We start from the raw sequence: 57,671 nt of genomic DNA, 5'->3' as shown, positions 1-57,671 counted from the left end.
ATCGCTACATAGCTGACCGCGGTGAGCAGGGTCAGCATGCCGGTGATGGGATTGGTCACCAGCGTGAGGTAGATGGATCCTCCGAAGACGAGGAGGAAGCCGAGGATGAGGCCGTGGGCGAGACCGATGCGGTGCTGCGCCATGGGACGATCCGCGGTGCGAGGCATGCGGCGATCGGTGGTGCGCTCGAGAGCCTGGTTGAGGACGCTGGAGCCGGCTGTGACGAGACTGATCCCGAACAGGGCTTTGACGAGTCCGAGGTGGAAGGGCGAGATGCCCGAGGCGAGCGAGCCTAGGTAGAAGCTTGCCGCGGCATAGATGATGACCATCAGTGAGACGCGCGGTTTGACGAGCACAGCGTAGTCGCTGAGCAGCGAGTGGCTGCGGGTGCGCAAGGTCTCTACGGTAGATGTGGCTGTGATGGACACGTCGAACTTAAAGGATATCGCGATTGGGCAGGCTATGCAGGGCATTGATCCTTCGGGACGTAATGGGTTTCTGGTAGGCGCAGCATCCTGATTGGTTCGCCGGCATTCATTGCACTGAAACGGAGGCAACGTTATACTGCGGTTATTGGCAGAGCTGGTGTTTTTCTTGCTGTGCCGCGAGTGAGGTTCGTCTTCAGCCCAAGCGTGAGGGATGTCCAGCTCGGGAATGGTGGGCCGCCTGGTAGGTATGCCGGCGAGTCCGGATGGCGCGCGGTGACACGCGTGCTTCGAAGTTGCAGCACGGCGATGAAGTGGACGGTCGCTGATTTCACCAACATTTTGATGCCTTCCGATTGCCGGGTATGCGGGGCCGCTATGGCTGCGCTGGCGCCGGTGAGGGTTTGTGAGGCTTGCGTTGCGCGGGTGGGAACGCAGGCTGCGACAGAACAGGATGTGTTGTGCACGCGCTGCGGCGACGCCTTGGGGATGGAGTCGGCACGCTTTGCGGCGGCGATGGGCGTGGGCGAGTGCACGATGTGCCGGCTGGCTCCCCCGCAGTTCGATCGGGCTGTGGCCCATGCAAATTACGAAGACGAGATGCGCAGGATGCTGCACCTGCTGAAGTTTGAGGGCATGCGCGGCGTTGCGGAATACGTGCTCGGCGACGCTATGGCTGCTGCGGCGCAGAAGCTGCGGGGCGATGCGGCCGATGAGTTGGTGGTGGTTCCGGTTCCTTTGTTTGCCGCTCGGGAGAAGGCGCGCGGGTTCAACCAGGCGAAGGTGCTGGCTGAGGTGATGATCAAGCGGCTACGTAAGCTCGATCCGCGGTGGACGTTGTCTCTGCAGGGACAAGCGCTGAGCCGGGTGAAGGACACGCGGGCGCTGTATTCGCTCAATCCCACGCAGCGGCGAGCAAGTTTAAAGGGCGCGTTTCGCGTGGCCGATGCGGAGGCTGTGCGCGGGCGCGAGGTGTTGCTGATCGACGACATTATGACTACCGGAGCTACCGCGCGGGAGTGTGCTCGCGTGTTGAAGCGCGCAGGCGCGGCGAAGGTCTGGGTGGTGACGGCGGCGCGGGCGCAGCCGGAGAGCGTTCTCAGTACGGCTCAGCATGACGATGAGAGCTTTGCGATTTGGGATGCAGTTCCGGCTCGGGTGATTGAGCCGGAGGTTGGAAGACGGGTTAGTTTTTAGCAGCGGAATTTCGAAGGACCAATAGAACCGGAGGGCAGGGATGCAGGCTGGCAAATCTAGTGGGGCGAGAAACAAGCGGTCGGGCAATCGACACCATACGACGCATCCTGTGGCGGGGACGGCGCGGGCTGAGGCGATTGACATACGCATGGGTGTGTTTCGGCAGCCGGCCATGCAGACGCCGGTGCTTGTGCTGAATGCGAGCTATGAGCCGATCAATATCTGCGGGGCGCGGCGGGCGCTGGTGCTGGTGCTGAAGGGCGTGGCGCGAACTGAGGAGGAGCAGGGTGCCGTGTTGCATTCCCATCGGATGAACCTGCAGATGCCTAGCGTGATTCGGCTGCTGGAGTATCGGCGGATTCCGCACCAGACGCGGGCGCTGAGCCGGAAAAATATTTTGCTGCGCGACCGGAACACTTGCCAGTATTGCCAGAAGGTTTTGATTGCTTCCGAGCTGACGTTGGATCATGTGGTGCCGCGTTGCCGCGGCGGTTTGTCGACGTGGGAGAATCTGGTGGCTTGCTGCCGGGATTGCAATCGGCGCAAAGGGAGCCTGATGCTGCATGAGCTGACGGAGATGAAGCTGCTGCGCGAGCCGCGGCCGTTTTCGCTGCATACTTCGCGACATATTATGCGGATGATTGGCAGCGCGGATGCGAATTGGCGGAAGTATCTTTACTTTGAGTCGGAGCCGGCGGCGTAGGTCCGGTACGGACGGCGGGAGGCTTAGCGTGGCTGCTATTCAGGGCGTCGGCATGGGGGGTACCCCCCTCCCCCCCTTTGGGTATGACTTGGGCTGTAAAGTAGTCCATTCAGGCGGGTTAGACGGCAAAGTATCCCCCCTCTGGATATGACTTTGGCTGTAAAGTGGTTCAATCAGATGGGTTAGGTGGCAAGGTACCCCTTGCGCGGCTTGTTGGGTGGGAACGCATGACCCGCCAGGTATATGTCGGACCGTTGGCCCTGTTTGATTTGTAGGCTTTTGGGTTGCGATGGGATTGAGGCGTGGGAAGGGTCTAGTTAAATTGTAGCGGGTTGGTGGGGGTGATTATGCCAGGTTTTGGAAATATATATCGCCAGTGTTTATAGGGGGTTTGGCGATTTTTGGGCGGTCTGGGGGCTTGACAGGTTTGGGAGGGCTCGGGGCTAAAGCCCGCTTCCGGTCTGGGGGATTCAGGGGGCTGAAGCCCCCTGCTAATCCGCCAGAACGGGCGCTTGCTCTGCAAGCGAGAAGCAGGTTCCTCGCTGCGCTCGGAATGACAGACAGAAAGGCAAGAGCAACAGCCACGACAACGGCAACAACCAATGCGGGGGTCCTTCGGCTGCGCCTCAGGATGACGGCGAAAAACGAGCAACCGCAAGACTAGAAACAGATCCTCCACCTTTGGCGAAGGATGACAAATCCGGGTGGGTAGCAGGATGACAAACGTGCTGATGGGTTCGGGGGTTATGGCTGGGGTGGGTTGGGGGTGGTGGGGACTTCGGTGCCATAGTGGAGGGTGACGGTGGCGTGGAAGCGCTTGTAGTCGGTGTAGCGGACCGTGGTGCGGACATGGACGGTTTGGGAGAGGGCGTCGGCGTGGGCTGGGAAGTGGAGGGTGCCGTCGGCGCGGGTGTAGATGGGGAACCAGTACTTGCCGTCGATCTGCTGGTAGTACGTGGTGAAGGGCGGGGAGAGGTTTTCGTGGCCGGGGCGCGTGTCTTGCGGGACGGCCTGGCCGTGGATTAGGACGATCTGGTGGTCCTGCTGTGAGAGCCAGATGCGGCCTTGGAAGTAACGGTGATCTTCTACTTGCAAGGATCGGTGATCTTTTAATATCTCGCGGGGGGTGCAGTCGAAGACGTAGGTGTCGAGCTGGTCGACACGTTGGCGGCCGAGGTAGGTGAGGGTATAGTCGGGTAGCTCGGGGGTGGTGAGGATGAAGGGTAGGCGGTGGGCTACGTCGTCGAGGTCGGCTTCGGTGAGGGTGACGCGCTGGAGGGTGTTGGCGGGGGCGAAGACGACGTGCTCCTGGCGGCGGCCGGCGTCGTCGAAGGAGATGTCGGTGAGCTGGTGGTAGGCGCCGTCGGGTTGGTTGGTGTCGGGGGCGAGGGTTTCGAAGGTGACGTCCTGGCGGAAGGTGTAGTGGTCGCGCGCGTTCGCGAAGGCGGATTCTTGCTGGGCCATGTGGGTGAGGATTTGTGGGATGGGGGCGGCGGGGGGCGTGGGGTCGAGAGGGCCGAAGCCTTGTTGGGCTTGGGTGGAGGTGAGAATCGTGGCGAAGAGGAGGAGGGTTCGGGTCATGATGGTGCTTGCTACAGGATAGACGGGTCCTGCGTGGGGGCGGGGGTTAGGGCTTTGGGTGAGAAAGGGTTGAGGGTATGGGTGAGGGTGAGTTCTTCGGGGTCCTTCGGCTTCGGGCTGCGCCCTTCGCTCAGGATGACAGATTTTAGGGAGGGTGGAGAGGGGCGGGGGCGGTCGCGCGTGGCGCGCGATGCCCACATCTCAGAATCGAGATATGGGGCAGTCCTGCGCGGACGGCGAGGGGCTTCGCGTGGTCGGTTCATGTCTGCGGTCACTGGTAGGAATTAGGTCTGGGCGTAAACTGGCGCGATGAAGATCCGGACGATTTGTGCTGCGAGTTTATTGGTGGGGATGGTTTGTGCTGCGGGTGGGCAGGTGGGTTCGGCGAAGAGGCCGATGACGTTTGCGGATTTGATGGCGATGAAGCGGGTTAGCGATCCGCAGGTTTCGGTGAGTGGGAAGTGGGTGCTGTTTTCGGTTACGGATGTTTCGCTGGAGAAGAATACGAAGACGAATCATCTTTGGGTGGTGCCGGTTGATGGCGCTGCGAAAGAGCGGCAGGTGACTACGGGCAGTGGGGAGAGTGGGGGACGGCTTTCGCGGGATGGGAAGGCTGTGATGTATGCGGCGGATGGGCAGTTGGTGGTGGCGGCTTGGGATGATGCGGCTGGGACGATCGGGACGGGGCGGGCGGTGACGTCGTTGGAGACGGGGGCCGATGGTGGAGTTTGGGCTCCGGACTCGAAACATTTTTTATTTGTGTCGGATGTGTATCCGGGGTGCGAGGCGGCTGTGGGGGCGGGGAGGGCTGACGCTGAGGCGAAGTGTAATGCGGAGAAGGATGCGGCGGCGGCTAAGAGTCCGGTGAAGGCGATGATTTTTACGGACTTGCTGTATCGGCATTGGGATCATTATTTGGGGGAGAAGCGGTCGCATATTTTTTGGGGGAGCGTAGAGGGTGGGGCGCCTGAGGATGTCACGCCGGCTAGTGTGGTGGGGGATCATGAGGCGCCTACGTTTTCGTTGAGTGCGCCGGTGGGGTATGCGATTTCTCCGGATGGGAAGGAGATTGCGTATGTCGTGAATTTGGATAAGGTGCCGGCGGAGTCGACCAACAACGATATTTTTGTGTTGCAGGTGGGGGCGGTGCCTTCGTCGGCGAAGAAGGTGTCGACGAGCGCGGGGAGTGATGATGGGCCGGCGTATTCGCCGGATGGGAAGTGGCTGGCTTGGCGGTCGCAGAAGAGGAATGGGTTTGAGAGCGACAAGTTTGATTTAGTGGTGATGGATCGGGGGACAGGGGCGATTCGGGATTTGACTGGGACGCTTGAAAATTGGGTGGATGAGTTTGCTTGGACACCCGAGTCAGAGGGCCTCTTTTACACGACGCCGTTAGCCGGGAACGAGAATATTGATTTCGTCGGCATAGCTGGTAACAAACTAGGGTTTTTAGAGGGGGAGGGTGAGTTTAGCGATATCCTCGTTCTGCCACGCGCAGGGAGCAGCAGCGGTGGGAGCGTCCTGATTGCTGTACGTGTGTCGGTCGAACATCCAGCGGAGATTGTTCGTTTGCCGAAGGAGCACGCGAGAGGTGCGTCGGAGTGGGGTGGTGAAGTCGCGATCACGCACTTGAATGATGTGCTGGTATCGAAGCTTGATCTTCCGAAGATGGAGTCGTATTGGTTTGCTGGTGCGAATGGGACGAAGGTGGAGGGGTTTGTGGTGCGGCCGCCTCATTTTGATGCGGGGAAGAAGTATCCGGTGAAGTTTTTGATTCATGGGGGGCCGCAGGGGAGTTGGGGAGATGCGTGGTCGTATCGGTGGAATCCGGAGCTGTTTGCGGCTAGTGGGTATGTGGTGGTGATGGTGAATCCGCGGGGGTCGACGGGGTATGGGCAGCAGTTTGTGGATGAGGTGTCGGGGGATTGGGGTGGGCGGCCGTATGTGGATTTGATGAAGGGGCTGGATGCGGCGGAGGCTAAGTTTTCGTTCATCGACAAGACGCGGGAGTGTGCGCTGGGGGCTAGCTATGGCGGGTTCATGGCGAATTGGGTGCTCACGCATACAGATCGGTTCAAGTGCATCGTGACGCATGATGGGATGTATGACCCGGTGAGTGCGTTTGGTGCGACTGAGGAGTTGTGGTTTAACGAGTGGGAGTTTCGGCCGTTGGCGGCGGGGGTAGAGAAGCAGATTCCCGGAGGGAATGACAGGAAGAAAAGTAACGGCAACGACGATGTTGTAGAGCAGGGGAAGGCGGCGCGGCCTTGGGATTTTTATGGGAAGCCGGCGGGGGAGGATCCGTTTCGGAAGTGGTCTCCGATGATGTTTATTAAGGATGCGCGGACGCCTACGCTGGTGGTGCATTCGCAGAGGGATTATCGGCTGGATGTTAGCCAGGGGTTGCAGTTGTTTACGGCGCTGCAGTTGCTGGGTGTGCCGTCGAAGATGCTTTATTTTTTCGGATGAGGGGCACTGGGTGTTGAAGCCGCAGAACGCGCAGTTGTGGTGGGAGACTGTCGATGACTGGTGCGATCGGTGGACGGGGATGGGTAAGTATGCGGCGGTGGGGCCGGAGAAGAATCCGTTAGAGGCGCGAGAGAAGTAGTGGCTGGAAGCTGCGAATGGGAGTGCAATGGTAGGCAGGGCTGCAGGTCTCTCCGCTACGCATCACGACAAGAGCGTGATGGTTCGGTCGAGATGACAGAGTTGTGCAGTTAGAGGAGCAACAATGAGTTTTGGGAAGGCAAAGAGTTATGGGGCGGGGGGCTTCAAAGTGAAGAAGCCGAAGCCTCCGCTGGATGTGGCGGGGTTGCTGGAGTTTGCGGTGCGCTCGTTGAGCTCGCAGATGAAGAGTGTGCGCGATCTGCGGCGGAAGATGAGTACGCGTGCGGAGCCTGGCGAGGAGGGTGAAGCAGCGATGGACGCGGTGATTTTGAAGTTGAAGGAGCTGGGGTATCTGAGCGATGAGCGGTTTGCGGCGGACTACACGCGGCTGCGTAAGGAGAATGAGAAATACGGCAAGCGGAGAGTGCAGCAGGGGTTGATGCAGAAGGGGATTGCGCAGGAGCTGACGCAGTCTACGCTGGCTACTGCGTATGACGAGGTGGATGAGGTGGCGCTGGCGAAGGAGTATGTCGCGCGCAAGCGGATGAAGAAGCCGGAGGGAGATAAAGAGATCGCGCGCGCGATGCGGCGGCTGATGGGGGCGGGGTTTTCTACTAAGACGATTTGGAAGGTGCTGAGGAGTTGGGGTGCGGAGGTGGAAGAGGTGGATGTCGAGGACAGTGAGTAGGGGATAGAGGATAGAGTGTAGGGAAAAACGTATGGTGCAGCGGGTGGTGGGGATTGATTGGTCGGGGAGGGTGGATGCGGCCGGGCAGCGGCGGCATATCTGGGCGGGAGTTTGGACGGAGGATCCGCGAGGAAAAGTGAGCGTGCGGTTGGAGGCGGGGAGGACGCGCGCGGAGATTGCGGAGTGGCTGATCGAGATGGCGAAGGAGACGCCGCGGATGGTGGTAGGGTTTGATTTTTGCTTTAGCTTTCCGGCGTGGTTTGTCAGGGATGAGCATGGAGTCGGGAGTGCGCCGGAGTTTTGGAGGCGCGTTGTTGACGAAGGACATGCGGAGAGGTGGTTGATGCGGGGGGCAGAGGATCGGCGGTTTTGGGGGAAGCCGGGTGTGGGTCATCGGGGCGAGCGGCCGGCGGAGTTTTCTGGGGAGCATCTGCATCGGATGTTGCGGGCTACCGATATTGATTGCAAGATTGTGGCGGAGATTCCTGAGGCCGAACGGCAGGCTCGGGTGAAGGGGATTACGCCGAAGAGTGTGTTTCAGATTGGCGGGTCGGGAAGCGTGGGTACGGCGTCGCTGCGCGGGTTTGCGGTGTTGCTGAGGCTGAGGGAGGCGGGGTTTCGGGTGTGGCCGTTTGATGCGCCGTCGCTGGTTGGGCGGGATGCTCGTCCGTTGGTGGTGGAGATGTATACGCGGTTGAATACGGGGGCGGTGAAGAAGTCGAATGCGGCTGCGCGGGCGGCTTATTTGTTGAAGAAGCGGCGGGAGGATGCGGGGTATGCGGCGTTGTCTCGTGGGGTGATGCAGAAGGCGCGCGGTGGGGAGGATGCGTTTGATGCGCTGGTTAGCACGATGGTGATGGCGGAACGGAGGGAGACGTTTGCGCGGCTGCCGATGCCGCGGGATCCGCTGTGTGGGATTGAGGGATGGACTTGGGCGCCGGAGGTTTGAGGGTATTGTGGGAGCTCATGCCCCAGGGGCTAAAGCCCCGCTGTTCGTAATGCATGAGACCCAAGGCTGAAGCCTTGGGGTACGTAGAAGCGAGAACAGAAGAAGCAGATTCCCAGAGGGAATGACAGAAAGAAAGGCAAGGGCAAGAACGGGAGACAGCAGGTTCACTCGCTACGCTCGGAATGACAATTTCTTTCAGAAATTGTCGAAGAAAGGCAAACGCAAACGCAAACGCAAAGGCAAAGGCAAAGGCAGGGGCGGCTAGGGGGTTAGGAGGTTTAGGGTGGGTAGGGGTGGTAGGGCGTTGATCTGAGTGGCCAGGGTGCGGAAGAGTTCTATGGCGCGGAGGCAGTCGGGGTCTAGCGTGTAGTGGATGTTGTGGCGGAGGTAGGTGCGGATGGTGTTGGGGGAGAGGGCTAGTTTCGGTGTCCACTCGTCGACGATCTGCTCGGTGTGGGCTAGGCCGGCGTCGCGGCTGGCGGTAAGGTCGGCGATGAGTTGTTGGGGGGAGAGGCCTGCGGGGGCCAGGGATTCGGGGCGGAGGGCCCAGACGGCGGCTACCCAGGGGAGGCCGGTGAGCTCGCGCCAGAGGTGGGCGAGGTCGAGCCAGAGGAGAGGGGTTTTGGTGGCGTTGTCGATGGCGGTGCGCTGCTCCCGGGCGAGGAGTGCAGGGTCGCCGATGAGGAGCGCGGCGTCGGAGCCGGGGAGCATGGTGGCGAGGTCGGCAGGGAAGTCGACGAAGGTTGGGTAGGTGTGGTGGAAGTGCTCGAAGAGGATGCGGGTGTAGGTGACGGAGCTGCGGCTGGCGGTGTCGGTGGCGACGGTGCGGACTTGTTTGAGGGCTTCGGCGGGAGAGAGCCAGTCGGGATTTTTGACGAGTAGAAGGATGCTGCGGACTTCGTCGCGGCTGGCGATGGCGCAGCCGGGGACGATAGCGAGATCTGGCGTGAGAGAAGCAATGGGGATGAGGCCGAGGTCGGCGGTACCGGCGTTGAGTTCCTCGGCGCAGATGGCGGGCGAGGTGTAGTGGACGTCGTAGTGCTCGCGGAGGGTTGTGGCGGTGGGTTCGTGCTCGAAGTTGTAGAGCAGTGGAGCTGGGTTCAGGAAAGCGATGGTGGAGACGCGTAGAGGCACAGTTTGATTTTAGAAGAAGCGTGCGACACAGCGGTTGGCGCGCGGTTGATGTAGGATGCGAGCACGACGCAGCTGAGAGGTACGCGTGATGATGGATGGGATTGAGGAACGGGCGGGCGCGGCAGTTTCTCCAGAGACGCTGTCGAGTGAGGTTCAAGAAGCGAGGCTGGCGTGGCTGGCGTTGACTTTGACGCCCGGAATGGGGCCGACTCGATGTGGGCGTGCGGTGCGTCGGCTGGGAGCTGCGGGGCGTTTGTTTCATGCGAGCCTGACTGAGCTGGAAGGTGTAGGGATGCCGGCGGAGTCAGCGCAGTTCTGTTTCGATGGACGAGCGCGGGCTGCGGCGGTTGAAGAAGCGGCGCGTGTCCAGGAGCAGCAGGCGAGCTTTCTGACGCCTGAGGATGCGGCGTATCCGGATAGGCTGTTGGAGATATATGATCCGCCGTCGGTGCTTTGGGTGCGGGGTAACGCAGCGCTGCTGAGTCGTGCGGGGATTGCGGTGGTGGGGACCCGACAGCCGACGCCGTATGGATCGGGCATGGCGGAGATGTTGAGTCGCGATTTGGCGCGGCGCGGGATGGTGATCATGAGCGGCATGGCGCGGGGTGTGGACTCGTGTGCGCACAAGGGCGCGCTGGAGGCTGGAGGTGCGACGGTTGCGGTTTGGGGGACGGGGATCGACGTGATTTATCCCAAGGAGAACAAGCGGCTGGCAGAGCAGATTGTCGCACAGGGTGGAGCGATTGTGAGTGAGTTTCCGCTGGGGACGTTTCCGGCGCCGCAGAATTTTCCTATACGGAATCGGACGCTGAGCGGGATGAGTGTCGGCGTGCTGGTGGTGGAGGGTGGGGAATATTCGGGCACGAGGATTACGGCGCGATGTGCGCTGGATCAGGGGCGCGATGTGTATGCGGTGCCGGGTAATGCGACCAATAAGAATGCGTGGGGTCCGAATACATTGATCAAGCAGGGCGCGAAGTTGACGGCGACCTGGGAGGATGTGTGGGAGGATCTGCCGTCGCAGGTGCGAATGGAGTTGGAGGCGGCAGCGGAGGCGCAGGCGGGGAGGAATGAATCTTCTGTGGAGGGAAGTGCATCTTTATTTAACGACCACCAGACGAGCCCTCCCATGAGCGAGCATGAGCGCCTGGTGATGCAGGAGTTGCGGCAGGATGAGACGCTGCAACTTGATGAGTTGATTGAGCGGCTGGAGCTCAAGATGGTCTCGGGTGAAATCTTTACCGCGTTGTTTGAATTGGAACTTAGCGGTAGAGTGAAGCAGATGCCAGGCAAACAATATGTACGGTGCTTCTAAAAAGTTCCTCCGCTAGATTGAGCGAGAGGTGGCGCTGATTCGAAAGTTTTTGCGTCCAACAGGACAAGCAAGTTAGCTCGCAGGCCGATGGATATCGGGGTGCGGTTTGACTTCGACTTGGCTAAACGTGATAGGTTGCAAGGGAATTGGAAACATAGACGCGGCTTTTGCCGTACGTCTATGAATGGGTGTGCGGTATGGCAAAGAATCTGGTGATCGTTGAGTCGCCGGCGAAGGCGAAGACGATCGGGAAGTATCTCGGCAGCGACTACGTGGTGGAGGCCTCGATTGGGCACATCATGGACCTGCCCAAGAACGATATTGGCGTGGAGCTGAAGCATCGGACGTTTGAGCCGACGCTGATCGTGTCTCCAGGCAAAGAGAAGGTGGTGGACCGTCTGAAGAAGCTGGCGGCGAAGAGTGACTTTGTGTTTCTGGCGGCCGATCCTGATCGCGAGGGCGAGGCAATTGCTGCGCACTTGAAGTTCCAGCTGCTGCCGGCTATTCGAAATAAGAGCAACATGCGGCGGGTGACGTTCAACGAGATTACGAAGAAGGCGGTTACGGCTGCGTTTGGGCATACGCGGGATGTGGACGAGAATTTGGTGGATGCGCAGCAGACGCGGCGGGTGCTAGATCGGTTGGTGGGTTATCAGATCTCTCCGCTGCTCTGGGACAAGGTGAAACGCGGGCTGAGCGCAGGGCGTGTGCAGACTGTGGCGCTGCGGCTGATCGTGGAGCGCGAGCGGGAGATTAATGCGTTCCAGGCGGTGGAGTACTGGAATATAGATGCGGTGCTTTCTCCGTCGAAGGGCGGCCAGGAGTTTACAGCGCGCATGGTGGGCGTGCAGGGGTTGCCGATTCGCGTGTCGAATGGCACGGATGCGGATGGGAAAGAGGTTTTCCTGTCGAATGCGCTGCCGGATAAGGGCGCTGTCGATGAGGTGATGGAGCAGCTGGAGCGCGCGACGTGGCGGGTGAAGTCGATTGAGAAGAAGGAGCGGCGGCAGAACCCGCGTGCTCCTTTTACGACTAGCCAGTTGCAGCAGCAGGCGGCGGGGCGGCTGGGCTTCAATGTGCGGCGCACGATGGGCGTGGCGCAACGGCTGTATGAGGGCATCGAGCTGGGAAGTGAAGGCACGGTTGGACTTATTACCTACATGCGAACCGACTCTACCAACATGAGCGCGGATGCAGTGAAGGAGATTCGCGAGTGGGTGAATAAGAAGTTTGGCGGGAAATATTTACCCGAAAAAGCGAATATTTATAAGAGCAAGAAGGATGCGCAGGAGGCCCACGAGGCCATTCGTCCGACGAACGTTAGCTTCGTTCCGGATGAGGTGCGGAAGTATCTTTCGGATGAACAATATCGGCTGTATAAGCTGATCTGGGAGCGCGCGGTCACGAGCCAGATGACGGCTGCGGTGTTCGACCAGACGACCGTGGAGATTGAGGCTAAGGCCGAGGCGACGTATGACTTCCGGACGACGGGCAGCATTCTGAAGTTCGATGGCTGGCTGCGGTTTGAGGAAGAGACGAAGAAGGCGAAGGCCTTGCGAGCGGCTGCAGAGGCGAAGGCGGAGGCTGCGGAGAAGAAGCAGATCTCGCAGAGCGCGGATGCGGAGGATGCCGAGGGGGCGAAGGATTCGACGTCGGAGGAGAGCTCGGCGGATCGGCGGCTGCCGGAGTTAAAGGATGGGCAGGGTTTGGAGCGGGTGCGGCTGGATCCGCAGCAGAAGTTTACGCAGCCTCCGCCGCGGTTCAATGAGGCGAGTTTGGTGAAGACGCTGGAGGAGAAGGGGATTGGGCGGCCGTCGACGTATGCGTCCATTATCAATACTATCCAGGAGCGCGATTATGTGAAGAAGCTCGCGCAGAAGCTGGTTCCGACCGAGATTGGGATGGTCGTAACGGAGCTGCTGGTGAAGAACTTTCCGTACATCTTTGAGACCGGCTATACGGCTCAGCTGGAGAGCGAGCTGGATGCAGTGGAAGAGGGGACGGAGAAGTGGACGGACCTGCTGAATGGGTTCTATACGCACTTTGAGAAGGAGCTGAAGGTCGCCGAGACGGGGATGGAAGACATCAAGGCGATGGAGCAGGCTACCGATGAGATATGCGAGAAGTGCGGAGCTCCGTTGATTTTGAAGTGGGGCAAGTTTGGGAGCTTCTATTCGTGCTCGAACTTTACCAAGGTGAAGCCCATTACCGTGGCGCAGGGGCCGCTGAAGAAGGACCCCAAGGCGGCGGTGAAGAAGGTGCTGGATACATTCGAGTTCCCGATGTATGTGAAGGCAATGAATGAGGATACGACTGAGTCGAGCACCAAGGTTGGGGACAAGGCGGAGCTGATTGCGGCGCTGCAGGCGGCTGCTGGGCAGGGGAATAAGCTGGTCGTGGAGCCGGAGAGCTGCGACTTTACCAAGGAGAATTTTGCGGCTAAGCCGGATTTGAACTCGCCTGAGGCTCAGGATGCGGAGCAGGAAGAGGAGTTTTGCGATAACTGCGGACGGACGATGGTGCTGCGGAATGGGCCGTGGGGGCCGTTTATGGCTTGCCCCGGGTATAACGAGGATCCGCCGTGCAAGACGATTCGGAAGCTGACGCAGAAGGTGCAGTCGAAGCCGCCGGTAGTCTTGGAAGAGCCTTGCCCCAAATGCGGAAAGCCATTGCTCCAACGCGATGGGCAGTATGGGGAGTTCATTGCTTGCTCGGGGTATCCGAAGTGCAAGTATGTGAAACAAGAGCTGTTAGAGGTGCCTTGTCCGAAGTGCGGCGGCGAGGTTGCGGTGCGCAAGAACAAGCGTGGCGACACGTTCTATGGGTGCACGCGGTATCCGAAGTGCGACTTTACCAGCAATCAGAAGCTGGTGAATGAGACTTGCCCGAAGTGCGATTCGGCTTATTTGGTGGAGTATGCGAATGCTGAGGGGACGTTCCTGATTTGCCCGAATAATCGTGAGGCGTTGCCGAAGCGGCGGCCGCGTAAGGGGGCGAAGGAAGAGGATGTTGCGACTGCTCCTAACTGCGGCTATGAGAAGAAGATAGGACCTCCAAAGGTGAAGGAGGAGGCGCCGGAACGGCATCGTCCGGATCCGGAGAAGACGCGTGCGGTGGTGGAGGCGGTAGCGTAGAACTCTAGTTTGCACGAAAGGATATGGGGTTCTGGAGGAATCGCGCAGAGGACTTCCCGTTTCCAGTAGGTTTATGGTATAAAGGTAGAGGCACGCGGCTCCAACTGCGACTTGGACGCTTTCTACTGCTTCGCATGTGCGAGGACGTCTGGTCGCTGCAACTGACTGAAACTATTGGAAGGGCGTATATGGCAAAGGCGATTTGGAACGGACAGACGATTGCTGAAAGCGACAAGGTAGAGACCGTTGAAGGGAACATTTATTTCCCGGAAGAGACTGTAAACAGGGCATTTCTGCGTCCCAGTTCGACTAGTTCGAACTGCCCATGGAAGGGTATGGCACGGTATTACACGGTGCTTGTGGATGGACAGGAAAACCCGGATGCGGCATGGTATTACCCGAATCCAAAATCTGCGGCGAAGACCGTCAAGCATCATGTGGCGTTCTGGCGCGGAGTTGAGATTATCCCCAGTTAGTTGCGGGCCGGTAGCGAAAGTTATTCTGGACTGGCAGTACAAAGATCGCCCCGCTGGGGCGATCTTTTTTGCGCGGCTTAGGTGGGTTTCGGGTTACGCAGCGGCTGCTTTAGCCTGGTTTCGGATAGCGGATTTCGATGGTTTTGGAGACTGGCAGTCAAGTTTCCTTTACGTGGGTCATTTGGCGCAGTTGCGCGCCCATTTCGGGACAGATGGAGCGAGTGCGGGCTGGTTTGCTGCGTGCTAGTCTGAGGGTGCGCTAAGGGCGCATCCGGTCCGCGGGAAGGACAGAAGTCCACCTGGTTGTTTTGCAGCGCGTCGACGACGAACTCACTTTCTGCCCATCGTAAGCGGACCCGGGCGAGCGAAAGGAAGTTCGTTATGCCGGTACGCGTTCTCCCTCCGAAGCCAAACCTCGAACATTTGAAACATCAAGCTAAAGATCTGCTGAAGCAGCGTGCGGCGCGTCTGCCGGAAGCTGCGCATAGGATTCGCGAGTTTCATCCGCGGTTCGAACCTTGTGGGGATGCGGAGATTTTTAATGCTAGCTTCCGCCTGAGCGATGCACAGCTTACGGTTGCGCGTTCGCATGGGTTCGCGACTTGGGCACGGCTGAAGCGGCATGTGGAGAGGCCGACCCTGGCTGATCGGCTCGACTTGCCGCATCACGAGCGTATTGAGGATCCGACGTTTCGTCGGGCGGTGGATCTGCTGGATGCTGGCGATGCGGTCGGTTTGAGAAGACTGTTGCAAGCTCATCCGAAGCTGGTGAAACAACATGTGCTGTTTGAAGGGAAGAATTATTTCCGGTCGCCTACGCTGCTTGAGTTTGTCGCGGAGAATCCCGTGCGGCATGGCAAGCTGCCGCCGAACATTGTCGAGGTGACTCGGGTGCTATTGGAGGTGGGAGCAGACAAGGCGGCGCGCGATGAGACGCTGATGCTGGTGGCTACGGGTAGCGTTGCGCGGGAGTGCAAGATGACGCGCGAGTTGATTGCGTTGCTCTGTGAGTATGGAGCGGATCCGGACGAGGCGATTCGGCCGGCTGCGATTCTCGACGAACATGATGCGGTGCTGGCGTTGATGGACCAAGGGGCGAAGGTGGACGCGGTGGTCGCGGCTGCGCTTGGGCGTGCGGATGAGTTTGGTCGAAAACTTAAAACAGCGACCGCGGACGATCGTTGGCTGGCGCTTGCGGTGGCTGCTCAGTTTGGTCACACCGAGATCGTGCGCGCGCTGCTAGAGGCGGGGGAAGATCCGAATCGCTACAATCCGTCGGGCGGACATGTTCATGCGACGCCTCTGCACCAGGCGGCGCTGGCGGGGCATGAGGAGGTGGTGCGGTTGTTGGTGGGACGGGGCGCTCGGCTGGATTGGAAAGACACGATGTTCGGTGGAACTCCGGCGGACTGGGCGGCGCATGCGGGGAAGACGGAGGTGGAGGAGTATCTTCGGTCCTGCGCGGACGGCGGGAATTGATTGGACTCGGCGAATAGAGCTTCGAGCAAAGACTAAGGCAGCCGCAAAAGAAGAAGTAGATCCCTGCGGGATGACAACCAGAAAAGCAAAAGCAGCGGCAACGGCAACAGCAACAACAAAAGAAGAAGCAGATCCCTACGGGATGACAGCCAGAAAGCAAAGGCAAAAGCAAAGCCAAGGCAAAAGACAAGACCACGGCAACGGCAACTGCAAATGCTAGTGGCGGGTGAGGGTGATGAGGCGACACATGCGGATAGATAGCAGGAAGTTTTGGTGTCGCTTCAATGGGGCGTGTTTATGCCGAACGAGGTGTAGACCATAAGCGTATGACGGCGGCGAGGAGGAGCAGAGCTGCGAGCCGGGGGAACCATGCGCCGTAGCGGTCGAACAGAGTGCGGTCATGATGCAGCGGGACGTCGACGAGTAGCGAGGCGAAGGGCGCGGTGTTGGTTCGAGTCTCGCCGAGGATGCGGCCGCGATCGTCGGTGACGGTGAGGAATCCACTCTTGGCTGCGTGCGCGATGGCGTATCCGCCTTCTACGCCACGCATGATGGCGATGTGGCCGTGCCAGGCGCGGTCGATGTTGAAGTCCCAGGCTGGATCGAGTAGCAGGTCGATGCCGGCGCGTCCGTAGTCGAGCGCTGGGTAGATGAAGTCCATGTCTTTGCAGATGGCGACGCCGATGGGCGCTGGTGAGTTCGAGAGCAGGGTGAGCGCGGTGCCGGGCTTGAGGTCCGATTCAAATGGCGGGAGCATGTGCTGCTTGTCGTAGGTGGTGATGGGCTGGTTCGGGGTGTATATGCGCGCCTCGTTGAAAGAGTCGGGAGCGACTACATGGAGGACGCCGAGGATGAGCGTTGCGCCGGTGCGGTTGGCTACAGACTGCAGGATTGGGTCGATGGTCTGCGTGTTGCTGCTGAGCAGAAGGCCGGTCTTCTCAGGCATTACGATGATGGTTGCGCCCTGGCGGGCGAGGCTCTCGGCGTGGTCAGCGTAGCTTTGGGCGAGGGCTTGCATTTCGGTGGGCTGTTGCGCGAAGACTACGGTGTCGGTGTCGAGGAGACCTACCTTGATGGTCTGCTTCGAGGTTGGTGTGGCGAGGCGGATGGCGCCGAAGATGATCGCCGCGGCAAGAATGGCGAAGGTCGATCCTGTGATGAGCGTTGCGTGCGGCAGGCTTCGGCGGTGGAGATACAGAGCGGTGGCGATGGCGGTCGGAAACAGAAGCAGCAAAAAGCTGATGCCCCACGGGCCAGTGAGCGACGCGACTTGCAGGATGGGCAAAAAGTGTTCCTGCGTGTAGGCGAGGCTGCCGGCTGTGCCGTTGGTGGGGGCGAAGCTGGCGAGATATTCGACGACGGACCAGAACGCTGGCAGGGCGATGACTGCGCTGAAGACGGCGCCGCGATGGAGCAGTACGCGGAAAAGAAGGACGCCTGCGGCGAAGAGCAGCGAGGCGATCGAAAACGGTATGAGCCATGCCCTTAGCGGGGCGCCCAGCACGAAATAGAGGTAGTAGAGCATGGTGAAGCTGCTTAAAAAGATGGAGAGAGCGGCGGCGGCGGCGGCGATGCGCCACGAGGTTGTCTCTGCGGCGAGCACCAGTACGGGGATGAAGGCTATCCACATCACGGGCCATACGGGGTTCATACCATTGCCGACGAGAAGCAGAGCGGTCGTGGTGAGGACAGTGAAAGTCGCGGCGAGGATGGGACGTTTATGGACGAAGACCATTGAGGTATCTCCTGAAACAACGTTGGTAAAGCTTGCGGAATTGCTTTTCGGTCTGGGCAATACGGTCGCCTAGATAAAGCACGATGAGGCCATGCGAGAGCGCGCTTAGCTCGAAGGCAATCTCTACCGCGTCGTCGGTTTGCAGCTCGCCGGCGCGCATGGCCTGTTCGAGGATGGTTACAGTGGGGTTGAAGGTCGGGGAGCGGCGGGCCTTGAAGTCCCGGGGATAGACGCGCGCGCCTTCGCGGGGGACGAGGAACATGAGCTCGTAGAGGTTGGGGGATTGCAGCGCGGCGTCGAGGAAGACTTCGCCCACCTGCATGAGGCGATGTTCGACGTCGCCCTTGAGGTGGATGGACTGGAGCTGGGCGGCGAGGGCCTGGAAGCCGTCGTCGGCGACGGCGTTGAGGAGGCTGGCGCGGTCGGCAAAGTGGCGATAGATGGCCATGGGGGTAATGCCGACTTTTTCGGCGACGGGACGCATGGCGACGGCGGCAACCCCTTTGCGATCGAGGAGGTCTCGCGCGGCCGCGAGGATAGCGTCGGAAGTGGTTGGCTTTGGGGTAGCGGGTTTGGTTGATCGGCTCATAGGTCTACACCGTATACTAACCACTGTATACACCGTATACCCGATTGTTTGCAAGTGGGGTTTATTGGATGTTGAGAATCACAGATTTAGCCTTGGGTGATGGAGGCTATACGGCGGCAGGTTGGTGACCGTAGAATTTCGGGTGTAACGAGGATTGGGGGAGGACGCGGGTTATGGCTATCGAGCTCGTGGAGTGTTCTCGTATGTTTTATGAGTTGGAGAGGGAACGCGCGGAGTTGATCGTGGAACTTGGGGAGTGGCCGTCGGGGCGGTTGGGCTTTCGGCCGGTGGCGGGTGCGTGGTCAGCGGTGGAGGTGCTGGATCACGTGGTGCGAGCGGAGGCTGGGACGATTGAGGATGTGCGGGCTGGGTTGCGGGATCCGTATGCACTGGGGGATGAGGGGCGGCCGGGGATTGCCGCGCTGGACCGGGCACTACGTTCGGATCAAAGTTTCAAGGTGCCGGCTGGTGCGGAGATGATCCTTCCGGATACACAGACTACGCTGGCGGAGATCGCGGGACGTTGGGAAGCGGCGCGGGCGGATTTGCGTGGGGTGTTAGAAGGGTTGGGGCCTGAGGATGTTCGTTGCGGGGTGTTTCATCATCCGTTTGCAGGGTGGATGACGGTGGGAGACGTGCTGAATCATTTCTCGGGGCATTTGTATCATCATCAATTTCAGTTAGAGCGGCTGCGGATTAGCTCGGTGGATCTGCAGGTGATGGACGTGCGATGAAGACGGAGCTGCTGCGATTGGATGGGACGGTGGAGCACGATCCTGCGATTGATGCGTGGTTGCTAGCGCATGCGGGGGAGCTGGGGGAGATTGCGCGGCGGTGGTTTGAGCTGATGCGGCGATGTGGGGATGAGGTGCGGGAAGTCCTGCACGATGGATGTCCGGTGGCGTGTTTGGGGGATGTGCCGTTTGCGTATGTGAACGTGTTTACGGCGCATGTGAATGTGGGGTTCTTTCAGGGCGCGGGGTTGAAGGATCCGGGTGGGTTGTTGCAGGGGACGGGTAAGTTCATGCGGCATGTGAAGCTGCGGCCGGGAGGGGATGCGCACGAGGTTGCGCTGCGTACGCTGATTGCGGCGGCGTATGCGGATATTAAGGCGCGGGTGGAGAACGGCTAGGACTTGGTGACGGGGAGAGCTAGAAGTTTCTGGACCAAGGTGGAGAGGCGCTGGAAGTCTGGGGCTAGCTCGGTGGCGAGAGTGCGTTCGCCGCTTGTTTCGGGCTGCTGTTGCGCTAGGAAGAGGATGTTGGTGAGGGCCTGGAGGGGATTGTTGATCTGGTGAGCGAGATCGTTGGCCATGGTGGCGGCAGCGGCTGCAGAGGATTTTTCGAGGAGTTGAGCGCGCTGCTTTAGTTGCAGCATGGCCATGGCGGCGAAGTCGGCGAGGGTTTCCATCATGCGGAGATCTTCCATGTCGAAGGCCTGGGTGCGTTGGTGGGCCATGACGAAGATGGTGCCCTGAACGCCTTCGACGTGCCAGGGAAGGAGGAGGCCGTCGGTGACGGGCGGGGCCTCGACGCCGAGGAGCTCGAAGAATTTTGGAAGGACGCGAATGACTTGGGGGCGGCCGCGCTCGAGGCAGATGCCGCAGGCGCTGGGGTAGCGGGGGAGCATGGCGTTGAGGAAGCCGGCGTAGACACCGGCGCTGGCGACCCAGTGGTAGAACTCGGCGTCGGTGCCATTTTCTTTGACTACGCTGATGGCGGCGCTGTCGGCACCGCAGAGATCGATGGCGGCGCGGACGAGTTCCTGGAGGATGTCGTCGGGATGCTCGACGAAGGCGTGCGCGAGGCGACGCATGCCAGCCATCTGGGCGAGGGCGTCGCGTGAGTGGATGCGCCGGGCCACGAAGGCGGGGTCGTCGAGGAGGTCGATGACCTCGAGGCCGGTTTCTTTTACGTCGATGGAGAGGGTTCCCATGTTGTTCTTCTGATTATGCTTCAGTTTGGTGGAGATTGTCGCTCATCCGAGATTAGGGCTTAGTGGCGCAGATTGGCTGCGTGGGTGTTGTGGTGATCGATGACCGAGGGGTTTCCTGGGAAGACATTTTCGACTGCCTGGATACGGTGGCTGGGGTATGCTTTCCGCATGTCTCCCAGTGGTCGAGTGTTTCGCGCATTTTGCGTGGTTGCCCTTTTATTGTTTGGTGTGGGTGAGTTGCGGGCGCAGGCTGGTGCTGGCGCTGCGCATGGCGCGTTCGTGGCGGAGGGGCTGGGGCGCGGGACGGTTGCTGTGGATGGGCCTTGGCAGTTTCGTGCGGGCGATGATTTGGCGTGGGCGGCGCCGGGGTTTGATGATTCGGGGTGGGAGACGATTGATGTCAGCCGGGCGTGGGGCGATCAGGGGCACTGGGCCTATGCGGGGCGGGCATGGTATCGGCGGACGATCGACTTTAAGGATTTGAGTGGGGCGATTGAGGATGTGGCCGTGTATGTGCCGGACACGTCGTGCGCGTACGAGGTGTATTGGAACGGGCGGTTGATTGGGCGGACGGATGCTATGCCCGCGCCGACAATGATCAACTCGTCGGGGGCAGCGGTTTTTCGATTGGGAAAGCCGGAGCGTGGGGTGTTGGCGTTTCGCGCTTCGACGGAACCGATGGATTCGACGTCGCCCGGAAACCAAATTGGGTTAGTGGCGGTGCCGCGGATTGGGAGCACAGAGGCGATCGGCGATTTGGCTGCCAGGGAACGGGCGGTGCTGTTGAGGAGCAGGCTGCTGACCATTGCGCAGATTGTGATGTACGGGCAGCTGTCGTTGCTGGCTTTGGTGGTGTGGCTGCGGTTTCGCGACCGCAAGGTGCTGTTCTGGATGTTCGCGTTTCTGTTGTCGTCGACGCTTTGGATCGCGCTGGACCAGACGCTGTTTCCGTGGCTGCTGAATTGGCCGCTGATCGCTGGTTTCTATGGGCCGACGTTTCACTCGATGGAAGATGTGGCGCTGTGGTTTCTGCTGCTGTATCTGCTTGACCTGGATCAATATCCCACGCTGGTGAAGTGGACGAAGGTTCTTGCGTGGATCACGTTGTGCTCTGTGATCGGCGATGGCCTGGTGTTCGACATGCCGCATCGAGGTGCGCACATCCTGCTGTTTGAGGTGCTGGATGCGTTGGCTACGCTTGGATTCTCGGCGCCGGCGGTGTTTCCTTTTGTGCTGATCGCACTTGCATTCCGGAAGAAGATGAATCCGGCGCGGAAGTTTGTGGCGATCGCGGCGTTTTTGTCGGATATGTATTTCGTGGTGCATCACACGGCGGTGCAGGGCGAGCGGTTTACGCGGCTGACGTTTGGCGACCGAATGATGAATCCGATGTTCACGATTGCGGGCGTTGAGGTGTCGATGCCGGCGGTGCTGTCGCTGCTGTTGGTGTGCGCGATTGTGTATGCGCTGTATGAGTACATGGTGGAGCAGGGGCAGCGGCAGGGCGTGATGCTGCAGGAGTATCGGAATGCGCGCGCGGTGCAGCAGGTGTTGATTCCGGAGAATGCGCCGGACATTCCGGGGTATGCGATCCAGTCGGTGTACAAGCCGTATGGGGAGGTGGGTGGAGATTTCTTTCAGGTGATTCCGCTGGCGGATGGGAGTGTGCTGGTGGTGGTTGGCGATGTGAGCGGCAAGGGCATGCCGGCGGCGATGCTGGTGTCGCTACTGGTAGGGACGCTGCGTACGCTGGCGCATTACACGCGGAGTCCGGGCGCGATGATGGCGGCGATGAATCAGCGATTGATTGGGAGAAGTAACGGAGGATTTACGACGTGCCTGGTGTTGCGCGCGGATCCGGATGGGAGTTTGACGATGGCGAATGCTGGACACATTTCGCCGTATCTTGCGGGTAGGGAACTTGTGCTCGAGACGGGACTGCCGCTGGGGATTGTTTGGTCACCGGCTTATGCGGAGACGACGTTTAAGATTGCGGTCGGAGAGCAGTTGACGATGGTGACGGATGGGGTGGTGGAGGCACGCGATGCGTCGGGTACGCTGCTGGGGTTTGAGCGGACGACGGCGCTGAGTGTGGAGTCGGCTGAGGTGGTTGCAGAGGCTGCAGAGGGATTTGGGCAGGATGACGATATTACCGTGCTCACGCTGACGCGGGTCCTGCGCGGACGGCGAGAGGCTTCGCGTGATGACGATGATGTTGTGCAATCCCACTCATGACGATGGGGCCTTCATGAATGGGCACCCGAAGTTCCAGGTGAGCTAAGCGGAGGGACGGCTGGCGCGGAGCATGGTCCAGCAGCCGGCGAGGACCAGGGTGGTGCAGGCGATGGAAAGGGCGAGGGTTGTGGAGTTGAGTGTGGGAAAGGTGTGTGGGGCGAAGCGGTAGAGGAGCCACGCGGCGGCGAAGACTGCGGAGAGGACACCGAGGGTCTGCATGATGAGGAGGGGGCGCTCGGCGCGCTGGATGGCGGCGCGGCGGCGGCGGCGTTCGGCGCGGAAGAGGATGGCGGTGGCGGGCGGCGGGGTGTGCTCGGCGGAGAGGGCGGCGGCGTAGGTGCGGAAGACGCGACGGAGTTGGTCGTCGTTGGGCGCTGGGTTGGTGGGGTTGGGGGACTGGTCGTGGGGGGTCATAGGGAAGCTCTCGCGGGAGTTAGGAATTGTTTTGCTTTGTTGCGGGCGCGGAAGAGGAGGGTTCGCACGCTGAGGCGGTTGAGGCCGGTGGCTTGGGAGATTTCTGTGTGGTCCATGCCTTCGACGTAAGCGAGCCAGAGGAGCTCGCGGTCGCGGGGCTTGAGGTGTTGGAGCATGGTGCGGATGTCGATTGTGTTGTCGAGGGAGGGATGCGTGGTGGGCTCGGGCGGGTCGGCGAAGGGGGTGGTATCGCCAGAGCGGTGGCGGTCGCGGAGGAGGTTGGTGGCGATGCGGAAGAGGTAGCGGCGGAGCTCGAGGGTGTCGAGATGGGCGGTGGATTTTGGGTGGAGGAGGAGGCGGCAGAAGGTTTCTTGCAGGAGGTCGTCGGCTACATCGCGGCGGGCGGAGACGGCGAGGAGGTAGCTGTGGATGGAGGTGGCGTTGGTGTCGTAGAGACGCTGAAAGGCCAGCTCGCTGAGAACGGCGGCCGGGGCGGCAGCGTGCTCTAGCGAGCTGGGCATGGCTGCGGTGGTGGGATCAACCGCGCGATTCACGGCTGATGAGCCCGAGCTTGCGGGATACGAAGAGGCTGGCAGCCGAAGCAGTGAGAAAGCCGAGTCCAAGACCGATGCCTCCAGTGCCTACGATGATAAAGCCTCCGGCGGGATCGTAGATGTGGCGGTGGAGGGTGAGAATGGCGACGCCGAAGCAGAGCAGGACGAGGCCGGCCTGGACGCCGAAGAGGATGCGGCCGAAGGGGGAGCTGACTTTGTTTTCTTCGACGGTGATGGACTCGAGGAAGCGGCGGCCGGATTCGTTGGCGGCTAGGGAGGTGAGGGCGTCGGAGGAGTCGATGCGTTGGAGAACTTTTTCCTGGAGGCTGGCCTTGGTTTTGGCGATCAGGAAGCGACGGACGTTGGTGAAGACGACCCAGATGATCCAGCAGATCGTAAAGCCGGTAGCGATCGAGTCGATGGCGTTATTCATGGCGCTCCTTGTTTAACCGATGAGTAGGTGTTCACTCTGTACAACGGCTGGGGAGGGCTTTGGTTAACAGGTCCTGCGCGGACGGCGAGAATTAATTTGGTGGTGATTGGTGGAGAAGACATGCACCGTTTTCCACCCGTCCGCAAAAGCGCGTACGGGTGGGGCGGCTGACATGTTGCGGGTCAGGGTTGGGGCTGGAGGCTTTTGATTACTTCGAAGAGGTCGGGGGTGACGGTGCGGGTTTTGGCGATGGCGTCGGCGATGGGGATGGTGGAAATTTGCGTGCCTTTTAGGACGACGAGTTGGCCGAATTTGCCTTGGTGGACGAGGTCGATGGCGGCGATGCCGTAGCGGGTGGCTAGCATGCGGTCGTAGGCCGTGGGGGTTCCGCCGCGCTGGGTGTGGCCGAGGTTGACGCTGCGGGTTTCGTAGCCGGTGCGCTTTTCTATTTCTTCGGCGAGGACCTGGCCGATGCCGCTGAGGCGGACGTGGCCGAAGGAGTCGAGCTTGGTGCCGACGGAGGTTTGGCCGGTGTGTTCGGGGAGCTTCGCGCCTTCGGCGACGACGACGATGGCGAAGCGCTTGCCGCTTTCCCAGCGGGCGCGGAGGAGGCGGACTACGTCGTCGATGTCGATGGGATTTTCGGGGGCGAGGATGACGTCGGCGCCGCCGGCGATGCCGGAGGTGACGGCGATCCAGCCGGCGTCGCGGCCCATGACTTCGACAACCTGGACGCGGCTGTGGGCTTCGGTGGTGGAGTGGAGGCGGTCGATGGCTTCGGTGGCAATGGTGACGGCGGTGTCGAATCCGAAGCAGGCGTCGGTGCCGGAGAGGTCGTTGTCGATGGTCTTGGGGACGCCGACTACGTTGATGTTTCGCTTGGCGAGTTCGACCGAGATGGACTGGGTGTCGTCGCCGCCCATGGCGATGAGGGCGTCGAGCTTGTGGAGGGCGATGACTTCGAGACAGCGCTCGAAGCCGCCTTCGATTTTTTTGACGTTGGTGCGGGAGGAGCGGAGGATGGTGCCACCGCGCTGCAGGATGCCGGTGGTGGTGACGAGGTCGAGGGGCATGGTTCGGTCGTCGATGACGCCGCGCCAGCCTTCGAGGAAGCCGATGAATTCGTCGTTGTAGTGGAGGATGCCTTTGCGCACTACGGCGCGGATGACGGCGTTGAGTCCGGGGCAATCTCCACCACCGGTGAGCATTCCAATACGCATTTCATACCTCCAAGTCGACCTTGAAGATGATAACGGTCCTGCGCGGACGGCGATAGTGGGATTGGGTGTTACACGGGTAGGGGCGCGCGCTGACGAATGCGCGCTCGAGAATCCGGCATTGCGGGAGGAGTTCCTTGAGTTGGCGCAACTGAAGGGAAGAAGCAGGTACAGTGTCAGGCTCTTTTTGCAGCCTGCGTATCCTCAGCTACTGCCGCTTTGCCGACTGCCTTTTTCTTGATGGGGGGTTTAGATAAGCCAAGGCCGACCGCTTCCTCTACTGCATTCTCGGTTACGCCCTTTTTAACGGCTTTTCTGACGGCCTTTTCAACCTTCTTCACAGCCTTCTTCTTTGCCTTATCGTTCGCCATAGTTCCTCACAGTTATTTCCGCCGTTGGGCAGTCTTCTTTACGGCTTTCTTTACGGCTTTCTTCGCCGGCGTCTTCTTGGCGGCAACCTTTTTGGCAGCATTCTTCGGGGTTGACTTCTTACCCGCCGTTTTGGCCACGGGTTTCTTGATGGTTTTCTTGACGGGTGCTTTCTTTGCGGCCTTCTTTGCGACCTTCTTTGTGGGCGCTTTTTTGACGGCCTGCTTAACCGGAGCCTTCGCGGCAGGGGCTTTATGCAAGACTTCTGTCACTGTCGTCACCGCCGCGCCAACCGCCGTTTTGGCCGCGCCAGCCACATCTTCTGCCATGGCAATTCCGTAGCCAACTGCCATAGCGGCTTTTTCGATGATCGTTTTCTCGGCCATTTTCAGGTCCCTCAGTCTTGGCGATTACACGCAGATACGAATTGTAGAGGCATATCGGTGTACGCGCCCAATTCTTTTTCGGTGTTTGGCAGATTCGTCGCACACCGGCCGCGGAAGCTTTGCCTGCAGGCATGCCATGTTTTGCAGACCTAAGCGCCGTGAGACGTGACTTTCGTTTCTCTAATGGGCAGTGGACTCCACGACAACGTCGATGCCATCCCCGCTGTCCTTCGCTACGATGGTGGCCGAGGTGTCCGCATAGGTGAAGTTTGCAGGTTTTCCATTCACGGTCACGGATGAGGGTCTGGTTGACAACCCGTTCACCTGCACCGCGATCTCGTTCCACCACGCCGGATAGCTTCCAGCATGTTTTCCGATGTGTATGGTTATCCCGGTTTGATTTTCCGAGGTTTGACAGGAAAAGGCCATCTGCAGAAATTCACCCCGTTTGTAGGCGAAGCTCGTTCCATCATCCTGATAGAGATGTCCGCCGCAGTTCGGGCCCGGAAATACACGCAACGTCAGTGGACCGGAGGGCTGCTCTTCGGTGCTCTGCACAAGCGGCTCGATCGGAAGGATTGTTCCCGGCCTGACGAAGACCGGGAGCGTGGACAAGTCGCGATGAACGCGCACTGCCAGCAGGACCGGCCCCAGCGCGGACTCGGGCTGGAGCCCACCGGCCTGCACCTTTTCCAGGCCCTCCGCCACCTGTCGGCCGGTCCAAAAGTCATACCAGCCACGGGAGGGAAGTGTTGCCTCGTAATCACCGGACTGGTCTTCAAAAGCTGGCGCAGCAACCAACAGATCCGGTCCCACCATGAACTCCCCTGACGTATTGAGATCAACGTCCAGCGGATGCCGATCTGCAGCCGCATCTGGAAACTCGAGAAACAGCGGCCTCAACAGCGGCAGTCCCGTATGCGTATCTTCTTCCGTCACGGTGTAAAGGTAGGGAAGGAGCCGGTAGCGAGTTTCGATGAAGCGGCGCCGGATGTCTTCCTGCGCTGGTCCGTTGGCCCACACTTCGTGATCTCCCGTGCCCTTCTCCGCATGGTCGCGATCGATCGGCTGAAACGCTGCGATTTCAAGCCACTTGGTGAGCAGCTCGGGCGTGGGCGTTCCCGCGTAGCCTCCTACATCGGCTCCGGCAAGGGCAAATCCGCTGAGCCCCAGATTTTTTAGCATCGATGTCGTCAGACGCAAATGATTCCAGGTGGCGGAGTTGTCGCCGGTCCATGTCGCCGCATACCGCTGTCCTCCTGCATACGAAGCTCGTGTCAGGACGAACGGCCGGACGTCTGGCTTCAGGGCAAGTTGGCCTTCGAATGTTGCACGCGAGTTTTCCATTCCGTATACGTTATGGATCTCGCAATGCGTCGCCGTGCGTATCGCAAAGCCTGGTTCGTCGATGCGATGCACCGCCGAGCATGGCATAGTTTTGAGATCGTTGAACACTGAAGGCTCATTCATGTCATTCCAGAATCCGTCGATCCCAATCTGTGCAAGGTTCTTGTAGAGCGTTCCCCACCATGCACGCGTCTGCGCCCTCGTGAAATCCGGAAACACGCTGGGCCCGGGCCAAACCTTGCCCACGAACGTCGTTCCGTCCGAGTTTTTTACAAACTCATCGCCGGCGACGCCACTATTGAAGGGCGGATAATCCTGTCCGGGGAGGAACGGGATATGTAGATCCGTGATTGCGACCACGTGGAACTTTTCCGCATGGAGTGTCTTCACCATTGCTGCCATGTCCGGAAACGCGTCCTTGTTAATCGTGAAGGGACGGTTCTTCTCCTGGTAATCAATGTCAAGGTATACGGCGTCGGAAGGAATCTTGTCTTTACGCAGCTGCTCGGCGACCTGCAGCACGCGATCCTGCGTCATGTAGCTGTAGCGCGACTGCTGGAAACCCAATGTCCATAGGGGCGGAAGCGGAGTCGGCCCAGTCAGCCATGCATAGCTCTTTAGCACTTCCTTTGCGGAAGGCCCGTACAGAATGTAGATGTTCGCCGGGCCGCCTTCTGCGCGATACTGCACCGTATTACCGACCGTCTTGCCAAAGTCGAATGATGACGGCCAGGTGTTATCGATCAGCACGCCGAGCGATACCCCCGCGCGATACGTCAGATAAAACGGAATGCTTTTGTAGAGCGGGTCGGTCGACTCCTGCCAACCATATGCATCGGTATTCCATAAACGAAAGGCCGCCTCGCGATGATCGAAGGCTCCCGTCTTGTCACCGAGACCGAAGTAATGCTCGTCTGCGGGCATCGTATCCGCGAGACGAAAGCCGTTGCCATCGAACTGCATCGGCTCTGCATCCTGCCGCAAAACTGTACCCGTCGAATCCGTCAACGTCATAAGTCCCGTAGCGCGATTGATGGAGACATGCAACGCGGCAGTGTGAAATGTCACGGTGTTCTCGTCGCTATCCTGGGTCACGTTTACCGACGCGGCTCGGGCCTCAGCCAGAACTGCCCAACTCGCATCTTCAGGCAGTGCGCCCGTATTTGAGGCGCGAATACGCAACACATCTTCTCGCAGCGCTGTAATTTGCATCACCAGATCGCCATGATGCAACTCGACTCCGTTCGGAAGTGGTGATGCGCTGGTGATCGACGAAAACGAAGCAATTCCCGACGGGGTTGCCGGACGGGTTTGCGCCGACACGCAAAAACCTGCGACCGTAGCACAGAGAAAGAGCGAACTGAACGAACCGGTGACTCTTCGTCCGGGCATTTGCTTCTCCACAAAATCCAACAGGTCTACCGAGGCGCCGCCGAGCTGCGGCGTTGCCAATCAAGGAAGCAAGGGCCGCGACGGTGTCTCCACCGCCGCGGCCAGAGCCCAGGTTAGAAGCTGAACACTAATGACACTTCAGAGATGCGCCGTCCAAGCTTGAGCGGAGCCGACCCGAAGCCTTCGCTCGGGTCATACGTTGCCGTTTCAGGCGTTCCATTCGGAGACGTATCGCTCAACTGCAGTGTGGTCTGCGATGCGTATCCGGTGCCAAAGCTGTTCAGCGGGTGGTTGATGAAGTTGAACGCCGCGTAGCGCAGACGCAGAGTCCTGGTTCCACCGATATGGAAGGTCTTCTCCAGAGTCAGGTCCGTATTGAAGAATCCCGGTCCGTGAGCGTAGGGCTCAATGTACTGGCCGTTGGTTCCAATCGACGGCAGCGCAAAGCAGTTCGGGTTGAGATACTGATGCGCCACCAGTCCCTTTGCCGGATTGCAGGTTAGCCTCGGCTGCAGGTTGACGTCGGGCGTTCCAAGGATCGACTGCGACTCGACTGGATAGGCAGTCGCTCCCTGGCCGATGTTTCCCTGGAGGTAGTAACCCGGCGAGGCGCTGACGCCCGTCTGCATGTTCGGTCCACTCTGGAGGTTCGTGATGCCTGAGATCAGCCACCCGTTAATGAGCGCGCCCAGCACACGCTTATCCGTGAACCTGCCAGTTTGATACGAATAGCTCAGGTTGAGAATTTGCGAACGGTCGAAGTTCAGCGGCCCGTAGTTATTCAGTAAATTGAATGGATCCATACCGGCAGTCCAGTTGAAGTCGGCCGCCGACCCGAGAATGCCGAGCGCTTTGGAGTATGAATAGTTCACATTGAAGTTCAGCCTCCCGATCTGCTTGACTGCCACGATCTGCAGGCCGTTATAGTTCGCGAAGGTGTTATGACGCGGGACCAGGATTTGGCTGTAGTTTGGGAACGGTCGCGCCTTCTGCACCGCCTTATCGCCCGGGTAGTTATAGATGTTATCCAGACTTGCTGCCTGTTGCGGTGTGCAGCCTGTCGGATCGCAGGCGTTATAGCCAGCGCCCGCATTGATGGCCGCTGCTGCGGTTGGGGTAAACAGGGTGCCCACTGGAATAGCGTTCACATTGTTGAGTACAACCGCCTGCGTCGTGCCGTTATTCATCATCGAGTTGGTGTTATTGCCGGCGTAGGAGATCTGCAGAATCCAGCGGCCGGGCAGCTGTTGCGCCACACTCAGACTGTAGTTATTCGTTACCGGTTCGTTGTTGTCGCTCGGGTCGAGGCCATAGATTGTCGACGGCGAGATATAAGTTTCCGTGCTGCCCGGGCCGGTGTTGCCGTACGTGTAAGGATCCAGTTGGAGCGAGCTGACGCCTTTCAGCGTGTTGCCGCCAAAGCCTTGCAGATCGGTGTATCGAACATTCTCTGCCAGAGCGAACTCGTTGGCCACGTCCGTTACCGAATCATGGAAGCGGTAGACGCCGGCACCGCCACGTATCACCGTCTTGCCGGTTTTGAAGACATCGAATGAGAACCCGAACCGCGGCTCAAAATAAACCGGGGGGGTGCCTACGCCGGAGTTCGGGATGGAAGGATTATTTCCGTGCCACGTGAGGCCTGGCAGCGGGTTCGTTGTTGCGTTGTATTCCGAGGTATACAGCGACGGGATCCAGACCGATGCACCAATCCCATGTGCATCCTGCCACGCACCAAGTTTGCTGATGCGCGCGCCATACGTCAGCACAAAGTTCGATGCTACGCGCCAGGTGTCCTGGGCGTAGAAGTCAGTGTTCCAGAAATACAGGTCAGTATATGGATTGAAGTTCTGCTGATGCCAGTCCTGGATCTGGCCTTCAAAGAAGTTCGCCAAAGCATTGCCGCTGTTGAAGTGCGGATTGCCGTACGCCGGCGATCCATCCGGATACGTCCCGTTGTAATCCGCAAAGTAGGTTCCGGCAGGTCCGTAGTAATAATTCTGGATGATGCCGTTGGTGGATGGATTGGTCGCGGTCTGGTTGTTGCTGGTGCGTTGGCTGAAGATGCCGATCTTCACCACATGCTTGCCCCAGACCTTGGTCAGGTTATCGCCTATATTCGGTTGCAGCTTCTTCAGCTCGAGCGGATTTTCTGAGTAGTCCGGCCACAAGCCCAACGGCAAGCCGCCGTAGGTCGTATACGTGCCGAGCTGCGGATACTGCGTGTCGTTATTGGCGAACGCACCGTTGTATGGATAATCGATCGCGCCCTTCTGCAGTGCAGAGATGTCGCGTGCGTCAAAGGACTGCAGGAACGACGTGATGGTTGCATACATCTCATTGGTCAGCGTCGGCGTGAATTGGGTTACATAGTTGATCGAACCGCTGTGTACCCACACGTCGTTATTTACGCCGTAGCCGGGTGTGTTGACGCCGCCCATCACGCTCGACGACGCGGGCGAGTAATACGGAACCTCCGGCTGCCCCTGCTTTTGCTTTTCAAAGCTGTAGCGCGCAAAGAAAATATTGCGTGGGGTGATGTTGTAATCCACGCGCCCGACAAATTGACTGACATTGTTATTTACCAGGTTCTGTTGGTCCCAGTTGAATCCATCCGTACCCGTCTGCGTCCGGGTCGGCAACGGGAGTGTGCCATTCACGAGCGCCATGGCGCCGGGGTCAAGCCAGGGCGCGATATTGCCGTTGGTCAAAGGCGTGCGATCGTCGCCATAGGTAGGCGCCACATTGAACGTGCCATAATTTCCGTTCGTTGCTTCCGGCCCAAGGAAATTGTCCAGTGCGGCCTGGCTGAAGTCGCCATTGCGCAGCGCCTGTGTCGGAACCAGCGCATGAATAATCGCGCTGCCGGAGCTGCCGTACGCGTAGATATTGCGCTGCGCGTCATACTCGGCGCCTGCAAAGAACGTCACCTTCTTGGTGTGGGGAATCGGTCCGCTGATCGTGCCGCCCGGATAGATGTAGCGATCTTCCGGCCGCGCCAGACCGTTGTAATTCGCCAGCCAGTCGTTCGCGTCCAGCTGATAGGTGCGTGCATACGTATAGACGCTTCCGTGATACTTGTCCGTGCCCGACTTCGTCACACCCTGAATGATCACGGGACCATTTGACTGATCTGCGCCGAAGTTCGAGGTCTGCACCTGCACCTCGCTCACAAAGGCATCGTCTATATTCATCAGCGCCGCGCCAAAGTTTCCAGCGTCCGTCAGACTTGCGCCATCCAGCTTGAGGGTGATGCCTGCTACCGGTGAGCCGTTCGATGCATAGGGCGTTGGCTGGCCTATTTGTACCTGGCTGAAGTCCGGTGCCGCGTTGGTCGACCCCAGATTGCGGATTGCAAACCCTGGCAGAATGCTTTCCAACTCGGTCGCATCGCGCCCAACGATGGACAACCTATCCAGGTCGCCGGCCGTGATCGTCGAGCTCAACTGGCCGCTGTCCAGCGGCAAACCCGCGGTTGTCGTGCTGACCGTGACGCTCTGGCTCACATCCCCGACGGTAAGTTGCAGGTCCGTCAGCGCGATACTGTCGCCCGCGTTCAGGTGGATTGCGGGGCGCACCAACTGCTTGAATCCGGCGTGTTCGATGGTCACTTTGTAGTCGCCGCTGGGAACTGCCGAGAACGAGAACTCACCGGCGCTATTGCTCTGCAGATGCCGCTGCAAACCACTGGCTGTGTTCTGGATCGTGACCGTTGCGCCCGGAACGCTTGCGCCGGTCGTATCTTCGACGGTGCCGCTCAGAGATGCCGCGCCCACCTGTGCATGCGCCGGGCTGCTCAGCATCGCCAGCAGTATTAAACAGACGGAAAGATTGAGGAAGCCCCGGCCTCTACATACGAACCACGGGCGAGCGGTTTCCACCTCTATAAGATTGCGCTTCATGTTGCCTCCAAAATTTGAACCGGCCTCTCGCGAGGACGGGTTTACCCATATGAAGAACTAAAGTCGACTTTGAGTGTCGCCCGGTTATAGGGTCCGCCTCCGAGACTGTCTAGGGCCTTGCGGTAAAGTACAGGCTCTTATCCCGATAAGAATCGGCAATTTGTTGGGAAAATCGGCCAATTTTCGTCCGCGACAAAGCCCTGGTCCAGACGGTATAATCCGCGTCTAACGGACAATTATGACTGACTATGGGGGCGTTTCGGCAGCCGTTTACGGCGATGCGGAGAAGGCAGACATCCTGCGACAGCTGGATCGCCTGCTTGATAACCCCCACTTTTCCCACAGCAAACGATTTCCGAGCTTCCTCCGCTACATCATCCACGAAGAGCTTGAGGGGCGTGGCGACCAGCTTAAGGAACGCACCCTCGGCATCGAGGTTTTCGGTCGCGATGCCGGCTACGACACTACCACGGACCCGATTGTTCGTGTCACCGCCGCCGAGATTCGCAAGCGCATCGCCCAGTACTACCAAGATTCCGAGAGCCCTGACGAGCTGCGCATCTCGCTACCCCCGGGCTCTTATATTCCACACTTTGAGTGGCCCCAGCCAGCCTCCTCACCGCTCAGTCCCACGAACCCCGTCTCGCTGAACGAGTTCTCCACCACGACTCATCCGGTCGAGTCCATCCCAGAGACTCTTGCTGTCCATGCGCATGGTCGATCCCGCGCCTGGTGGGGGGTTCTGGCATCGGTCTTGTTGATTGCGGCTGCAGCGGGGAGCTCGGTCTGGCTTAGCTCGCGTCCCTCCACGCTCGATAAATTCTGGGCTCCTATCTTCGGATCCAGCGAGCCAATCTCGCTTTGCTTTCCGCAGAGCATGTTCACCGGTCAAACGCTCCTGGATGCGTCCACTCCCAGCCAGGTTCGTCATCTGGACGAGCATATGCGCGGCGTCGTCCTCGACGACCTGCAGCCGCTGATGAGCTTCTCAGGCCTGCTCGAGATGCGGCACCGTCACTACACTCTTCTCGGCGAAGACACTGCGACGCTTACCGATCTGCGCCAGGGCCCTACCATTTTTCTTGGCGCCTTCGATAACACCTGGACGTTGCGTATGACGCGCGATCTTCGCTACCGGTTCGGCAACGATCCCGATATGTCTCATTTCTGGATTGAGGACACCCAGTCGCACAATCAGCTTCGCTGGAGCATCGACCGCCAAGTCCAGCAGGCTACCCACAACTACCGCGACTACGCGATCGTCGCCCGGTTCCGCGACGCTAACACTGGTAAGCTTGCCATCGTCGCCGCCGGCATTGCTCGCGGTGGCACGGTAGCCGCCGGTGAATTCCTCACACAGCCCGGCGAGATGGAGGCTATCAAGGGCTATCTTCCCAAGGACTGGGACCAGAAGAATATGGAGATGGTTCTTAGCACCGAAATCATCGACGGGATCTCCTCGCCGCCCAAGGTGGTCGCGACCTACTTCTGGTAAGTTGATTTGCATGCAACGCAGCAAGCAGCGCACCCGTCGAGCACTCCCGCATCTTCTGGTTCTTTTCTGTTTCCTGTTCGCTATCTCGGCACCCGCCCAGCGCCTCGTCTTCGCGCACTACATGCTTGCCAACCAGGGCACGGTGGCCGACGACGCTACCGGCGAGCCCAACATCGCCGCCTACCAACACGAGATTCAGCAAGCCCAAGCCATCGGCATCGACGGCTTTGCGCTTAACGCCGGTGGCTGGTCCAAAGAGCCGCGCTACATTCGCCGCGCCTCAGAAATGTTTGAAGCTGCTTACCGGCTGCACTCCGGCTTCAAACTCATGTTCTCTGCCGACATGTGCTGTTCCAACGATGCAACCGATGTGATGGACATGGTCCGGCGCTTCGCCAATAATCCTCGCTACGCCGGCGTTTACTTCCAGCACGACGGCCGGTTTGTCCTCACCACCTTCTCCGGCTCCAGCCACGGGCCGGAGTTTTGGCAACAGCTTCGCTCGAATCTCGAGCATGGCACAGCGCCTTCGCTTCTCGCCGCACCCGACGCCCTGTCGTGGGTCCGCAGCGTTCCGTCCAGCGCACCTATTCGCATTTTCTTAGTGCCGTCTTTCTTCTGGGGGGGCGAAACTCCCACCGCCGATGGCGTTGCCTCCGGCCTCGCGCTCTACCAGCACGTTATCGACGGAGCCTTCTACTGGGGGATCGCTGGCTCTCCGGGCCTCGGCCACGCGCCTGATCAGCTTCCGTCTTCCGCCGCTTACGCTGCCACTCTCCACGGCGCGCAGAAGCTGTATGTCGCACCCATCTGCTTCCAGTTTTGGGGCGCCAACGCTGGCCGCTACTACGAGTACAGCGGTTACGAGGGGATGCGGCGCCTTTGGATGCAGGCTATCCAGGCGACCCATCCTGAGTGGGTAGAAATCCTCACATGGAATGATTTTATCGAGGGCACTTACGTCTCGCCCATTGATGATCCCGCGAAATATCCTGGTGCCAATGACCTCGGGCCTAGCATCGCTCCCGCCGACACCCTGCACTTCTTCCACTCACACCGCGGGGTCACCGATCTCCTCGCTTACTTCATCGCGTGGTACAAGAGTGGACATCAACCTGAGATCCACAACGACGCGATCTATTGGGCCTATCGCACGGTCCTTTCGACCGAGCACCAGCCGGCCATCAAGCTCTACGGGCCCGTCGCCGACACTCTCTACATCACGGCGAATCTCACCGCTCCTGCTGACCTTACCGTAATTCTCGGCGCGACCACGATGACTGTCACTCTCCCCGCCGGCTCCAATGATCTCCAACTCCCGCTAACTCCCGGGCCTGCGCCTCACTTCAGCCTCGCGCGCAATCATGTGACTCTCACGCAGGCCACGGCAGACGACGCCATCACCGCGACGGCACCCTATCCCAATCTGTATAACTCCACCGGTTCGATGCACGATTAAGGGTTGAGCAGGTACGACGAAGGCGTCGGTGGGTGTGGGCGGCAATTACTTCTTCGGCGTGGTTGAGCTGGAATCCTTTTTTTTCTTGCCGAAAATCTTATTAAAGACGCCGGTGGTTTTGTTCTTTATCGCCGTGGCATTGCCTTTCATCACGCTCCCTACATCCGCGGTGATGACCGGGTTCTCCGCCGTGCCTGTAATGTTAATCGGGATACCCTGGGCATTCGAAGGCTTCTTCGAAGCCGACGAGTTGTTCAGGCTTGTCAGAATATTCACGCCCACCTTATTCAGTCCCTTCGCGCTCGTCACCTTCGAAATCAAGTGGAAGTTGAGCTGGCCGGAAGGCGAAACAGTTCCGCTGCCCGTAGACTCCCCTAACGCCGGCAGCACCGAATAAATATTCGTCGTCTGGCTGCCGGCTTTGGTCGCTCGCATATTCGCGCGCGAGATCGTGATGTCAACCGTGTTCCCCGTCTTGATGCCACCCATCGCAGCAATGCCAACGATCTTCGACCCGAGGTCGTACCCTACCAGCTTCGTATTCCTGATCTCGTAGGAGCCGACGATGACGTTGTCGGTTGGCGAGCCCTTGATGGCGAAGTTGGCCGACAACGTTCCGCCCTTGAGGGTGGCGTTGTTGGGGAGCTTTACGCCGACGGCGGGCATAAGCGCCTGCAGACCGTCGATGGGGACACTTTGGGCGAGCAGCTTGAGGTCAAAGACGGGTACGTTTGCGGCGATTTGATAGGTGCCTTTGATGTGGATAGCGACCTTGCCAGTCTGAAGGGCGAGATCGGAGACTTCGCCACTGTTGCCTTGGAGGGAGTGACGAATCTGATAGCTGACATCGAGAGGATACGGCGCGGCCTTGCCGCCTTTGAGGAGGATGAGGTGCTCGGCGTGGACTTTGCCATCGCTCGTTACATTGATGCCGTCTGAGACGATGTGGGCGTCGAGGCCGCCGATCATGGAGATTCCGTCCGCGGGGTCGACGTACCCGGCGACGACGGGGTCCAGGTGTTCAATGGTGACGTGGGCGTCGAAGCTCGTGGAGGCCGCGTCTTGCGGATTGATGGGGCCGACGGTTCCGGAGACCGCTACCTTGCCGTCGCCGGGTAGCGAGGCGCTGACCGTGAAGGGAAAGGCCTTCGCCAGGGAGACGTTCTCCAGCTTGACGTTGAGGTGGTCGTAGACCTGGGGATTTTTTTGCGAGGGCAGGGTTTCGATCGTGGCGTTGCCGTCCTGGATGGTGACGAGACCGACGGGGAGATCGGGTAAGGCGGCCGGTTTCGCGGTGTTCTGGGGAGCGGCGACGTGGCTCAGGGTGGAGAAGTTCCAGGTGCCATCCTCGGCGCGGATGAGATGGATTTGGGGAGCATCGACCTCAAAACTCCGCACGATCAGCTGCTTGTGCAAGATGAGCGGCTTCATCTCAACGCCAATGCGCAATTGTTTCGCGGTGAAGAATGGGGTCTGGCCGAACTTCGGGTCTTCGGCTATGGAGAGATCGTTGGCCACCAGTGCTCCTGTCCTGAGGGAGAGGCTCAGGTCGCCGAGGGTGACCTTGCGGGAAAGGGCTGCGGTAAGACGGCTCTCGATGATTGGACGGAAGGTGTTGGCGTCCACGAAGAGGGGAATGGCGGCTACGGCGAGTATGGGTAGTGCTATGGCTGCAGCCAGACCGATTTTGACCGACTTCTTCATGAATCCTCCGAGTTTGAGAAAGAGGCTACTCCAACTTTATTGCGTCGCACGAATCAGGTGTGATGCTGAAAAGGTCTACCAATGGTTTTCCGTATACATCGATGAACTTTCTGCGTCCTAGCAGCACGCGAGACTACGGTCGGGATAGATCGAGCAGTACCAGGTCGGAGCGCTCCTGGACTCGCTCGAGGACAACCTCGCGGCCGTCGGGAGAGAGATCGAAGTCGCGCACGTCGAAGTCGGCAGGGAGGCTCGTCAGCTGCCGCTCGGCTCCGGTGTCGAGATCGACCAGCCACAGATCCTTGTGTTGAATCTCTCCCCTGAGGAAGACGAGGGATCGGCCTCCGGACAGGAAGGTGATGTGACGAGCACCGCGTGTGAGGGTGAGGGCCGGCAGCGGGTGTGGGGCTGCTTCGGCTGTCACCGCTTTGAGTGAGAAGGTGGTGCCGATGTCGGGTCCGGAGTAGACAACCAGGCTGCCGTCGGGGGACAAAGCGGGATCGAGGGAATAATCGCGGACGAAGGACGCAGGCGCGTGGCCGTCCGTGGGAATACGGAAGAGGTGTGGGACGCCGTGATCGTCGGCCGCCGAGACAATGGATCGACCGTCGGGCGACCAAGCAGGAGAGCCCTGCAAATCGAGCGAGTCAGCCAGGATATGCGCGCTGGTGCCGTCCACTTGCATAACGTACAGGAGCGCTTTACCGTTCTGCCGGGCAGAGAATGCGATGGATCGGCCGTCGGGTGAGATGGCGGGGCCGCCGAAGACTCGCGCTCCCTCGCTGCGCCACAACTCCGTGCTCTCGCCGTTGGCTAGCTTCCAGATGCTCTCGCCTGCGCCGGTCGCGGAGACATAGAGAAGATAGTCGGGGCCGAGCCGCGGGGAGAAACCGGAGCTGGTGGTCAGCGGAATCTGATCAGCCGAGGAGACTTGTGCAGGGGAATCGCCAATGCGGATTCGAAAGAGCGTTCCGTGAGGAGTGGTTCGCGTTGCCACGAGACGATGTCCATCCGCGGTGGCGGCCACCGATGTGTAGCGGTCGAGGCCCGAAGTTAATCGGTGTGGAATCCGGTGCTCGACATCCATGCTGTAGAGCGACGGCCCTGAACCGTCTGGATCGGCGGCGAGATACAAGAGGGTGCGCCGATCCAGCAGGACCGGGTACGTGATCTGGCCATTCTGTGACGTGATCCGTTCCGGAGTTCCGCCGGTGGGACGAATGCGCCAGATGTCCAGTTTGTCCGGCAATTCGCCAAGGACGAAGTAGAGGAAGGCCGCGTCGGGTGCCCAGAGCGGAAAGTGGCCGTGGAGTCCGGCAGAGGCAGTGAAGATGGGCCGGTCTCGTGGTCGTACGCTGCCATCGGTCACGAACAGGGGGTCTCCTGGACCGGGGGTATGGTAGGCGAGACGGGATGCATCATGCGACCAGTCGTACTCGGCTGCGCCTTCCAAATAGGGTCTGGGCTCGCCGCCGAGCGTAGGCACGGCCCAGGTGTCGATCGCATCGCCGCTGGAACCGCCAGGCCTGCGAACCCAAAATGTGACCAGCGATCCGTCGGGCGAGAACCCCAGCGTTCGAATCGATGGATTCACGAGTTCGCTGACACTTCCATGGGTAAGGTTGTGGAACTCGCCGGAACCGACCTGGGTGATCCAGACATCCATCGGTCCGCCGCGGTTGGAGAGAAACGCGACCAGGTGGCCATCGCGCGAGATGGCTGCAGCCTGCTCCAATCCATCGAAGTCCGTCACCGTTTGAAAGCGTGCGTCGGCGATGGGATTTCGCCAGAAGTGCTCCGTCTTCCGCAGCCATATGGTTGCGGAAATTGCCAGCAGGGCGAGTACTGCCAGCGGGATGATGAATTTCCACGCGCCGCCAATGGTCGATGCCGCCGGCTGTGGTGGGGCGATCGGTGCGGGTGGTACAACACCGTTCCCACTCTCCTCCTCGGCGAGGGGATTTCGGCTGCGCACCCATGCGTCCAGCTCGGCCCGGGAAGCGTAGACCGAACCTGCCTTGTCATGCAGGTGGCGATGGACCGGCATTCCCTCGCGCTTCTCCCAGCGCTGGACCGTGGTCACATCGCGCTCGAGGTAGGCGGCGATTTCCTTCCACGAGTCCAACCGGTCTTTCGGCAGTGTGTCGGCCGGCGGTGAACCAAGGGGTTGTTCGCCCATCGCGCGCTCCAGGTTGGGTCCGCTGTCGTGCCGAATGCGGGAACCCAAATTGTACCGCTGCTTTACTACGGGGCGGCAAAGGACGGCATTGCATAGCAAAGCGGGGAAACGGCGCCACTTCTGCGCTTTACCTCTTGAACGTGTACGCCCGCATGGCGGATGGTGTCCGTGAGTTTGGACGTCAATCGCCACGACAGAGGTTTTTCATGAAACGCCATATCCTGAATTCCGCGGTACCCGTACTTGCCCTGCTTTTATTGCTTCCGGTCACCTTCGCTTTGGGCCAGGAGCGTAAGTCGGTCCACTTGAGCGGCCTGATCAACGACTATTCGCCATTGAGCGCGAACGTCAAAGGCAGCCCATGGGAGATGCATGGCCAATGGTCCATGGAACTCGGGCCGGACCGGGAGACGGCCGACTTCTCGGCGGACATGACGATGTCTGGCTTTGGAAGGACGGCGGAGGGCGCGGTTGATCCGACACAGCCCCTGGTGAACCCCCACACCCACCACATTCGGCTGACCAAGATTAAGATCAGCTGGGACATGATCGGTTGCCCCACGTACGCGACCCCTGTCCCCACCAGCGGCTTTCAGATAAGTGGCACGGTCAGCCTGTTGACGGGGAATGGAAACAACGCGCCCTTCGAGACGAAGCCGCCGTCCTCCGTTCTGCAGGTGTGCGTTACCGGAGTGGACAACGCACCGTACTCGGTCGCGAATGCAAACATCACGCTGGTGTTCACCGGCGATGCGACATCCCACTTCGGGCCGCAGCCGATCCACGGCGTCGTCAAGATGGCGGCAAGCGATCCGGACGACAAATATTGGGACTTTGACCATAGAGGTCGATAGATCCACACGATCGATGCCGTGCTCGAAGGGGCGCCCCGTTCACGTTTCCGTGTGGGGCGTCTTGCAGCAAGTGGTCGCCATCTCAATGCATAGGTGTCCGGGCATTTTGAGGAAAGCAGGTTGACATGCGAACGAGCCAAACGTGCCTGATCTTGTTGGGCATCTCGATTGCGGCGACAGGTTCCTCTTATCCCGGAAGAGTGTTGGGGAAACCACCGGAAGGGTATGGGACTCGATTGATCGCCGTGGGTCGGTTTGGCGAAATCAACGTCTCTAGTTCGTCTCCGCACGGACTGAAAGCGCGGGGGAATGATCAACTCTGGCTGTCGCTGCAAGAGACTTGGGGGAAGTCCGACATGTATGTGCAGGAAAATGTTTGGGCACCGGGCGGCAGTAGCGGCTGGCACTCGCATCCCGGGCACAGCCTGATTATCGTCACGGCAGGAACGGTGACCGATTATGAAGAGCACGATCCTGGCTGCAAGGGCCATGTTTACAAAGCAGGTATGGGGTTTGTTGATCCCGGCGGGGATCACGTCCACGTTCTTCGAAACGAAGGGAGTGTGGAGGCACGGACGGTTGCTGTACAGATTGTTCCCGCGAATGCCTCGCGCCGGATCGAAGCGGCTGAGCCGGGGAACTGCCACTTTTAAGCAATTCGATGTTGCCGCATGCCGAACATTTCAGACAATTCGACAAGCGGAAATGCCAGACAGCCTGAACTTGCCGCGACCACGCTCTTTCGGAGGGTACGATTGAGCTTTGGCCCAGTTAGGATCAGATGAGTTCCGATTCGATTGGCAGGCCGGAGTTTCATTGGCATTCTCGATAGTGGTGACATTCACAATTGTTTCGTTGTATTGCTGTGTTTCGATCTGCATAGCGTACGCGTCCGCCCGCTTTCATCGCAGTTCCAATGACTATTTAAATGCGACTGGATCTCTGCCCACCTGGGTCGCTTCCATCTCCTTTTTGGCGTGCAACTGTGGGGCGCTGGAGGTTCTTGGGTTGAGTGGAATCGCTTTTCGCTATGGTGTGCAAGCGTTTAACTTTTACTGGATCGGCGCGATTCCGGCGCTGATTTTCCTAAGCCTTGTGATGATTCCAGCGTACGTGCAAAGTGGCGCGCGCAGCATGCCGGAGTATTTCGGCCAGCGGTTCGGACCGAACGTGCGGCTATTGAACGCGGTCGCGATTCTGATTGCGTCTACGCTGTACACGGGCATTAGTCTGTACGGCCTGGCTGAAGTAACCCACATCACCATGGACTGGCCATTTCTTTTGGCGATTCTTGTCTTCGGATCAATTGTTCTTGCTTACGTTTTAATTGGCGGCTTTCGCGCGACTGTATATAACGAAGTTCTGCAATTTCTTTTTATGTTCGCAGGCCTGCTGCCGCTTCTCTACTTCAGCCATAAGGCTCATTACGGAGGACTCATACACACTGGTCAGTATTGGCACATGTGGCGAGAGACACCCATTGTTTCGAGCACATCGCAACTGGATTTAGTGGGTGTGCTGGTAGGGCTTGGCGGGGTGATCAGCTTCTCCTACTGGTGTACGGATTATGGTTTGGTGCAGCGAGCCCTCACCGCACGCGATCTTGAATCGGCACGCAAAGTGCCGCTGATTGCCGGGTTTGGCAAGTTACTGTTCGCGATCGTTGTGGTCGTCCCTGTGATTCTCATGAGTGGGCACATTCAGGCCCAACCCGGCACCGCACTGGACGAAACCTCACCGGCGCTCATCGCCACTCTCTATGGACGGCGTCTGCTCGGGGTGGGCATTGCCGCGTTGATTGCCGGCTTACTCAACAGCCTTGCTGCAAATATCTCCGCTTTCTCCTCGCTGTGGACAGGAGAAATCTATCGTCCATTTTTGAGTTCTCGCCGGACGGAGTCGCATTATCGGAACGTCGGTCGAGCCGCCAGTGTTTGCTGTGTTGCCATCGGTATTGTTGTCGCGCTGTGGACGCGGAGCTTCGAAAATCTCTCCGCGTTCGTATTGCTGATCTTCTCCCTGTTCGTCATTCCATTCTTCGCCGTCTTGCTTACTGGCATGATTTCGCGGCAAACAGCCGCCGCCAGCGCGATCACCGGCGCGGGCGCGGGAATCCTCGCAGGTGCCGGCATCCAACTAGCGTTCGCGGAGAGATGGCTTCCCAGTGGCAGCAGGCTTAGCGCAAATTTTTATTCGGCGATCGTCAGCTTTGCCGCAGCCGCCCTGGTATGTAATGCGGCCCACTTGTTGTCGCTACTCAGACGTTCGCAGATCCAGCCGGTGAACATCGAGGCCATGAGACCCTCCCCGCCGAAGGCTTCTGTTACAGTCTGGTGTCTCGCGGGCACGCTGCTCGTTGTCTGCGTGGTTGTGAATGTTCTTTGGTGGTGAGGTGCCAAGGGGATAATCCGTTCTTATGCGGAGCGGGGCTTCGTTTTGCTCGCTCTTGCCTTCGATTGCAAAGCATGGGGAGGGAAGCCTGTCGATTCGCGGACGATTAAATCTGTAGAGACGCGCTCTCCACGCGGTGGTCGAGCGTTCGGCCGAAGCATCTGGAAGAGGGCCTCGAAGCACGTTTCGGCGAGTTGCGTTCGGGGCAGTCGGATGGTGCTCAGCGGCGGGGAAGTGAACTGGGCCAGATGAATATCATCAAGTCCAATTACCGATACATCGCCGGGAACCTGCAGGGCCGCCGAATGCAGGATTTTCAGCGCACCAATCGCCATCAGGTCGTTCGAACAAATAATGGCCGTCGGTAAAACCTCGCGCTCGAGGATCTTCTGCGCCGCCGAGATGCCACCTTCCAGCGTGTGATCTTCGTTGTATATGTTCGGTTCGATGCCGATCTCGCGTATGGACTTTCGGAAGGCTTTCCGTCGAAGCTCGGCGGTGAAATCGTTAGCAGCGCCCGCAGCAAATACGATATCGCGATGGCCCAACGCGGCGAGGTGTTGGACAGCCTGCCGAATCCCGGTCTCATAGTCGATTGAAACTGTCCCGGGGCCCTTTGCCTTCGCGCTGATTTCAAGCTGGACCCACGGAATCTTTCGGAGCAGCGCGTAAACTTCGGCGCTCTCCTCCTTGAAGGTCAGCAGCGCGAGGCCTTCGATTCCGTGCTGCAACATCCGGCGCACCCACTCCGCCGTCTCGTTCGAGTGGTCATGCGTGGAACCGATCAGGATGCCGAATCCCTCCTCCGCTGCCGCTTGTTCAAAGCCGTGAATGAGCTCAGGGAAGAACGGATTCATGATGTCCGGTACCAGCAGCCCGATCAATCGAGTGCGGCCCGAGATGAGCGCCTGAGCGTGTCGGTTCGGAACGTAGGATGTTTCGGAAACCGCCTTCCAGACCCTCCGGCTGATCTTGATGTCAACGTTGGTCGCACCGTTCATCACCCGCGAGACAGTGGAGATGGACACGCCCGCGAGCTCAGCCACCGCATGGATTCCGCGTTTACGTTTCAAAGGCTTCGACGCTTTGCCCTTGTCCCGCGATGCTGTTGCTTTCGTAACCACGCGCGTACGGCCTCCATCTTTACAGAACTACTCTAAATGAGGATGATAGGTGGTTTGGCGGAGGGCTTCACTTCTATGAAGTATTGGTACGTCCTAAGCGCGATTGTTCTGTGCCTGATCGTTGGCTCGAGCGCCCATCTAAAAGCACAGGATCCCGCCGTGCGAGGTCTGGCAATCAAAGACGGCGATACCGTCGTGTTCTATGGGGACAGCATCACCGCGCTGCACCTTTATACAAGGTTTGTGGAAGAGTTTACTCTCACCCGTTATCCCACCATGCGCGTTCGATTTGTCAATGCCGGCGTTCCTGGCGATGCCACCTGGGGCGGCTATGCGGGGACCATGCAGCAGCGTGTCCAGCGCGACGTAACTGCGTTTCATCCTGCAATGATTACCGTGATGCTCGGGATGAATGACGGCGGGTATGTGTCCATGACACCGCAAATCGACTCGGCATTTCGGAAAGGCTACAACGATCTGCTGGATACACTGACGCGAGAGAACCCCAAAGCGGCCCTCACGTTAATTCTGCCGACGCCGTACGATGAAATCACGCACGGAACGGAGTTCCCTGGGTACTCAAAAACAATCGATGCGATTGCCGACGACGTCGCAGAGCTCGCAGCGCAGAGGAAGGCGCACAGCGAAGCACCGGTGTTCATCGTAGATTTTCATCACCGGCTGGCAGGCGCTCTGAGTCATGCAGCGACCGACTTCCCGACTCTCGCTCCATTGTTGATTCCAGACCGAATCCATCCTGGCCCCGGCGCTCAATGGATCATGGCGGCCGCCGTGATGGAGGCGTGGCAGGTCGATCCCGTGGTCAGCGACGTCACCATTACGGCAGAGGACGCGAAGGTATCCGCTGCGGCGCGGACAAAAATATCTGATCTGCAAAAGACGCCCACTGGGTTGCGTTGGACCCAGCTCGACGAGGCGTTGCCGCTTCCGCTCGATCTTAATGATGCAATGACAGCCGTGCTCCTCAAGGAGTCCGAAATCGAGAAGCTCGATCGCCAAATGATACGTGTCCGTGGACTGCCTGCAGGGAGCTACGATCTTTGGATCGATCGAAAGATGATAGCGAGCTTTTCCGCCGAGACGCTGGAGCAAGGCGTGAATCTGGCTCTTCTCAAGACGCCAATGCTTGATCAGGCGCGCGGTATCGATTGGGAAGAAAACCGCCGAGCGACGCTGGACGAGTCACGTTTTATCCTGAGTGCGGAAACTGCCCAGCAGCCTGATCCGGCAGCGGCGGAAGTGCGTTTGCAAGCGGCTGAAAACGAGCTTGCCACGACCATCTACAAACAAGCTGCCCCTAAATCTCACAACTTTGAACTCCGCAGGAGATAAGCAGCGTTAATCGGTAGCGCGCACGTATTCGAAGGGGAGAAACGCGAAGTTCGGCCTTCCGAGATGCTCGTTGAGTGCCGACCCCAACTCCACGCAGCCGGGATTGTTCCACTCTCTGATGATCTCGTCGGCGGGCGAGATGAGCTTGAGCGACGGCGGCGTGCCGGGGGCTCGAGCTTGCAGCACAACACCAGCTTCCGGAAGCTGCCAATCGGTCGCCAATGCCAGTACATCCGCATCCCCTGCAAGTGTGACTCGCAAACCAGCGTGCCCAAACTGCAGAGAGGCGCTCATCAGTTGAACAAGCGTTGTGCGCATGCGATCGCGCCCCCCGCTATCGCTAGAATCGGTCGTGACGAGTGACCACGTACCAGCCGCTCGGGATACCTGCGGCCCATTCCAAACTTGAATCGTTGAATTCGATTCCGGAAGCTTCAGAAAACGCATCTTCGCGGCAGCAAGCTCGGAGGCACCTACGCTCGAGACCGAGTAGATGTTGTGGTCGCCCGCGTACTTCAGTTCCGGATCGATGAAGCTGATTCCTGTAGAGCGGATCTGATTCCCGGAAAACGCAACACCGGTCGCTTGAAGATCGGCCCCACCCCGAACGGCAGGTGTATCGCCGGGAGGGTTCCACTCGACACGATTGTTCTTCACCATCAAGCCATCGATCGAACCGCCCTGCCACGTCATCAGCAAGATCGCGCCCTGGCGTTGCGCCAGACGAGGAGCCAGTCCGTTCGCGCGACAAAGATTGTCCTCGACCACGCTGGCCGTCGTCGGGCCGAACGCTCCAAACACGGACACGCAATAGCCATCGGTGTCGTGGCCATAATTACGTCGCACGGTGTTGTGGCTATTCCCGAAGTCAATATCAAATGCGCCCCCGTCGACGTCCGGACTATCGGCCAAGAAGGCCTCGTTGTCTTCCACAATGCAGTTCGTGCAGCGCCATGTCCAAATGGCGTTGGGGGTTCCGATGGTCTCCTGGTGCTGCATGCCCGTATGCCAAGCGAGCGAGTGAGCGATCACAGCATCATGCGAGCTGAACACCACAATGCCATCGCCCTGAACATCGTGCGCAATGGAGTTAAGGACTTGGAGGTGCGCGGCATCGGAGACAAAAATGCCCGACCACTGGGTGGTATCGAATGCCTGTACCCCATCGATGAGCACGCCGTCGAAGCTGCCACCCTTCCCCGTCGAGTGAAGGACTACAAGGCCTGACTCCTTATGCTTCAGCGTGCCTCGAACGTTGTGCACGAGAAGGTCTCGCAAGACTATGTGGTGCATTGCGGCGGTTGCCGATTCAACCAGCACGCCGTACGTCGTGGAGCCGCTTATATCGAGCGACTCGATCTCCCAGAATTGCTGGTTATTTAAACGCAAGGCCGCGGCGTCCGTGAAGCCATCGACGATTCGAGGCAGGCTTCCTTCGCCGTATGCTGCAATACGAATCGGTGCAGTTTCGGTACCGGACCCACGCGGTTGAAGCGCGCCTCTGCATGTGGTGCCGCGCTTGAAGAGTAGGGTGTCGCCCGGGCTGAGCTCGAGCTCATTTACCTCGGCCAATGTGTGCAGGGTCTTCTCGGCAGACGGATTGTTCGTCGCAGCTGACCCGCAGTCCACGTGATACGTCGCGCAGTGCCCGCAGGGAACGAACAAGAAAAACATCGCGGCGACGACCCATCCGGCGCAGCGAGAATGACTATCGCGATTCACGAAGGACCGCCACGCCGCTGACTGGAAGGGTTACTTCGCGGATGCTTCGTCCTTGGTTCAACTCGTCGATCATGGCTGTTGGCAGGTGCACCGTCTGCTCCCTTTCGGAGAAGTTTACGATGATGTGGACAGCTTTGTCCTTGCCATAACGAACGCTGGCTTCTACGCCGTCGGGAACGATCAGCGAGGCCGCAGCAACATTCGCCTGCTTCAAAAGCCAATCCGCCAGGACCTGCATCGCCGCTGCATCGAAGATGGTTCCGATGTAGGTGATGCTCCCTTTGCCCACGCGACGTGTGATCACCGCCGGCTTCCCATCCAGCCATCCGTTCGCTTTGCCATAACGCAGGACGACCTTCGTATCGGGCGCGGAGGTGCTGAGCAACTCTCCCCACGTCGTGGCCTGCGTTTGAAGGAGTTCGCCGTTGACTGCCACCGGTGCAGCAAGCGCGTAGAACTGTTCAACGCGTCCACCCAACAGCGATGCCAGCGGGCCCGGTTGACGTTCCGGTTGCAGCGCGTTATCGGCGTCCTTCATCCCCGATCGCGGCGTGAGCACCAGGTTTCCGCCGCCCTTTACATATGCGATCAATGCTTGCGCTTGACTCTCCGTAATCAAGTTCAGCGCGGGCGCGACCACCAGCTTGTAACCCGAAAGATCAACGTCCGGGGACACGATATCTACCGACTGAACACGACGTCGCAGGGGGGCATAGTAGCGCCGCATCTCTTCCAGGGGGTCGAATTTGTTCGACTGCGGTTGCCACTCAATCGCCCAACGGCTCTCATACGAATGCAGTAGCGCCACCTCGGAGACGACATGCGTATCGGCGAGGAGCGGCCCGAGTTTCTCGAACTCTGCCCCAATCTGTTGAATTTCAGGATAGAGGGGAAGGGGAGTTCCGTCAGCGCCAAGAATCGTACCGTGATATTGCTCTTGACCGTTGCGTGCGCTCCGCCACTGCCAAAAATTAACCGCATCGGCACCGTGCGCAACGTCATGCCAGGCCAGCGCGCGCTCATCGCCAGGCGCGAGCGCAACATTCACGCTGGACCAATTGACGTTTCCGGGCTGCGTCTCCATCACCCAGAAATTCTTACGCTTGAACCCGCGAGCGAGGTCGTGCTCCATGCCATTGCCGATGAAATCGACTTTGCCGTCAGGCATGTAGTCGTCCCACGCAGCCAGGTCGAGAATGGCCTCCGTAACGTAATGGTCGTAATACTGGAAAAATCCCATGGTGTTCGTCGTGAAGAATTGTCGGCCATCGGAGAGAGGCCGAATCACGTCGATCTGGTTCAGAAAATAGCTGCGCCACGTATCCGAGATGAACTCGCGCCAACAAAGCAGCAGGCCAGGGTTGCCGCTGTCGACACCGCCATGTTTCGGAATCGGAATCTGCGACCAATCGCTGTATGACTCGCTCCAGTAAGCCGTCGTCCAACGCGCGTTCAGGTTGTCGAGCGTACCGTAGCGGCTCTGCAGCCAGCTCTGAAACTGCTTTTGTGTTCCCTCATCGGTAGAGGTTTGCGAAATCTCGTTGTCGATTTGCCAGCCGATCACATAAGGATTGTGCCCGAATCGTTCTGCAAGTTTGGTCGCAATGATTCTCGACAGTTCACGATATTTGGGATTCGACCAGTTGTACTGGAGGCGGTTGCCGTGCTCATCACGATGGCCATTTTCGTCGATGCGCAGAGTTTCCGGATAGCGAGTGGTAAGCCACGCGGGAGGGGTTGCCGTGGGCGTTCCAAGGACGGTGTAAATGCCGTGTTTTCCCGCCAGATTGATCGCGCGCTCCAGCCAGTCGAGGTCGAACTTTCCTTCGCTCGGTTCAAGGGAACTCCATGCGAACTCGCCAACTCGAACAACATGCAGGTGCGCCTGCTGCATTAGGGTGAGGTCCGATTCCCAACGCGACTCGGGCCACTGTTCCGGATACCACGCGGACCCAAGAAGTAAGGGAGGCGGTGCTGGCGGGGTGGTTTGCGCGTGCACAAAGGGCGCCAGGAACAACAGGGCGGCTGTAACAATGGCGGCATTCTTCAAGCTCGATCTCCTTCAAATCCGGTGACTGACTGCGGCCGAAACGAATGCCCAGCGATCCGGGTCGCCCACTGAGGGATCAGTTTAGGCCAAGAAAAGGTTTTTCCAAATAGGAATGCGCGAGCGGATGGTCTCGCGGCGTTCTCGGTAGGCGGCAGGTTCTTTGAAATTTCCCTGAATTGACATGTAGCCTTCGTCTTATGTGTTTTTACAATTTTTGTTGACAGAGGTAAAGTGCAATGCATAGCATACGCCCACGATAAGAAAACGTTTCTACACGAGTCTGAAACCGCAAGAGGATTTCTATGATCGCAATGTTTGCTGGTTCTTCCAAACGCGTGGGATTGCTGATCCTCGCCTTTCTGGCAGCTGTTTCGACGCCTGGAGTGGCCTGGGGCCAGGCAACAAGTGGCTCGATCTCGATCCGCGTTATGGATCCCTCCGGCATCGCGGTGGCCGACGCCGGCGTGTCCATCCAGAGCATCGACACTGGAATCATCACTACCAAAGCAACCGACAATTCGGGCGAGGTCACTGCCAGCGCCCTTCCGCCCGGTACGTACAAAGTCATCATCGAGAAATCGGGCTTCGCTACCCAAACCACTCCACCCTTCAAACTCGACATCGATCAAAGGGCGCGCTTCAGCATCGGCTTAAAACTTGAGTCTGCTTCGGCCACCGTTACGGTGACGAGCAATACTCCGATCCTGCAGCTGCAGGGTGGGGAGACAGGCCAGGTGATTGGCGCGAAGGAGATTGCGGATCTTCCGACCCTGGGTCGTGACTTCACTACACTGCTGCTCCTCGTCCCCGGCGTAGCGCCAGGTGGCGGAGGAAACAATCTCAGCATCTCTGTGGATGGTCAACGCGAATTTTCCAATTCCTATCAGATCAATGGCGTCGAAGTGACAGGCCTTAACAACGACACTAACGTGCGTCCTAGCCCTGATGCGATCCAGGAGTTCAAAGTCGTCACCTCGACGTACGCGCCAGAGTTCGGACGTGCATCGGGCGGCTCCATTCTGATCCAGACAAAGGCGGGCACCAACAACCTTCATGGTTCTGGATTCTTCTTTTACCGGCCCACGGCAACTGCGGCGAACAACGAGTTTGCGGTCCCGGGTTCCTCGCCAACCACCGTTCAGAAAAACTACGGCGGAACCATCGGCGGCCCGATCAAAAAAGATAAGGCCTTCCTGTTTCTCGCCTATGAAGGTTATCGGAACACTTCCTCAGCGTCGTACCTTGGTCAGACCCTGGTTGGACAGAACCAGGTAACCTTCGATTCCGCGGGAGACGCGGATCTTTCGAAGCTCACCGATCCCTACACCGGCAATCAGGTTCCGATCTTCGATCCTTACTTCTTTGAGAACAACTATTACAGTGAACAGTTTCCCGGAAACATAATTCCCGCCGCGGACGTTAGCACAGGTGGAAGAAATATCGTCCAAAGTCTTTTCCCAGCGCCGCAGAGCAACAACCCCTACCAGAATTTTGCGATCACGGAGAATTACAGCCAGACCAGCAATGTTGGGAATCTGCGGACGGATTACACCTTCTCGCAAAGTAATCGGCTGTACTTGACCTACGATGCGGAGCAGGGAACCTACAACTCAACTGATCCCTATGCCGGCGCCATTCCTGTCAAGGGCGGAGGAGGAGCGGACACCGGTGGTCTGACTGCCTACGAAAACACAGCGCTCGCCTTGACCTATGACCATATGTTTACGCAGACCCTTTTGAATGAAGCGCGCGCTACCTATTTCCTCTCGCCTACAACGCAAAAGAGTCTTGTCGACGGCACAAATCTGGCCACAAAGTTTGGCATTCAGAATGCCAACATCCCTGGGTTCCCAACGACGGATGGGTTTCCGCAGATTCAGGTGGGCTCTGGCGCAGTAACCGGCGGCTCAACCTATAAGCCGCTCACGTCGCGCGAAAAAGTGTATGGCTTGATGGATTCACTGACTTACACGCGGGGCAGACACGACTTCAAATTCGGCTACGAGTACCGGCATATTGACTCGAACTCGGACTACTCCCTGTATCCCGTACCGTACGAATATTTCGCTGGCCCCGGATCGAATTTCTCGAGCGCAACGGATTACAGTTTTTACGACTCAAATGCGTATTACTACAACGGCGGCTCGGAAATCGCGGACATATTGCTGGGGCTGCCCGAGGTGGTGTATCAGGGGCTCCAGTTCAAGGCGCCCGAGACAACGGCAAATGAGCAGACGTTTTTCTTCCAGGACTACTGGCAAGTTACGCCGAAGCTTAATATCACCTATGGATTGCGATACGAGTATGTGCAGCCCTATGTCGAAGTCAACGATGATCAGGCGAACTTCAATCTCACGACCCTCAATATCAACATCGCGGGCCGTGGGGGAAACTCTCGTTCGCTCGTCGAGTCCAACAAGACAAACTTCATGCCTCGCGTCGGATTCGCGTATCAGCTCGCACCCAAAACTGTTCTTCGCGGCGGGTTCGGCATCTTCTATTCACCTGAAAATGATTCGCGCGATATCCTGCTGACCGAAAATTATCCCTTTTACACCGAGCAGCAGTTTTCAAATAACCCTTATTACTTGAGCTATTTCCTTGATGAGGGTGTCGCACGCCCCACCACCAATCCTGTTCCACCCACCGTCGCGAACGTCGATCTGACGACGGTGCCCGGAGCAAGTACGCAGGTGGTGAACTCGCAGCCCATCCACTTCCCAACCGCTAATTCAAAGAACTACAACGTCACGATTCAGCAGCAGTTAGGAAGCTCGACTTCCTTCGAGTTGGGATACGTCGGCGCAAATACCCGTAACCTCTCGCAGAAGGTCGGGAACTATAACATCAACGACCATCTGTCTGCCGCGCTTGGACAGGTGCAGGCGCTAGAGCCAGTCGGCCTCAGCAACTATAATTCGCTTCAAGCCAAGATCAACCGCCAATTCAGTCACGGCTACAGCGCCCTGATCTCCTACACGTGGTCACATAACCTGGACACCGGTCCAGCACCTCCGAACCTGGGCAAGGGAGGCGACTACCCGCAGGACCCATTCAACATTGGCGCGGAATATGGGAACTCTGATATCGACCTGCGCAACAATTTTGTAGCGAGCCAGGTAATCGAGCTGCCGTTCGGCAAAGGCAAGCGCTTCCTCCATGACTCCGGGCGCGTCACCGACATCTTCCTCGGCGGTTGGCAGCTCAACAGCATTACAACGTTGCGTGGTGGTCGTCCCTTCAACATCGTCTCGGATTTGAACAATCCCACCTATCCGGGGTTGCGGCCGAACCTCACGGGCAATCCCTACGTAGGTCACCGTACGATCCAGATGTGGTTCAACCGCAATGCATTTACCATCCCTCCTGGTCAGGCAGCATCCACCGCTCCCGGCGGGACCCTCATCACCGGCAACCTGGCCCGCAACTTGCTCTATGGCCCCGGCTACACAAATGAAGATCTCTCCATTTTCAAGGTGCTCGGATTGCCCCACGGCATGAGCTTTCAGATTCGCATTGAAGCCTTCAACCTCTTGAACACCTCTCGTTATGGCCAGCCGGATGGAAATATGGCACATCTCGGAACGGCACAAAACCCGGGCACGTTCGGGCAAATCACCAGCAGCGGGGGTCAACAGCGCGTTCTGCAATTCGGCGGCCGCCTGGTCTTCTAACGCGGCCCACGAAGGATTGGCATGAATCATTTTTTGATCAGACTCCGCGCGGGTGTGACTGCGCTGATGATATCGTCCGCTGCTTTTGCGCAGTCAACCATCGTAACTTCCAACAACCCAGGTCTGGACGCTCGAACGGACGCCTTGTTGCGTCAGATGACGCTCGACGAGAAACTTGGCCAGCTCTCACAGATCTTTTGGTACAAAGGTGCGCCGGACGATCGTATCGAGAAGGGGGAGCTTGGTTCCTACCTCTTCCTCACCGATCCGCAAGAGATCAATCGCGTGCAGCACGTAGCTGTGGAGCATTCGCGGCTACACATTCCGCTGCTCATCGGCTTCGACGTGATTCATGGCTTCCACACAATCTTTCCTGTGCCGATCGCGCAGGCGGCATCCTGGGACCTCGAGTTAAATCGCCAGATTCAGGCCGCGGCCGCCGACGAGGCATCGGCTGTTGGCATCACGTGGGCCTTCGCGCCAATGGTCGACATCGCACGCGACGCACGTTGGGGCCGCATGGTCGAGGGTGCCGGTGAAGACCCATTCCTCGGCAGCAAGATGGCGACTGCACGCGTGCAGGGTTTTCAGGGAAACACTCTTGGCGCCCCTCACCATGTTCTCGCATGCGCCAAACATTTTGCCGGCTACGGAGCCGCGGTGGGCGGCCGTGATTATGATGCGGTGTATCTTTCGGATACCGAGCTGCAGAACGTCTACCTGCCGCCATTCCACGCCGCGGTAGAAGCCGGCGTTGGCTGCATCATGAGCGCCTACATGGACATCAACGATGTGCCCGCAAGCGGCAATCGTTATTTGCTCCATGACGTTTTGCGTGGAGACTGGCATTTCAACGGCTTCGTTGTCTCCGATGCCTGGGCTGTCTACAACCTTACCGCCCACGGTTTTGCGAGTGATCCATCCGACGCTGCCCTGCGAGGCATCACCGCGGGGGTGAACATGGATATGGGGTCAGACAGCTATCTCCATAATCTTCCGAAGTTGCTCGAAGAGGGTAAGGTGACGGAACAGGAAATCGATGCAGCTGTGCGCCCGATACTTCGGACGAAGTTTGAGCTTGGGCTGTTCGAACACCCTTACGTTGACGAGAGCAAAGTGGATGCAGCTCTTCACAATCCTGAGCACAGTGCGCTTGCCCGCGAGGCCGCGGTTCGGAGTGCCGTTCTTCTGCGCAACGAAGGCGGGCAGTTGCCGCTCTCAAAACACATACATTCGATCGCGGTGATTGGGCCGCTCGCCGATGCGCACAAAGAGATTCAAGGATCGTGGTCCTTTGGCGGCGACCCCAAAGAGGTCGTGTCCGTGCTCGATGGCATCCGGACGAAGTTGGGACCCACGGTCGAGGTTCACTACGCGGCGGGCACAACTCTTCAGCGAGAAGATCAACCTTCGCTTAATCCTGATAAGCTATCGCCCGGAGTGGGGTCTCTCGCGGGGCAGGAGCCGGACGCTTCCATCAACGAGGCAGTTGCCGTAGCGAAGGCGTCCGACCAGGTGGTCCTGGTGCTCGGCGAGAAGGATGACATGAGCGGCGAATATGCCTCGCGCGCTTCACTTGCTTTGCCGGGTAAGCAGCAGCTTCTGCTCGAAGCAATTGCTGCGATTGGCAAGCCTGTGACACTGGTATTGGTCAACGGACGGCCGCTCGATATCACCTGGGCGTCAACCCATGTGCCCGCGATTCTGGAAGCGTGGTTTCCGGGAACCCAGGGTGGTAACGCGATTGCCGACCTCCTTTTTGGCGACGCGAACCCGGGGGGCAAGTTGCCCGTCTCGTGGCCGCGCAATGTTGGGCAAGAGCCCCTTTATTACAACCGCAACCTTTCGCAGGTCCATGAGGACTCGCCGAAATTCGCCTCCTATTATTGGGACGAACCACAATTTCCTCTCTACCGCTTCGGCTTCGGGCTGAGTTATTCAAGCTTCACCTTCTCCAACCTCAAACTGTCTTCGCCGACGCTTACCTCGGACGGCATCGTTGTTTCCATCGACGTCAAAAATACCAGTGGGACCGCTGGGGAAGAAGTAGTCCAGCTCTATACACACCAGCGTTTCGGCAGCGCTTCACGACCGGCGCGCGAACTCAAAGGCTTCACCCGCATCAGTCTTCAGCCCGGAGAAACAAAGACGATCACCCTGCACGTCGCGGCCAAAGATCTCAGTTTCTGGTCTCCGGGTACGCGCCAGCGAGCAACAGAAGCATCGACGTATGATGTCTGGGTCGGAGATAGTTCGATGGCTGTCGAGCATGCGCAGTTTGACGTGACCACGACCATGGTGCAACGGTGACATTCGGAGTTGGACGCATCTCTGGCATCACGCATCGGAAGATGCAGCGCCGTTCTTTCCTGGCCGGAGCCGCCGCGTCTACTCTCCTGCTCAAGAGCGTCTTCGCCCAAACAGAGCAAGCCGCGGCGGACCAGCAGCCGAATAAACAGGACCTGACCGCACTCCTCAAAACACTGCTCGTTTCGGAATCGCAACGACTCAATGAGTTTGCCGTCGACGTATATTCCACCTGCGTCCTGGGCAAGATTCGCGCCGCCGATCCGCCGCTGGCGCATGCCTGGCTGGTTCCCGGCGGCGGTTATTATGCGCAGTGGCTTTGGGACACGATGTTTGTCGCGGACCTGCTTTCGCTGCTGCCTGGACAGGTGCAATTGCTGCGTGGAGTCTTCCAGAATTTTTGGGACTTCCAGCAACGGTGGGACGCCGCGAAGCCCCTCCCCATGCACGGCATGGTCGCGAATTACATGGCTCCGTTTGATGCTCCCGGCTGGCGCGACGGCAAGCAGTGGCGCGACTTTCCCGCGTACTCGCAGGCGCCGCTGTTGGCCTGGGGAATGGAACGGGTCTATCTTCGCAATGGCGATAGGGAGTTGCTGCGGGTAGGCCTTCCGGCGCTTGAGGCCTTCCACGAATGGTACTGGCGCGAACGCGATATCACGAACGTAGGCTTGATCGGCGTCGGCGATTATAGTGGCGATCTACAGCACGCGCGGTACGAGACCTACGACCGAGAGGTTGATCTCGATGGCCTCAGAATGATTCCACATCCCGGCCGCGCCGCCGGTGTAGACAATGGCGCGTGGTATGGCAACCTCGCGATCCCGGCAAACACTGCGTACTTGTTGCTCTCTGAGCAGGCGCTTGAACGCATGGCCAACTCGTTGGGAGATCGCAGTATGGCGATGCGACGCCACGCTCGCTATCAGAAGGGCGTGCAAGCTATGCAGCAACGGATGTGGGATCAGGAGTCAGGATGCTTTGTGGCCGTCGACGTACTGACCGGGAAACAAACCGGCTCGCCGACGATCGGCGGCTTCATCCCTTTGATGGCGCGCGTGCCGACGCTGCCGCAAGCACGGACGATGGCCGCAGCGTTGGATACGTCTGCATGGAACACTTCACTTCCGATTCCCACTGTCTCGGCGATGAACCGCGAATATAAGCCGGATGAATTCTGGCGCGGCGACGTGTGGCCGGCACCGAACTATCAGGTTGCGACAGGCCTGGCGCTGTATGGATATCGCGATACGGCGGCACGCATCGCGGACGCAACCGTAGCCAATGCCTTGAAGGTTGGCATCTCGGAGCACTACAACTCAGCGAGCGGAGCTCCACTCGGCGTGGCGGGCCTTGGGATGTCAGCAACAATTCTGACGATGATTCTTGACCGACTCACCAGCCAGCGATACAGAATGTATGTGCGCGAAAGTCGCGGCTAAGGTACGATCCATGAGTCTCCTTGCAGTTCGCCATCGCATTCATGCTTTCGGCGCAGTCATCGTCCTGCTGACGGCTACAGCGGCTTTCGCACAGAGCCATCAGCCCGCCGAGCTCTCCGTCGACTGGAAAACAATCACCGGCACCACGCGAACGACGATCACGCTGCAGGTGGTTGAGAACCCACCGCTACGCCCCGGTTCCTCCATCCATGACAAAGTCTGGGCGAACCTCGCAGCGTTACATACGGACATGACCAGGCTTGCGTTCTGGTATCCGTACCCTCGTCTCGCAGTGGCAGAACTGCAGCCTCCAACCGCGACCAGCACGTCGTGGAACTTCGACGCGATCGATCCGATTGTCACCGATTTCTTTCGCGCAACCAAGGATCATAGCAGCGTCTTTACGATGAGCACCCTTCCCACATGGATGTTCCGCGACGCGAACCCCAGCCCTGTCCCCGCATCGGCCGACGAAGCCGATTGGGGTTATGAGGCTGGAACGGAACTCCGCGATCCCACTGGAAAGGGAGCAGCAGACTACTACGCACGGGTTGCCGGCTGGTATACCGCGGGAGGATTCGTCGATGAACTCGGCGCGCAACACCATTCGCAACATCATGAAGACATCGCATGGTGGGAAGTGCTGAACGAGCCGGAGTACGAGCACGGCCTTGATATCCAGACCTACACGCGGCTGTACGACAGCATCGTTGCCGCGGTGCATAAGGTTAGTCCCAAGACCCGCTTCGTCGGGATGTCTCTGGCTGAACCGATGAAGTCGCCGCAGAAGTTCGAGTATTTTCTGAACGCGAAAAATCACGCACCTGGAACGCCTCTGGATGCGATCTCGTTCCATTTCTACTCGGACGCGGAGCCGGGCGAGGACGATAAGACCGAGCCCTACACCTTCTTCGCGCGGGCCGATGGATTCCTTAGCTCTGTCCGGTACATAGCGGCGATCCGCCGACGACTGTCGCCCGACACCCAAATCCACATCAACGAAGCCGGATGCATCGCTGCTGACGACCTCGCGCAGGGCGCCGCGCAAACCGGTTTTCCACCCTCGGCGCAGTACTGGAATTTGTGCGGCGCGATGTTCGCTTACCTCTATCAGGACCTCGCCGCGCAGGGAATCGAATTACTCGGAGCCTCGCAGCTTCTCGGGTATCCCTCTCAATTTCCTTCGGTCAGCTTGCTGGACTGGCAGAACGGGGAACCGAACGCACGCTATCGAGTGCTGCAATTACTCCACGACAACTTTGGTCCGGGAGATTCGATCGTCCAGACCAACCTCGCATCGCACGAGGTAGCTGCGTCGGGTTATATCGATCCTCGAGGCCACCGCAAGCTATTACTCATCAACAAGAGCCTACTACCCGTGGACGTACGCTGCGACGAATGTTCTGGAGCGACGGAATTTCACGTGGACACTGCCACCCCCCAGTTAATTGCCGAGTCAAAATTGCTGGACGCGCGAATTCACTTTAATGGGCTTTCGGTGATTGTAGTCAAACTCCCGTAATGAACAGCGTAGTAACGGTGCGATATTGCTGATGAACTGTCTAAGCAGGTTGCATGGAAGCCGGTTAATTTTGCCAAGTCCGCAGCGGCCCTATGCCGGTGATCGGAAGAGCCGATCCGACGTTGCGGATACATCTTAAATACCGCTGGTCAGGACCATGGTTATGCGGCTCTGCGATCACTTCCAGACCTCCTTTTGG

Annotated in this window: 44 protein-coding genes (1 of these 44 running past the window's edge); 24 read left to right on the top strand and 20 right to left on the bottom strand. The window is 58.9% G+C overall.

Annotation, left to right across the window (positions count from 1 at the left end):
* Positions 1-395: the 5' portion of a heme o synthase gene (gene cyoE / locus GSQ80_RS16775; RefSeq protein ID WP_254059717.1), read on the bottom strand. It extends 529 nt beyond the left edge of the window; 395 of the gene's 924 nt are visible here — the first part of the coding sequence; it begins with the start codon at positions 393-395; its stop codon lies off the left edge, out of view.
* A 339-nt stretch (positions 396-734) separates the two neighbouring features.
* On the opposite strand from cyoE, the gene GSQ80_RS16770 reads away from it, so the two are divergent.
* Both GSQ80_RS16770 and GSQ80_RS16765 read left to right on the top strand, forming a co-directional pair.
* Positions 735-1,622, top strand: a complete 888-nt coding sequence (locus GSQ80_RS16770; protein ID WP_158788824.1) for a ComF family protein — start codon at positions 735-737, stop codon at positions 1,620-1,622.
* Between the two features lie 40 nt (positions 1,623-1,662).
* Positions 1,663-2,325: an HNH endonuclease gene (locus tag GSQ80_RS16765; RefSeq protein ID WP_254059716.1), complete on the top strand. Its 663-nt coding sequence runs from the start codon at positions 1,663-1,665 to the stop codon at positions 2,323-2,325.
* A 744-nt stretch (positions 2,326-3,069) separates the two neighbouring features.
* Here the strand turns inward: GSQ80_RS16765 and GSQ80_RS16760 are convergent.
* Positions 3,070-3,906 carry a hypothetical protein gene (locus GSQ80_RS16760; RefSeq protein WP_158788823.1) on the bottom strand — a complete coding sequence of 279 codons (837 nt, stop codon included), beginning with the start codon at positions 3,904-3,906 and terminating at the stop codon, positions 3,070-3,072.
* Between the two features lie 11 nt (positions 3,907-3,917).
* Positions 3,918-4,106 (bottom strand): hypothetical protein, encoded by a 189-nt coding sequence (locus GSQ80_RS16755; RefSeq protein WP_158788822.1) that lies wholly within the window; start codon positions 4,104-4,106, stop codon positions 3,918-3,920.
* A 109-nt stretch (positions 4,107-4,215) separates the two neighbouring features.
* Here GSQ80_RS16755 and GSQ80_RS16750 point away from each other — a divergent pair, with 109 nt between their 5' ends.
* From GSQ80_RS16750 to GSQ80_RS16740, 4 genes are all read left to right on the top strand, one after another.
* The gene (locus GSQ80_RS16750; protein ID WP_254059715.1) at positions 4,216-6,375 is read left to right on the top strand and encodes a S9 family peptidase; all 2,160 of its coding nucleotides are present in this window, start codon (positions 4,216-4,218) and stop codon (positions 6,373-6,375) included.
* A 10-nt stretch (positions 6,376-6,385) separates the two neighbouring features.
* Positions 6,386-6,514 carry a hypothetical protein gene (locus tag GSQ80_RS23675; protein WP_256369907.1) on the top strand — a complete coding sequence of 43 codons (129 nt, stop codon included), beginning with the start codon at positions 6,386-6,388 and terminating at the stop codon, positions 6,512-6,514.
* A gap of 123 nt (positions 6,515-6,637) precedes the next feature.
* Complete coding sequence (locus GSQ80_RS16745; RefSeq protein ID WP_158788821.1) at positions 6,638-7,201, top strand: regulatory protein RecX; 564 nt, start codon at positions 6,638-6,640, stop codon at positions 7,199-7,201.
* Between the two features lie 31 nt (positions 7,202-7,232).
* Positions 7,233-8,150 carry a hypothetical protein gene (locus GSQ80_RS16740; protein WP_158788820.1) on the top strand — a complete coding sequence of 306 codons (918 nt, stop codon included), beginning with the start codon at positions 7,233-7,235 and terminating at the stop codon, positions 8,148-8,150.
* 261 nt (positions 8,151-8,411) lie between these two features.
* On the opposite strand, the gene GSQ80_RS16735 is transcribed toward GSQ80_RS16740, so the two are convergent.
* The gene (locus tag GSQ80_RS16735; protein ID WP_158788819.1) at positions 8,412-9,284 is read right to left on the bottom strand and encodes a menaquinone biosynthesis protein; all 873 of its coding nucleotides are present in this window, start codon (positions 9,282-9,284) and stop codon (positions 8,412-8,414) included.
* 88 nt (positions 9,285-9,372) lie between these two features.
* On the opposite strand from GSQ80_RS16735, the gene dprA reads away from it, so the two are divergent.
* The 5 genes from dprA (at position 9,373) to GSQ80_RS16710 (ending at position 15,908) form a co-directional block, all read left to right on the top strand.
* The gene (gene dprA / locus GSQ80_RS16730; RefSeq protein ID WP_254059714.1) at positions 9,373-10,599 is read left to right on the top strand and encodes a DNA-processing protein DprA; all 1,227 of its coding nucleotides are present in this window, start codon (positions 9,373-9,375) and stop codon (positions 10,597-10,599) included.
* 197 nt (positions 10,600-10,796) lie between these two features.
* The gene (gene topA / locus GSQ80_RS16725; RefSeq protein WP_158788818.1) at positions 10,797-13,733 is read left to right on the top strand and encodes a type I DNA topoisomerase; all 2,937 of its coding nucleotides are present in this window, start codon (positions 10,797-10,799) and stop codon (positions 13,731-13,733) included.
* A gap of 188 nt (positions 13,734-13,921) precedes the next feature.
* Positions 13,922-14,209 (top strand): DUF427 domain-containing protein, encoded by a 288-nt coding sequence (locus GSQ80_RS16720; RefSeq protein WP_158788817.1) that lies wholly within the window; start codon positions 13,922-13,924, stop codon positions 14,207-14,209.
* Between the two features lie 381 nt (positions 14,210-14,590).
* Positions 14,591-15,688 (top strand): ankyrin repeat domain-containing protein, encoded by a 1,098-nt coding sequence (locus GSQ80_RS16715; protein ID WP_158788816.1) that lies wholly within the window; start codon positions 14,591-14,593, stop codon positions 15,686-15,688.
* A gap of 70 nt (positions 15,689-15,758) precedes the next feature.
* The gene (locus GSQ80_RS16710) at positions 15,759-15,908 is read left to right on the top strand and encodes a hypothetical protein (RefSeq protein WP_158788815.1); all 150 of its coding nucleotides are present in this window, start codon (positions 15,759-15,761) and stop codon (positions 15,906-15,908) included.
* A 75-nt stretch (positions 15,909-15,983) separates the two neighbouring features.
* On the opposite strand, the gene GSQ80_RS16705 is transcribed toward GSQ80_RS16710, so the two are convergent.
* Positions 15,984-17,423, bottom strand: coding sequence for a nitrilase-related carbon-nitrogen hydrolase (locus GSQ80_RS16705; protein ID WP_158788814.1), 1,440 nt, complete (start codon positions 17,421-17,423; stop codon positions 15,984-15,986).
* Positions 17,407-18,012 carry a TetR/AcrR family transcriptional regulator gene (locus tag GSQ80_RS16700; protein ID WP_158788813.1) on the bottom strand — a complete coding sequence of 202 codons (606 nt, stop codon included), beginning with the start codon at positions 18,010-18,012 and terminating at the stop codon, positions 17,407-17,409. The genes GSQ80_RS16705 and GSQ80_RS16700 overlap by 17 nt, the downstream gene beginning before the upstream one ends.
* 173 nt (positions 18,013-18,185) lie before the next feature.
* Between GSQ80_RS16700 and GSQ80_RS16695 the strand changes: the two genes are divergently transcribed.
* Both GSQ80_RS16695 and GSQ80_RS16690 read left to right on the top strand, forming a co-directional pair.
* Positions 18,186-18,746 carry a DinB family protein gene (locus GSQ80_RS16695; protein WP_158788812.1) on the top strand — a complete coding sequence of 187 codons (561 nt, stop codon included), beginning with the start codon at positions 18,186-18,188 and terminating at the stop codon, positions 18,744-18,746.
* Positions 18,743-19,144, top strand: coding sequence for a DUF1801 domain-containing protein (locus GSQ80_RS16690; protein WP_158788811.1), 402 nt, complete (start codon positions 18,743-18,745; stop codon positions 19,142-19,144). The genes GSQ80_RS16695 and GSQ80_RS16690 overlap by 4 nt, the downstream gene beginning before the upstream one ends.
* Here GSQ80_RS16690 and GSQ80_RS16685 read toward each other — a convergent pair.
* Entirely contained in the window at positions 19,141-19,947 is an 807-nt protein-coding gene (locus GSQ80_RS16685; protein WP_158788810.1) for a GAF domain-containing protein, read from the bottom strand. The genes GSQ80_RS16690 and GSQ80_RS16685 overlap by 4 nt on opposite strands.
* A 99-nt stretch (positions 19,948-20,046) precedes the next feature.
* Between GSQ80_RS16685 and GSQ80_RS16680 the strand changes: the two genes are divergently transcribed.
* Positions 20,047-22,182: a PP2C family protein-serine/threonine phosphatase gene (locus GSQ80_RS16680; RefSeq protein WP_158788809.1), complete on the top strand. Its 2,136-nt coding sequence runs from the start codon at positions 20,047-20,049 to the stop codon at positions 22,180-22,182.
* A gap of 42 nt (positions 22,183-22,224) precedes the next feature.
* Here the strand turns inward: GSQ80_RS16680 and GSQ80_RS16675 are convergent, their stop codons facing one another.
* From GSQ80_RS16675 to GSQ80_RS16645, 8 genes are all read right to left on the bottom strand, one after another.
* On the bottom strand, positions 22,225-22,596 hold the full coding sequence (locus tag GSQ80_RS16675) for a hypothetical protein (RefSeq protein WP_158788808.1): 372 nt from the start codon (positions 22,594-22,596) through the stop codon (positions 22,225-22,227).
* Complete coding sequence (locus GSQ80_RS16670; RefSeq protein WP_158788807.1) at positions 22,593-23,150, bottom strand: RNA polymerase sigma factor; 558 nt, start codon at positions 23,148-23,150, stop codon at positions 22,593-22,595. The genes GSQ80_RS16675 and GSQ80_RS16670 overlap by 4 nt, the downstream gene beginning before the upstream one ends.
* The gene (locus tag GSQ80_RS16665) at positions 23,134-23,583 is read right to left on the bottom strand and encodes a hypothetical protein (protein ID WP_158788806.1); all 450 of its coding nucleotides are present in this window, start codon (positions 23,581-23,583) and stop codon (positions 23,134-23,136) included. The genes GSQ80_RS16670 and GSQ80_RS16665 overlap by 17 nt, the downstream gene beginning before the upstream one ends.
* A gap of 182 nt (positions 23,584-23,765) precedes the next feature.
* Complete coding sequence (locus GSQ80_RS16660) at positions 23,766-24,803, bottom strand: 6-phosphofructokinase (protein ID WP_158788805.1); 1,038 nt, start codon at positions 24,801-24,803, stop codon at positions 23,766-23,768.
* A gap of 173 nt (positions 24,804-24,976) precedes the next feature.
* Positions 24,977-25,171, bottom strand: a complete 195-nt coding sequence (locus GSQ80_RS23105) for a hypothetical protein (RefSeq protein ID WP_216850398.1) — start codon at positions 25,169-25,171, stop codon at positions 24,977-24,979.
* A gap of 12 nt (positions 25,172-25,183) precedes the next feature.
* Complete coding sequence (locus GSQ80_RS23100) at positions 25,184-25,555, bottom strand: hypothetical protein (RefSeq protein ID WP_216850396.1); 372 nt, start codon at positions 25,553-25,555, stop codon at positions 25,184-25,186.
* A gap of 180 nt (positions 25,556-25,735) precedes the next feature.
* Complete coding sequence (locus GSQ80_RS16650; protein ID WP_158788804.1) at positions 25,736-28,294, bottom strand: glycoside hydrolase family 31 protein; 2,559 nt, start codon at positions 28,292-28,294, stop codon at positions 25,736-25,738.
* Between the two features lie 113 nt (positions 28,295-28,407).
* Positions 28,408-32,196 carry a carboxypeptidase-like regulatory domain-containing protein gene (locus tag GSQ80_RS16645; RefSeq protein ID WP_158788803.1) on the bottom strand — a complete coding sequence of 1,263 codons (3,789 nt, stop codon included), beginning with the start codon at positions 32,194-32,196 and terminating at the stop codon, positions 28,408-28,410.
* Positions 32,197-32,434: 238 nt separating this feature from the next.
* Between GSQ80_RS16645 and GSQ80_RS16640 the strand changes: the two genes are divergently transcribed.
* Together GSQ80_RS16640 and GSQ80_RS16635 are read left to right on the top strand one after the other, a co-directional pair.
* Entirely contained in the window at positions 32,435-33,691 is a 1,257-nt protein-coding gene (locus GSQ80_RS16640) for a hypothetical protein (RefSeq protein WP_158788802.1), read from the top strand.
* Positions 33,692-33,701: 10 nt separating this feature from the next.
* Positions 33,702-35,150, top strand: coding sequence for a glycoside hydrolase family 71 protein (locus tag GSQ80_RS16635; protein WP_158788801.1), 1,449 nt, complete (start codon positions 33,702-33,704; stop codon positions 35,148-35,150).
* A gap of 45 nt (positions 35,151-35,195) precedes the next feature.
* Here the strand turns inward: GSQ80_RS16635 and GSQ80_RS16630 are convergent, their stop codons facing one another.
* Positions 35,196-36,854: an AsmA family protein gene (locus tag GSQ80_RS16630; RefSeq protein ID WP_158788800.1), complete on the bottom strand. Its 1,659-nt coding sequence runs from the start codon at positions 36,852-36,854 to the stop codon at positions 35,196-35,198.
* A gap of 133 nt (positions 36,855-36,987) precedes the next feature.
* Entirely contained in the window at positions 36,988-39,033 is a 2,046-nt protein-coding gene (locus tag GSQ80_RS16625; RefSeq protein WP_158788799.1) for a PD40 domain-containing protein, read from the bottom strand.
* A gap of 206 nt (positions 39,034-39,239) precedes the next feature.
* On the opposite strand from GSQ80_RS16625, the gene GSQ80_RS16620 reads away from it, so the two are divergent.
* From GSQ80_RS16620 to GSQ80_RS16610, 3 genes are all read left to right on the top strand, one after another.
* A complete protein-coding gene (locus GSQ80_RS16620) occupies positions 39,240-39,887 on the top strand; it encodes a hypothetical protein (RefSeq protein WP_158788798.1) in 648 nt (215 codons plus the stop codon).
* A 125-nt stretch (positions 39,888-40,012) separates the two neighbouring features.
* Positions 40,013-40,540 (top strand): cupin domain-containing protein, encoded by a 528-nt coding sequence (locus GSQ80_RS16615; protein ID WP_158788797.1) that lies wholly within the window; start codon positions 40,013-40,015, stop codon positions 40,538-40,540.
* A 178-nt stretch (positions 40,541-40,718) separates the two neighbouring features.
* A complete protein-coding gene (locus GSQ80_RS16610; protein ID WP_371315732.1) occupies positions 40,719-42,278 on the top strand; it encodes a hypothetical protein in 1,560 nt (519 codons plus the stop codon).
* Positions 42,279-42,301: 23 nt separating this feature from the next.
* On the opposite strand, the gene GSQ80_RS16605 is transcribed toward GSQ80_RS16610, so the two are convergent.
* Positions 42,302-43,351, bottom strand: a complete 1,050-nt coding sequence (locus tag GSQ80_RS16605) for a LacI family DNA-binding transcriptional regulator (protein WP_158788795.1) — start codon at positions 43,349-43,351, stop codon at positions 42,302-42,304.
* A 126-nt stretch (positions 43,352-43,477) separates the two neighbouring features.
* Between GSQ80_RS16605 and GSQ80_RS16600 the strand changes: the two genes are divergently transcribed.
* Complete coding sequence (locus GSQ80_RS16600; protein WP_158788794.1) at positions 43,478-44,755, top strand: SGNH/GDSL hydrolase family protein; 1,278 nt, start codon at positions 43,478-43,480, stop codon at positions 44,753-44,755.
* A 6-nt stretch (positions 44,756-44,761) separates the two neighbouring features.
* Here the strand turns inward: GSQ80_RS16600 and GSQ80_RS16595 are convergent, their stop codons facing one another.
* On the bottom strand, positions 44,762-46,429 hold the full coding sequence (locus GSQ80_RS16595) for a right-handed parallel beta-helix repeat-containing protein (protein WP_158788793.1): 1,668 nt from the start codon (positions 46,427-46,429) through the stop codon (positions 44,762-44,764).
* Between the two features lie 34 nt (positions 46,430-46,463).
* Entirely contained in the window at positions 46,464-48,527 is a 2,064-nt protein-coding gene (locus GSQ80_RS16590) for a beta-galactosidase (RefSeq protein ID WP_254059713.1), read from the bottom strand.
* 302 nt (positions 48,528-48,829) lie between these two features.
* On the opposite strand from GSQ80_RS16590, the gene GSQ80_RS16585 reads away from it, so the two are divergent.
* Genes GSQ80_RS16585 through GSQ80_RS16570 form a run of 4 tightly spaced genes read left to right on the top strand, consistent with a single transcriptional unit; the run spans position 48,830 to position 57,472 of the window.
* On the top strand, positions 48,830-52,201 hold the full coding sequence (locus GSQ80_RS16585; RefSeq protein ID WP_158788792.1) for a TonB-dependent receptor: 3,372 nt from the start codon (positions 48,830-48,832) through the stop codon (positions 52,199-52,201).
* A 21-nt stretch (positions 52,202-52,222) separates the two neighbouring features.
* Entirely contained in the window at positions 52,223-54,511 is a 2,289-nt protein-coding gene (gene bglX / locus GSQ80_RS16580; protein WP_174241357.1) for a beta-glucosidase BglX, read from the top strand.
* Positions 54,508-55,950 (top strand): trehalase family glycosidase, encoded by a 1,443-nt coding sequence (locus GSQ80_RS16575; protein WP_158788791.1) that lies wholly within the window; start codon positions 54,508-54,510, stop codon positions 55,948-55,950. The genes bglX and GSQ80_RS16575 overlap by 4 nt, the downstream gene beginning before the upstream one ends.
* A gap of 10 nt (positions 55,951-55,960) precedes the next feature.
* The gene (locus GSQ80_RS16570; protein ID WP_158788790.1) at positions 55,961-57,472 is read left to right on the top strand and encodes a glycosyl hydrolase family 39; all 1,512 of its coding nucleotides are present in this window, start codon (positions 55,961-55,963) and stop codon (positions 57,470-57,472) included.
* Positions 57,473-57,671: the final 199 nt, after the last annotated feature.

It is taken from the genome of Granulicella sp. L46 (genome assembly GCF_009765785.1).
In the GTDB taxonomy this organism is placed as follows: Bacteria; Acidobacteriota; Terriglobia; order Terriglobales; family Acidobacteriaceae; genus Granulicella.
This window is presented reverse-complemented; position numbering and strand designations above follow the sequence as displayed.

Coding starts and splice junctions, on each gene's coding strand:
- GSQ80_RS16615 (WP_158788797.1), top strand. CDS start 40,013: ATGCGAACGAGCCAAACGTGCCTGATCTTGTTGGGCATCTCGATTGCG.
- GSQ80_RS16705 (WP_158788814.1), bottom strand. CDS start 17,423: ATGGTCTTCGTCCATAAACGTCCCATCCTCGCCGCGACTTTCACTGTC.
- GSQ80_RS16760 (WP_158788823.1), bottom strand. CDS start 3,906: ATGACCCGAACCCTCCTCCTCTTCGCCACGATTCTCACCTCCACCCAA.
- GSQ80_RS16640 (WP_158788802.1), top strand. CDS start 32,435: ATGACTGACTATGGGGGCGTTTCGGCAGCCGTTTACGGCGATGCGGAG.
- GSQ80_RS16765 (WP_254059716.1), top strand. CDS start 1,663: ATGCAGGCTGGCAAATCTAGTGGGGCGAGAAACAAGCGGTCGGGCAAT.
- GSQ80_RS16745 (WP_158788821.1), top strand. CDS start 6,638: ATGAGTTTTGGGAAGGCAAAGAGTTATGGGGCGGGGGGCTTCAAAGTG.
- GSQ80_RS16595 (WP_158788793.1), bottom strand. CDS start 46,429: ATGTTTTTCTTGTTCGTTCCCTGCGGGCACTGCGCGACGTATCACGTG.
- GSQ80_RS16770 (WP_158788824.1), top strand. CDS start 735: ATGAAGTGGACGGTCGCTGATTTCACCAACATTTTGATGCCTTCCGAT.
- GSQ80_RS16570 (WP_158788790.1), top strand. CDS start 55,961: ATGAGTCTCCTTGCAGTTCGCCATCGCATTCATGCTTTCGGCGCAGTC.
- GSQ80_RS16675 (WP_158788808.1), bottom strand. CDS start 22,596: ATGACCCCCCACGACCAGTCCCCCAACCCCACCAACCCAGCGCCCAAC.
- GSQ80_RS23105 (WP_216850398.1), bottom strand. CDS start 25,171: ATGGCGAACGATAAGGCAAAGAAGAAGGCTGTGAAGAAGGTTGAAAAG.
- GSQ80_RS16700 (WP_158788813.1), bottom strand. CDS start 18,012: ATGAGCCGATCAACCAAACCCGCTACCCCAAAGCCAACCACTTCCGAC.
- GSQ80_RS16720 (WP_158788817.1), top strand. CDS start 13,922: ATGGCAAAGGCGATTTGGAACGGACAGACGATTGCTGAAAGCGACAAG.
- GSQ80_RS16750 (WP_254059715.1), top strand. CDS start 4,216: ATGAAGATCCGGACGATTTGTGCTGCGAGTTTATTGGTGGGGATGGTT.
- GSQ80_RS16635 (WP_158788801.1), top strand. CDS start 33,702: ATGCAACGCAGCAAGCAGCGCACCCGTCGAGCACTCCCGCATCTTCTG.
- dprA (WP_254059714.1), top strand. CDS start 9,373: ATGATGGATGGGATTGAGGAACGGGCGGGCGCGGCAGTTTCTCCAGAG.
- GSQ80_RS16650 (WP_158788804.1), bottom strand. CDS start 28,294: ATGCCCGGACGAAGAGTCACCGGTTCGTTCAGTTCGCTCTTTCTCTGT.
- GSQ80_RS16740 (WP_158788820.1), top strand. CDS start 7,233: ATGGTGCAGCGGGTGGTGGGGATTGATTGGTCGGGGAGGGTGGATGCG.
- GSQ80_RS16690 (WP_158788811.1), top strand. CDS start 18,743: ATGAAGACGGAGCTGCTGCGATTGGATGGGACGGTGGAGCACGATCCT.
- GSQ80_RS16660 (WP_158788805.1), bottom strand. CDS start 24,803: ATGCGTATTGGAATGCTCACCGGTGGTGGAGATTGCCCCGGACTCAAC.
- GSQ80_RS16620 (WP_158788798.1), top strand. CDS start 39,240: ATGAAACGCCATATCCTGAATTCCGCGGTACCCGTACTTGCCCTGCTT.
- GSQ80_RS16695 (WP_158788812.1), top strand. CDS start 18,186: ATGGCTATCGAGCTCGTGGAGTGTTCTCGTATGTTTTATGAGTTGGAG.
- bglX (WP_174241357.1), top strand. CDS start 52,223: ATGAATCATTTTTTGATCAGACTCCGCGCGGGTGTGACTGCGCTGATG.
- GSQ80_RS16755 (WP_158788822.1), bottom strand. CDS start 4,106: ATGTGGGCATCGCGCGCCACGCGCGACCGCCCCCGCCCCTCTCCACCC.
- GSQ80_RS23100 (WP_216850396.1), bottom strand. CDS start 25,555: ATGGCCGAGAAAACGATCATCGAAAAAGCCGCTATGGCAGTTGGCTAC.
- GSQ80_RS16665 (WP_158788806.1), bottom strand. CDS start 23,583: ATGAATAACGCCATCGACTCGATCGCTACCGGCTTTACGATCTGCTGG.
- GSQ80_RS16710 (WP_158788815.1), top strand. CDS start 15,759: ATGACAACCAGAAAAGCAAAAGCAGCGGCAACGGCAACAGCAACAACA.
- GSQ80_RS16600 (WP_158788794.1), top strand. CDS start 43,478: ATGAAGTATTGGTACGTCCTAAGCGCGATTGTTCTGTGCCTGATCGTT.
- GSQ80_RS16630 (WP_158788800.1), bottom strand. CDS start 36,854: ATGAAGAAGTCGGTCAAAATCGGTCTGGCTGCAGCCATAGCACTACCC.
- GSQ80_RS16625 (WP_158788799.1), bottom strand. CDS start 39,033: ATGGGCGAACAACCCCTTGGTTCACCGCCGGCCGACACACTGCCGAAA.
- topA (WP_158788818.1), top strand. CDS start 10,797: ATGGCAAAGAATCTGGTGATCGTTGAGTCGCCGGCGAAGGCGAAGACG.
- GSQ80_RS16585 (WP_158788792.1), top strand. CDS start 48,830: ATGATCGCAATGTTTGCTGGTTCTTCCAAACGCGTGGGATTGCTGATC.
- GSQ80_RS16645 (WP_158788803.1), bottom strand. CDS start 32,196: ATGAAGCGCAATCTTATAGAGGTGGAAACCGCTCGCCCGTGGTTCGTA.
- GSQ80_RS16680 (WP_158788809.1), top strand. CDS start 20,047: ATGACCGAGGGGTTTCCTGGGAAGACATTTTCGACTGCCTGGATACGG.
- GSQ80_RS16715 (WP_158788816.1), top strand. CDS start 14,591: ATGCCGGTACGCGTTCTCCCTCCGAAGCCAAACCTCGAACATTTGAAA.
- GSQ80_RS16685 (WP_158788810.1), bottom strand. CDS start 19,947: ATGGGAACCCTCTCCATCGACGTAAAAGAAACCGGCCTCGAGGTCATC.